General features: G+C 59.1%; 55 protein-coding genes (2 of these 55 running past the window's edge). 35 read left to right on the top strand and 20 right to left on the bottom strand.

Going from position 1 to position 56,641, the window contains the following annotated elements; translation table 11 throughout:
- The 4 genes from BUE92_RS22640 to BUE92_RS22625 all read right to left on the bottom strand — a co-directional run.
- Positions 1-434, bottom strand: the 5' portion of a protein-coding gene (locus BUE92_RS22640; protein ID WP_057975191.1) for a 2-dehydro-3-deoxy-6-phosphogalactonate aldolase. It extends 187 nt beyond the left edge of the window; the window shows 434 of its 621 coding nt (coding positions 1-434); its start codon is at positions 432-434; its stop codon lies off the left edge, out of view.
- Between the two features lies 1 nt (position 435).
- Complete coding sequence (locus BUE92_RS22635) at positions 436-1,395, bottom strand: 2-dehydro-3-deoxygalactonokinase (protein ID WP_073526357.1); 960 nt, start codon at positions 1,393-1,395, stop codon at positions 436-438.
- A 174-nt stretch (positions 1,396-1,569) separates the two neighbouring features.
- Positions 1,570-1,896, bottom strand: a complete 327-nt coding sequence (locus BUE92_RS22630; protein WP_014716300.1) for a DOPA 4,5-dioxygenase family protein — start codon at positions 1,894-1,896, stop codon at positions 1,570-1,572.
- A 30-nt stretch (positions 1,897-1,926) separates the two neighbouring features.
- Positions 1,927-2,877 carry a choline sulfate utilization transcriptional regulator gene (locus BUE92_RS22625; protein WP_073526356.1) on the bottom strand — a complete coding sequence of 317 codons (951 nt, stop codon included), beginning with the start codon at positions 2,875-2,877 and terminating at the stop codon, positions 1,927-1,929.
- A 103-nt stretch (positions 2,878-2,980) separates the two neighbouring features.
- Between BUE92_RS22625 and betC the strand changes: the two genes are divergently transcribed.
- The 3 genes from betC to BUE92_RS22610 all read left to right on the top strand — a co-directional run bounded on the left by betC (position 2,981) and on the right by BUE92_RS22610 (position 7,130).
- Positions 2,981-4,495, top strand: a complete 1,515-nt coding sequence (betC, locus tag BUE92_RS22620) for a choline-sulfatase (RefSeq protein ID WP_073526355.1) — start codon at positions 2,981-2,983, stop codon at positions 4,493-4,495.
- Positions 4,496-4,513: 18 nt separating this feature from the next.
- The gene (choX, locus tag BUE92_RS22615) at positions 4,514-5,428 is read left to right on the top strand and encodes a choline ABC transporter substrate-binding protein (RefSeq protein WP_073526354.1); all 915 of its coding nucleotides are present in this window, start codon (positions 4,514-4,516) and stop codon (positions 5,426-5,428) included.
- Positions 5,429-5,561: 133 nt separating this feature from the next.
- The gene (locus BUE92_RS22610; protein ID WP_073526353.1) at positions 5,562-7,130 is read left to right on the top strand and encodes a SulP family inorganic anion transporter; all 1,569 of its coding nucleotides are present in this window, start codon (positions 5,562-5,564) and stop codon (positions 7,128-7,130) included.
- Positions 7,131-7,153: 23 nt separating this feature from the next.
- On the opposite strand, the gene aroE is transcribed toward BUE92_RS22610, so the two are convergent.
- On the bottom strand, positions 7,154-7,984 hold the full coding sequence (gene aroE / locus BUE92_RS22605; RefSeq protein WP_073526352.1) for a shikimate dehydrogenase: 831 nt from the start codon (positions 7,982-7,984) through the stop codon (positions 7,154-7,156).
- Complete coding sequence (hemF, locus tag BUE92_RS22600; protein ID WP_073526351.1) at positions 7,984-8,916, bottom strand: oxygen-dependent coproporphyrinogen oxidase; 933 nt, start codon at positions 8,914-8,916, stop codon at positions 7,984-7,986. Before hemF ends, aroE begins: the two co-directional genes overlap by 1 nt.
- A 178-nt stretch (positions 8,917-9,094) precedes the next feature.
- Between hemF and BUE92_RS22595 the strand changes: the two genes are divergently transcribed.
- A complete protein-coding gene (locus BUE92_RS22595) occupies positions 9,095-10,072 on the top strand; it encodes a quinone oxidoreductase family protein (protein WP_073526349.1) in 978 nt (325 codons plus the stop codon).
- A gap of 119 nt (positions 10,073-10,191) precedes the next feature.
- Here BUE92_RS22595 and BUE92_RS22590 read toward each other — a convergent pair whose 3' ends face one another.
- The 3 genes from BUE92_RS22590 to BUE92_RS22580 all read right to left on the bottom strand — a co-directional run bounded on the left by BUE92_RS22590 (position 10,192) and on the right by BUE92_RS22580 (position 12,767).
- Positions 10,192-10,749 carry an L-threonylcarbamoyladenylate synthase gene (locus tag BUE92_RS22590; protein ID WP_034129197.1) on the bottom strand — a complete coding sequence of 186 codons (558 nt, stop codon included), beginning with the start codon at positions 10,747-10,749 and terminating at the stop codon, positions 10,192-10,194.
- A gap of 74 nt (positions 10,750-10,823) precedes the next feature.
- Complete coding sequence (dprA, locus tag BUE92_RS22585; RefSeq protein WP_073526348.1) at positions 10,824-11,927, bottom strand: DNA-processing protein DprA; 1,104 nt, start codon at positions 11,925-11,927, stop codon at positions 10,824-10,826.
- A 63-nt stretch (positions 11,928-11,990) separates the two neighbouring features.
- The gene (locus BUE92_RS22580) at positions 11,991-12,767 is read right to left on the bottom strand and encodes a peptidoglycan-binding protein (protein ID WP_073526347.1); all 777 of its coding nucleotides are present in this window, start codon (positions 12,765-12,767) and stop codon (positions 11,991-11,993) included.
- Between the two features lie 135 nt (positions 12,768-12,902).
- Between BUE92_RS22580 and def the strand changes: the two genes are divergently transcribed.
- The 5 genes from def to BUE92_RS22555 all read left to right on the top strand — a co-directional run bounded on the left by def (position 12,903) and on the right by BUE92_RS22555 (position 17,459).
- Entirely contained in the window at positions 12,903-13,409 is a 507-nt protein-coding gene (def, locus tag BUE92_RS22575) for a peptide deformylase (RefSeq protein WP_073526346.1), read from the top strand.
- 69 nt (positions 13,410-13,478) lie between these two features.
- Positions 13,479-14,432: a methionyl-tRNA formyltransferase gene (gene fmt, locus BUE92_RS22570; RefSeq protein ID WP_073526345.1), complete on the top strand. Its 954-nt coding sequence runs from the start codon at positions 13,479-13,481 to the stop codon at positions 14,430-14,432.
- The gene (gene rsmB / locus BUE92_RS22565) at positions 14,429-15,739 is read left to right on the top strand and encodes a 16S rRNA (cytosine(967)-C(5))-methyltransferase RsmB (RefSeq protein WP_073526344.1); all 1,311 of its coding nucleotides are present in this window, start codon (positions 14,429-14,431) and stop codon (positions 15,737-15,739) included. Before fmt ends, rsmB begins: the two co-directional genes overlap by 4 nt.
- 22 nt (positions 15,740-15,761) lie before the next feature.
- Positions 15,762-17,135 carry a Trk system potassium transporter TrkA gene (trkA, locus tag BUE92_RS22560; protein WP_014716287.1) on the top strand — a complete coding sequence of 458 codons (1,374 nt, stop codon included), beginning with the start codon at positions 15,762-15,764 and terminating at the stop codon, positions 17,133-17,135.
- Positions 17,136-17,153: 18 nt separating this feature from the next.
- The gene (locus BUE92_RS22555; RefSeq protein ID WP_073526343.1) at positions 17,154-17,459 is read left to right on the top strand and encodes a tetratricopeptide repeat protein; all 306 of its coding nucleotides are present in this window, start codon (positions 17,154-17,156) and stop codon (positions 17,457-17,459) included.
- A 113-nt stretch (positions 17,460-17,572) separates the two neighbouring features.
- Here BUE92_RS22555 and BUE92_RS22550 read toward each other — a convergent pair whose 3' ends face one another.
- Together BUE92_RS22550 and BUE92_RS22545 are read right to left on the bottom strand one after the other, a co-directional pair.
- Positions 17,573-18,460, bottom strand: a complete 888-nt coding sequence (locus tag BUE92_RS22550) for a lysophospholipid acyltransferase (protein ID WP_014716285.1) — start codon at positions 18,458-18,460, stop codon at positions 17,573-17,575.
- A 40-nt stretch (positions 18,461-18,500) separates the two neighbouring features.
- Positions 18,501-19,058: a DNA-3-methyladenine glycosylase I gene (locus BUE92_RS22545; protein WP_073526342.1), complete on the bottom strand. Its 558-nt coding sequence runs from the start codon at positions 19,056-19,058 to the stop codon at positions 18,501-18,503.
- A gap of 81 nt (positions 19,059-19,139) precedes the next feature.
- Between BUE92_RS22545 and glyQ the strand changes: the two genes are divergently transcribed.
- From glyQ to BUE92_RS22525, 4 genes are all read left to right on the top strand, one after another.
- Entirely contained in the window at positions 19,140-20,093 is a 954-nt protein-coding gene (gene glyQ, locus BUE92_RS22540) for a glycine--tRNA ligase subunit alpha (protein ID WP_003187265.1), read from the top strand.
- Positions 20,090-22,144 carry a glycine--tRNA ligase subunit beta gene (glyS, locus tag BUE92_RS22535; RefSeq protein ID WP_073526341.1) on the top strand — a complete coding sequence of 685 codons (2,055 nt, stop codon included), beginning with the start codon at positions 20,090-20,092 and terminating at the stop codon, positions 22,142-22,144. Before glyQ ends, glyS begins: the two co-directional genes overlap by 4 nt.
- A 2-nt stretch (positions 22,145-22,146) precedes the next feature.
- Positions 22,147-22,683, top strand: coding sequence for a D-glycero-beta-D-manno-heptose 1,7-bisphosphate 7-phosphatase (gmhB, locus tag BUE92_RS22530; RefSeq protein WP_178380735.1), 537 nt, complete (start codon positions 22,147-22,149; stop codon positions 22,681-22,683).
- An 82-nt stretch (positions 22,684-22,765) separates the two neighbouring features.
- A complete protein-coding gene (locus BUE92_RS22525; protein WP_073526340.1) occupies positions 22,766-23,536 on the top strand; it encodes a lysophospholipid acyltransferase family protein in 771 nt (256 codons plus the stop codon).
- A gap of 181 nt (positions 23,537-23,717) precedes the next feature.
- Here the strand turns inward: BUE92_RS22525 and BUE92_RS22520 are convergent, their stop codons facing one another.
- On the bottom strand, positions 23,718-26,000 hold the full coding sequence (locus BUE92_RS22520) for a CHASE2 domain-containing protein (protein WP_073526338.1): 2,283 nt from the start codon (positions 25,998-26,000) through the stop codon (positions 23,718-23,720).
- A 411-nt stretch (positions 26,001-26,411) separates the two neighbouring features.
- On the opposite strand from BUE92_RS22520, the gene BUE92_RS22515 reads away from it, so the two are divergent.
- Positions 26,412-27,134, top strand: coding sequence for a response regulator transcription factor (locus BUE92_RS22515; protein ID WP_073526337.1), 723 nt, complete (start codon positions 26,412-26,414; stop codon positions 27,132-27,134).
- A 104-nt stretch (positions 27,135-27,238) separates the two neighbouring features.
- On the opposite strand, the gene gyrB is transcribed toward BUE92_RS22515, so the two are convergent.
- Genes gyrB through dnaA form a run of 4 tightly spaced genes read right to left on the bottom strand, consistent with a single transcriptional unit; the run spans position 27,239 to position 33,444 of the window.
- Positions 27,239-29,656 (bottom strand): DNA topoisomerase (ATP-hydrolyzing) subunit B, encoded by a 2,418-nt coding sequence (gene gyrB, locus BUE92_RS22510; RefSeq protein WP_017528682.1) that lies wholly within the window; start codon positions 29,654-29,656, stop codon positions 27,239-27,241.
- A 4-nt stretch (positions 29,657-29,660) separates the two neighbouring features.
- Positions 29,661-30,764 carry a DNA replication/repair protein RecF gene (recF, locus tag BUE92_RS22505; RefSeq protein ID WP_003187251.1) on the bottom strand — a complete coding sequence of 368 codons (1,104 nt, stop codon included), beginning with the start codon at positions 30,762-30,764 and terminating at the stop codon, positions 29,661-29,663.
- A 20-nt stretch (positions 30,765-30,784) separates the two neighbouring features.
- Positions 30,785-31,888, bottom strand: a complete 1,104-nt coding sequence (dnaN, locus tag BUE92_RS22500) for a DNA polymerase III subunit beta (RefSeq protein WP_003187250.1) — start codon at positions 31,886-31,888, stop codon at positions 30,785-30,787.
- 38 nt (positions 31,889-31,926) lie between these two features.
- The gene (gene dnaA / locus BUE92_RS22495; RefSeq protein ID WP_073526336.1) at positions 31,927-33,444 is read right to left on the bottom strand and encodes a chromosomal replication initiator protein DnaA; all 1,518 of its coding nucleotides are present in this window, start codon (positions 33,442-33,444) and stop codon (positions 31,927-31,929) included.
- A gap of 585 nt (positions 33,445-34,029) precedes the next feature.
- On the opposite strand from dnaA, the gene rpmH reads away from it, so the two are divergent.
- From rpmH to glmS, 21 genes are all read left to right on the top strand, one after another.
- Positions 34,030-34,164 (top strand): 50S ribosomal protein L34, encoded by a 135-nt coding sequence (gene rpmH / locus BUE92_RS22490; RefSeq protein ID WP_003213577.1) that lies wholly within the window; start codon positions 34,030-34,032, stop codon positions 34,162-34,164.
- Positions 34,165-34,177: 13 nt separating this feature from the next.
- Complete coding sequence (rnpA, locus tag BUE92_RS22485) at positions 34,178-34,585, top strand: ribonuclease P protein component (protein ID WP_020302575.1); 408 nt, start codon at positions 34,178-34,180, stop codon at positions 34,583-34,585.
- Positions 34,578-34,823: a membrane protein insertion efficiency factor YidD gene (yidD, locus tag BUE92_RS22480; protein WP_019816912.1), complete on the top strand. Its 246-nt coding sequence runs from the start codon at positions 34,578-34,580 to the stop codon at positions 34,821-34,823. The genes rnpA and yidD overlap by 8 nt, the downstream gene beginning before the upstream one ends.
- A gap of 2 nt (positions 34,824-34,825) precedes the next feature.
- Positions 34,826-36,508 (top strand): membrane protein insertase YidC, encoded by a 1,683-nt coding sequence (gene yidC, locus BUE92_RS22475; RefSeq protein WP_054898311.1) that lies wholly within the window; start codon positions 34,826-34,828, stop codon positions 36,506-36,508.
- A 79-nt stretch (positions 36,509-36,587) separates the two neighbouring features.
- Complete coding sequence (gene mnmE, locus BUE92_RS22470; protein WP_073526335.1) at positions 36,588-37,958, top strand: tRNA uridine-5-carboxymethylaminomethyl(34) synthesis GTPase MnmE; 1,371 nt, start codon at positions 36,588-36,590, stop codon at positions 37,956-37,958.
- 550 nt (positions 37,959-38,508) lie between these two features.
- The gene (gene mnmG, locus BUE92_RS22460) at positions 38,509-40,401 is read left to right on the top strand and encodes a tRNA uridine-5-carboxymethylaminomethyl(34) synthesis enzyme MnmG (RefSeq protein ID WP_073526481.1); all 1,893 of its coding nucleotides are present in this window, start codon (positions 38,509-38,511) and stop codon (positions 40,399-40,401) included.
- Positions 40,398-41,042, top strand: a complete 645-nt coding sequence (gene rsmG / locus BUE92_RS22455) for a 16S rRNA (guanine(527)-N(7))-methyltransferase RsmG (protein WP_003195893.1) — start codon at positions 40,398-40,400, stop codon at positions 41,040-41,042. Before mnmG ends, rsmG begins: the two co-directional genes overlap by 4 nt.
- Before the next feature lie 18 nt (positions 41,043-41,060).
- Positions 41,061-41,858, top strand: a complete 798-nt coding sequence (locus tag BUE92_RS22450) for a ParA family protein (protein ID WP_005792605.1) — start codon at positions 41,061-41,063, stop codon at positions 41,856-41,858.
- 9 nt (positions 41,859-41,867) lie between these two features.
- Complete coding sequence (locus tag BUE92_RS22445) at positions 41,868-42,740, top strand: ParB/RepB/Spo0J family partition protein (RefSeq protein ID WP_003195890.1); 873 nt, start codon at positions 41,868-41,870, stop codon at positions 42,738-42,740.
- Between the two features lie 148 nt (positions 42,741-42,888).
- Positions 42,889-43,296 (top strand): F0F1 ATP synthase subunit I, encoded by a 408-nt coding sequence (locus BUE92_RS22440; protein ID WP_010565865.1) that lies wholly within the window; start codon positions 42,889-42,891, stop codon positions 43,294-43,296.
- A gap of 16 nt (positions 43,297-43,312) precedes the next feature.
- A complete protein-coding gene (gene atpB, locus BUE92_RS22435; protein WP_003195886.1) occupies positions 43,313-44,182 on the top strand; it encodes a F0F1 ATP synthase subunit A in 870 nt (289 codons plus the stop codon).
- Between the two features lie 133 nt (positions 44,183-44,315).
- A complete protein-coding gene (atpE, locus tag BUE92_RS22430; protein WP_002555987.1) occupies positions 44,316-44,573 on the top strand; it encodes a F0F1 ATP synthase subunit C in 258 nt (85 codons plus the stop codon).
- Positions 44,574-44,629: 56 nt separating this feature from the next.
- Positions 44,630-45,100 (top strand): F0F1 ATP synthase subunit B, encoded by a 471-nt coding sequence (locus BUE92_RS22425; protein WP_003195835.1) that lies wholly within the window; start codon positions 44,630-44,632, stop codon positions 45,098-45,100.
- A gap of 12 nt (positions 45,101-45,112) precedes the next feature.
- On the top strand, positions 45,113-45,649 hold the full coding sequence (locus tag BUE92_RS22420) for a F0F1 ATP synthase subunit delta (RefSeq protein ID WP_003195833.1): 537 nt from the start codon (positions 45,113-45,115) through the stop codon (positions 45,647-45,649).
- Positions 45,650-45,670: 21 nt separating this feature from the next.
- Positions 45,671-47,215, top strand: a complete 1,545-nt coding sequence (gene atpA / locus BUE92_RS22415) for a F0F1 ATP synthase subunit alpha (RefSeq protein ID WP_003195831.1) — start codon at positions 45,671-45,673, stop codon at positions 47,213-47,215.
- Between the two features lie 50 nt (positions 47,216-47,265).
- The gene (atpG, locus tag BUE92_RS22410) at positions 47,266-48,126 is read left to right on the top strand and encodes a F0F1 ATP synthase subunit gamma (protein WP_005792602.1); all 861 of its coding nucleotides are present in this window, start codon (positions 47,266-47,268) and stop codon (positions 48,124-48,126) included.
- Between the two features lie 27 nt (positions 48,127-48,153).
- Positions 48,154-49,530, top strand: a complete 1,377-nt coding sequence (gene atpD / locus BUE92_RS22405) for a F0F1 ATP synthase subunit beta (protein ID WP_003195827.1) — start codon at positions 48,154-48,156, stop codon at positions 49,528-49,530.
- A 44-nt stretch (positions 49,531-49,574) separates the two neighbouring features.
- Positions 49,575-49,991: a F0F1 ATP synthase subunit epsilon gene (locus tag BUE92_RS22400; RefSeq protein WP_003195825.1), complete on the top strand. Its 417-nt coding sequence runs from the start codon at positions 49,575-49,577 to the stop codon at positions 49,989-49,991.
- Positions 49,992-50,114: 123 nt separating this feature from the next.
- A complete protein-coding gene (gene glmU, locus BUE92_RS22395; RefSeq protein ID WP_073526333.1) occupies positions 50,115-51,482 on the top strand; it encodes a bifunctional UDP-N-acetylglucosamine diphosphorylase/glucosamine-1-phosphate N-acetyltransferase GlmU in 1,368 nt (455 codons plus the stop codon).
- Between the two features lie 226 nt (positions 51,483-51,708).
- On the top strand, positions 51,709-52,476 hold the full coding sequence (locus BUE92_RS22390; RefSeq protein ID WP_073526332.1) for a DeoR/GlpR family DNA-binding transcription regulator: 768 nt from the start codon (positions 51,709-51,711) through the stop codon (positions 52,474-52,476).
- A gap of 10 nt (positions 52,477-52,486) precedes the next feature.
- Positions 52,487-54,319, top strand: a complete 1,833-nt coding sequence (glmS, locus tag BUE92_RS22385; protein WP_032894388.1) for a glutamine--fructose-6-phosphate transaminase (isomerizing) — start codon at positions 52,487-52,489, stop codon at positions 54,317-54,319.
- Positions 54,320-54,579: 260 nt separating this feature from the next.
- Here glmS and BUE92_RS22375 read toward each other — a convergent pair whose 3' ends face one another.
- The 4 genes in view from BUE92_RS22375 to BUE92_RS22360 are tightly spaced (at most 9 nt apart) and all read right to left on the bottom strand, a layout consistent with a single transcriptional unit that may run on beyond the window.
- Positions 54,580-55,512 carry a phosphatidate cytidylyltransferase gene (locus BUE92_RS22375; RefSeq protein ID WP_057710628.1) on the bottom strand — a complete coding sequence of 311 codons (933 nt, stop codon included), beginning with the start codon at positions 55,510-55,512 and terminating at the stop codon, positions 54,580-54,582.
- Between the two features lies 1 nt (position 55,513).
- The gene (locus tag BUE92_RS22370; protein ID WP_034129175.1) at positions 55,514-56,134 is read right to left on the bottom strand and encodes a lysophospholipid acyltransferase family protein; all 621 of its coding nucleotides are present in this window, start codon (positions 56,132-56,134) and stop codon (positions 55,514-55,516) included.
- A gap of 9 nt (positions 56,135-56,143) precedes the next feature.
- Positions 56,144-56,587, bottom strand: coding sequence for a hypothetical protein (locus BUE92_RS22365; RefSeq protein ID WP_054896098.1), 444 nt, complete (start codon positions 56,585-56,587; stop codon positions 56,144-56,146).
- Positions 56,577-56,641: the end of a phosphatase PAP2/dual specificity phosphatase family protein gene (locus BUE92_RS22360; protein ID WP_073526331.1), read on the bottom strand. It continues 1,234 nt past the right edge of the window; only the last 65 of its 1,299 coding nucleotides appear in the window; its start codon lies beyond the right edge, outside the window; the stop codon is at positions 56,577-56,579. The genes BUE92_RS22365 and BUE92_RS22360 overlap by 11 nt, the downstream gene beginning before the upstream one ends.

The raw sequence follows: 56,641 nt of genomic DNA, 5'->3' as shown, positions 1-56,641 counted from the left end.
GCCAGCCATGCCTTGATCACTGAAGGGCCCATCTGTTCGGCCGGGAACAGCTTCAACACATCGGCGCCTTCGGCCAGTGCGGCAAAGGCTTCGGTAGGCGTGGCTACCCCAGGCGACAAGTACAGGCCCGCCGCTTTGGCCGCGCGCAGCACCTTGGCATCGCTGTGGGGCATGACGATCACCTGACCTCCGGCCGCCTTGACCTGTTCGACCTGCTCAGGCGTCAACACCGTGCCAGCACCGATCAGGCAATCGGCGGGCAAGCTGTCGCGCAGGGTACGGATACTGGTGTAAGGGTCTGGCGAGTTGAGCGGCACTTCGATCACGCGAAAACCCGCGTCGTACAGCACCTGGCCGACCGCCTGGGCTTCGTCGGGGCGTAGGCCGCGCAGGATGGCGATCAAACCGTTTTGTGCGAGTGCTTGCTTGAGCATGTCAGGCCTCCAGTACAGGTCGAATGAGCCCGGCGGCTTGCGCCAGTTGCCACAGGCCACGCTCGGTGGCTTCTTGCGCCAGGCTGACATGGGCAAATCCGCAAAGGGCGAGGGCGCGTTGATAACGGGCGCAGAGTGGAGCAGCGCCGACCAGGATGATCGGCTGATGTTTGGCGGAATCTGGCAAGCCGGCGAGTTCATGGCCGATGAGCAGGCCGGATAGGTAATCGGGTTGCTGGTCGGGCGCCAGCTCAGCGGTAAGCCCGAGGGTGCGAGCGCTGAACAGGGTCGAGAGCACGCCACGCTGGCCATCGTTGGACAGCGCCACGTGCACGCCTCGATCAAACGCCTCGGCCTGGAACTGCTCGCTCGCCTGTTGGGTACGCCCCAGGATGCTGTGCTTGCTCAACACTGCAAACACTTCGCCAGTCATGAAGGTATCGAAATGGGTAATGCGGCCTTCCACCACCTCGACCCACTTGGAATGGCTGCCGGGCAGACCGATCAACACCTGGGGCCCAAGCCCTTGCAGTACGCCGAGCACTTGGGTTTCTTCGCCACGCATGACATTAGGCAGACCCACTTGCTCGATCACCCCCGGCACGATATGCACCTGCACCCCGCGCAGGCTGCGTACGCCGTGCAACGCCTGGCCGAGGCTGGAAACATCCACCGGTGTGCTGCGATAGGCCGCTTCGCTCCAACCTTGTGCGCTGCCGACCATGCCGCAGGCGATCACCGGCAGCCCGGGCTGGGCGTCGAGCCAATCGCCGCAGGCGCTATCGAACGCCAGTTCAAAGCCGTCGGTGCACAGAACACCGGCTATTTCCCGGGGTACTGTGGGCAAATGCATGATGCCCGTAGCCAGCGAGCGCTGTTCCAGCACAACGCCCGCGGGGCCGAGTTTGTAAGCACGAAGGGAGCTGGTCCCCCAATCGAGCGCGATCAATTGCGCCTGCATCGCTTCACCTGAAATGAGTGGGTGCTGAAAAAAGCAGATGGGCGAATATAAACCTAGGAAGAGAAATATCTCAATATATAAATATCAATCCCATATAATGAGACGAGACCAGAAAAATCCTACAACCTCCTGTTTTACTTACGGTAAGAGGGGAGGTATATCGGGTAAGAACGGTTAAAAAATCGACAGGTCCAGCTCGCGCATCGCCCCCATCCAGATGGCGTAATCGGTGTGGTCCTTGAGGTCATCACCGGTTTCAGGGTGCAGGAACACCACCAGACCATTGCGGTGCAGCGCCAGCCACGGTAACACCACGCCGATATATTCCGGCTCGAACGCCAGTTGGCAACTCCAATCCGGGTGCGGGCCCACGGGCCGCTCATGCACGCGGCCCATGCGCAGCGGGAACAACTTGGCGGCGTCTTCACAGAGCGTGCGCGCCTGCTCGATCGTGCTGGCGTCGAAGTAGATATGGGCGTGGTAGCCCTTGATACGTTGCATGACAGACTCCGGTTCCACTGTGCGCCGATCCTAGACCGCAATCGACGGCAGGGCCAGCCCGGTCAACGGCTGCGCACTGCTGGCCTGTTCCGCCACCAGCCACTCGACAAAGCGGTCCACCAACTGCCCGCGGCGCTTGCGCTGGGGCTGCACCACGTAATAGCCCAAGCGCGAGGTCACCGTGGGGCTGATCGGTCGGCACAGCCAGTTCTGCTCCAGCAGGTTATCCACCAGGTGGCGCCAGCCGATGGCGACGCCCTCGCCGGCAATCGCGGCCTGGATCAGCAAGGTGTAGTTGTCGAAGCGCAATTGCCCAGGGGTCGGCGCAGCCGTGATACCCAGTTCGCGGAACACGCCGTTCCAGTCGAACCACTGGCTGTTGTTTTCCTGGCGCAGGTGCAGCAACGGGCAGTCCTGCAAGGTCTGCACCGTGAGGGGCGCGACCTGTTCCTTGAGCCACTGCGGGCTGCACACCGGGAACACTTCCTCATTGAACAACCACAGGCTCTCGCCCTGCTTGAAGCGGCCATCGCCGAACAGCACCGCCACATCGATATCGCTGCGCAGGGTGGCAGGGTTGCGCTCACTGGTGACCAGGCTGACATCCACCAGCGGGTTGGCCTGGTGGAAGCGATGCAGGCGCGGCATCAGCCAATAGGCGGCGAAGGCGAAGTCGGTGGCGACTTGTAGCACTTCATGCTGGCTTTGTTGAGTGATGGCGCCGAGCCCCTGGTTGATGCTCTGCAGGCCGCCTTGCACATGCTCGAACAGCAGGGCACCGGCGTCAGTCAGTTCGATGCCGCGGTAAATGCGATCAAACAGGCGGATCGCCAGTTGCTCTTCAAGGCGTTTGATCTGCTGGCTGACAGCCGGTTGGGTGGTGCCCAGTTCCATCGCGGCCGCAGTGAAACTGCGATGGCGCGCCGCCGCTTCAAAGGCGCGCAGCAAATCGAGAGAGAGGTCACCCAGCGCTTCATACATAAGCTCAACTTATCCTAGTCATTGCTGCGCATGGGCTTTACCCCGGTATGGATGGATTACATGCTCATTGGCATAAACACTGCCTATGGAATGCCGAGAAACCATGAAGCGCAAGAACATTCTTTTCATCATGGCCGATCAGATGGCCGCGCCGATGCTGCCGTTCTACGGGCCTTCCCCGATCAAACTGCCCAACCTCAGCCGCCTGGCGGCACAGGGCGTGGTGTTCGACGCCGCCTATTGCAACAGCCCGTTGTGCGCACCGTCGCGCTTCACCTTGGTCAGTGGCCAGTTGCCGAGCAAGATCGGCGCCTACGACAACGCCGCCGATTTCCCCGCCGATGTGCCGACCTATGCCCACTACTTGCGCCGCCTCGGCTACCGCACCGCGCTGTCGGGCAAGATGCACTTCTGTGGCCCCGACCAGTTGCACGGCTATGAGGAACGCCTGACCAGCGACATCTATCCCGCCGACTACGGCTGGGCGGTGAACTGGGATGAGCCAGACGTACGCCCTACCTGGTATCACAACATGTCCTCGGTGCTGCAAGCCGGCCCGTGCGTACGCACCAACCAGCTGGATTTCGACGAAGAGGTGGTGTTCAAGGCCCAGCAATACCTGTTCGATCATATCCGCGAGGCGGGCGACCAGCCGTTCTGCCTGACCGTGTCGATGACTCATCCCCACGACCCTTACACCATTCCCAAGCCGTTCTGGGACCTGTACGAGGACACCGACATCCCAATGCCAGCGACGCCGCCCCAGGCCGACCTTGACCCGCATTCCCAGCGGCTGCTCAAGGTCTATGACTTGTGGGACAAACCTCTGCCTGTGGATAAGATCCGCGACGCCCGCCGTGCCTACTTCGGTGCGTGCAGCTACATCGACAGCAATGTCGGCAAGCTGCTGCAGACCCTGGAGGACACCGGCCTGGCCGACGATACCCTGATCATTTTCTCCGGCGACCACGGCGACATGCTTGGCGAGCGCGGCCTCTGGTACAAAATGCACTGGTTTGAAATGGCCGCCCGCGTGCCGCTGCTGGTCAGTGCGCCGGGGCAGTTCGCCGCTGGCCGCGTCACCCAGGCCGTGTCGACCGCCGACCTGTTGCCGACCCTGGTGGAATTGGCCGGCGGCGAGCTGGACCCGCACTTGCCGCTGGACGGCCGCTCACTGGTCCCGCATTTGCAAGGGCAGGGCGGGCATGACGAAGTGTTTGGCGAATACATGGCCGAAGGCACCGTCAGCCCATTGATGATGATTCGCCGGGGCGCCTACAAATTCATCTACAGCGAGGACGATCCTTGCCTATTGTTCGATGTGCACAACGACCCGAGCGAGCAGGAAAACCTCAGCCAGTCATCTGAACATCGGCCGTTGTTCGAGGCGTTCTTGCGTGAAGCACGGGCTAAATGGGACATCCCGGCGATCCATCAACAGGCGCTCGCCAGCCAACGCCGTCGCCGCCTGGTGTTTGAAGCGCTGACCCAAGGCAAACTCAAGAGCTGGGATCACCAGCCACTGGTAGACGCCAGTCAGCAGTACATGCGCAACCATATCGACCTTGATGACCTGGAGCGCAAGGCACGTTTTCCACAACCCTGCCAAAACCAATAAGTAGACAGAGGGAAGGCCATGCAAAAGTTGACCGTGGTACTGAGTTTGGTGGTGCTCAGCAGCGCCCAGGCGTACGCAGACACTCGCTGCGAAACGGTAAAGATGGCCGATCCAGGCTGGAGCGATATTGCCGCCACCAACGCTATCACCAGTTTCCTGCTGACGGGCATGGGCTATCAACCCAAGGTCGACACCCTGGCGGTGCCGATTACCTTCGGCGGGCTCAAGGACGGCCAGGTGGATGTCTTCCTCGGCAACTGGATGCCGGCGCAGCAAGGCTTCTACGACAAGTTCGTGGCCAACGGCGATGTGGTGCAACTGGCGAAGAATCTGGAAGGCACCGAGTTCACCCTCGCCGTGCCGGACTATGTGTGGGACGCCGGCGTGCATGACTTTGCCGACCTGAACAAGTTTGCCGACAAGTTCGACAAGAAGATCTACGGCATCGGCTCCGGCGCGCCGGCCAATATCTCGTTGCAGGAGATCATCAAGAAAAACGATTTCGACCTGGGGCAGTGGAAGCTGATCGAGTCCAGCGAACAGGCGATGCTTGCTGAGGTTTCGCGAGCGGTGAAGAAACAGCGTTTCATCACCTTTCTCGGCTGGACTCCACACCCGATGAACGTGCAACTGAAAATGCGCTACCTCAAGGGCGGCGAGCAGTACTTTGGTGCCACCGGCAGCGTGTATACCTTGACCCGCAAGGGCTACGCACAAGCTTGCCCCAATGTTGGGAAACTGCTGACCAACCTCAGTTTCACCCAAACCATGGAGAACAGCATCATGGCTGACGTGGCCAACAACAAGGTCAGCAATGCGCAGGCGGCGAAGACGTGGATCAAGGCCAACCCGGCGGTGCTGGACCAGTGGCTGGAGGGGGTAAAAACTCTGGATGGCCAAGAGGCGTTGCCGGCGGTAAAAGCCAAACTCTAAAGATCACACTCCCCCCTTGTAGGAGCTGGCTTGCCAGCGAAGAGCTCGAAAACGCCGCGTTTTTTCAGACAGCCCGCGTTATCGTTACCCCTCTTCGCGAGCAAGCTCGCTCCTACAGTATTTCGAGCGACTCATGCCCCGGCCCAACCGCCATACACTCTTGCCCTTCCTGCGCTGGCTCCCGCGCCAAACTCGCGTCAGCGTCGGCCGGGACGCGATCGTCGGCCTCAGCGGCGCTGTGCTTGCGCTGCCGCAGTCGATTGCCTACGCATTGATCGCCGGTCTCCCACCCGAATACGGGCTCTACGCCGCCATCATCCCGGTATTGATCGCCTGCCTGTGGGGCTCGTCCTGGCACTTGATCTGCGGGCCGACGGCCGCCATCTCCATCGTGCTTTACGCCAGCATCAGCCCATTGGCCGTGCCCGGTTCACAGGACTACATCACCCTCATCCTGTTGCTGACCTTCCTCGCCGGGGTGTTCCAATGGTTGCTCGGCCTGCTGCGCTTCGGCGCGTTGGTGAACTTTGTCTCCCATTCGGTGGTGCTGGGTTTCACCCTGGGCGCCGCCGTGGTGATTGCCCTGGGGCAACTGCCCAACCTGCTCGGCTTGGATTTACCGAGCCAGGCCACGGCCATCAACGGCCTGCTGGCGCTGATCGACCATCGTGGCGAGTGGGACCACGCGTCCCTGGCCCTTGGGCTGGGCACGTTGCTGGCAGGCATACTGCTCAAGTACCTGGTGCCACGCTGGCCGACATTGTTGATCGCCTTGGTGCTGGGCAGCCTGACGGCATGGCTGTGGCCGGCGATGTTCGGGCATGTGGCACGGGTCAGTTCGTTTATTGGCAAACTGCCGCCGTTCAGCCCGTTGCCGATGGATCTGGACCTGGTGCTGCGCCTGCTGCCCAGTGCCGTGGCGGTGGGAATGCTGGGGTTGGTAACCAGCCTGTCGATTGCCCGTTCGTTGTCGGCCCGCTCGCAACAACTGCTCGACGCCAACCAGGAAGTGCGCGCCCAGGGTTTATCCAACATCGTTGGCGGATTTTTTTCCGGCTACTTGTCAGCCGGATCGTTCACCCGTTCGGGCCTCAGTTACGAGGCGGGCGCCTGTTCGCCGCTGGCGGGGGTGTTTTCGGCCCTCTGGGTGGCGCTATTCGCGTTATTTGGCGCAGCGTTGATCGCGCATATTCCGATCCCGAGCATGGCGGCGAGTATCCTGCTGATCTGCTGGGGCCTGGTGGACCACCGCGGTATTCGCGCACTGTTCCGGGTCAGCCGCGCCGAATTTGTGGTGATGAGCCTGACCTGTGTCGCCACCTTGTTGCTGGAGCTGCAAACGGCGATTTATGCCGGGGTGCTGGCGTCGCTGTTTTTCTACCTCAAGCGCACCTCGCAGCCACGGGTGCAACACTGGCGCGACGGTGAAGCGGATGTGTTGCGGGTGGGCGGCTCGATCTTTTTCGGCGCCAGCCATTACCTGCAAGTGCGCCTGCAACGTTTGCAGGGTGAGCGAGTGGTGATCGAGGCGCAGCAGATCAACTTTATCGACTATTCCGGGGTGGAGATGCTGCACCAGGAGGCGCGGCGGTTGGCGGGGTTAGGCCGTAGCTTGACGTTGCGTGGGGCCAGGCCGCAGGTGGTTGAGGAGCTGAAAAAGCTCGAAGGGCCCGATAACTGCCCCATCGAATTTGAAGACTGAACCCGATCAAAACTGTGCCCACATTAGAGTGTGGAATCAGCCAGTTGCCGGCGCAGTTCGGCCAGTACGGGCGCCGAATCCGGACGCACACCGCGCCACAGCAAGAAGGCTTCAGCCGCTTGTTCCACGAGCATGCCCAGGCCATCCATCGCGACCGCCGCGCCTTGCTCGCTCGCCCAGCGGCAGAACGCAGTAGGCTCCTTGGCATACATCATGTCGTAGCAGAAGGTCTTGCCCGGCTCGATCAGGCTGCCGGCAATCGGCGGTACATCGCCTGACAGGCTGGCCGACGTGGCATTGATGATCACGTCCACCGGCTCACGCAACCAGTCGAAACCACTGGCAGACACCGGGCCCAGGTCATCGAACAGCTCAGCCAGCCGCTCGGCCTTTTCCACGGTGCGGTTGGCGATGATCAACGACGAGGGTTGCTGCGCCAGCAACGGCTCCAGCGCACCGCGTACCGCGCCACCGGCGCCCAATAACAGGATGCGTTTGCCTTGCAGGCTCAGCCCGGCATTGGCCGTCAAGTCGCGTACCAGGCCCGCGCCGTCGGTGTTGTCGCCCAACAACGTGCCGTCAGCCAATTTGCTCAAGGTGTTCACTGCGCCGGCGCGCTGGGCCCGTTCGGTCAGCGTATTGGCCAAACGATAGGCCTCTTCCTTGAACGGCACGGTGACGTTGGCGCCACGACCGTGTTGGAAAAACTCACGGGCACAGGCGGTGAAGTCCTCCAACGGCGCGAGCATCGTGCTGTAGTCCAGTTGCTCGCCGGTCTGGGCGGCGAACAGACGATGAATCAGCGGCGACTTGCTATGGCCGATGGGGTTGCCGAACACAACATAACGGTCCATCACACCGCCGCCTTGGGCGCGGCAACGCCGAGCCAGTCACGGTCTTGCAGGAAGTAGTCGGTAAGGCGCGCCTCTTCGCTGCCGGCTTCGGCCTTCCAGTCGTAGCTCCAGCGTACCTGAGGTGGCAGCGACATCAGGATCGACTCCGTACGCCCGCCCGATTGGAGGCCGAACAGGGTGCCACGGTCATAGACCAGGTTGAACTCAACGTAGCGGCCCCGGCGGAACTCCTGGAACTGGCGCTGTTGTTCGGTGTACGCCATCGCCTTGCGACGCTGCACAATCGGCAGGTAGGCGTCGATGTAGGCATCGCCGATGGCGCGGATGAAGGCGAAGCAGGTGTCAAAGCCCCACTCGTTCAAGTCATCGAAGAACAACCCACCGATGCCACGGGGTTCGTTGCGATGCTTGATGTGGAAGTAGGCGTCACACCAGGCCTTGTAGCGGGAGTACACGTCCGGGCCAAACGGTGCACAGGCCTGCTCGGCCACGCGGTGCCAGTGAATGCAGTCTTCTTCATTGCCGTAATACGGGGTGAGATCGAAGCCACCACCGAACCACCAGACCGGTTCTTCACCTTCTTTTTCAGCGATGAAAAACCGCACATTGGCGTGGGAAGTCGGTACATGCGGGTTATGCGGATGGATCACCAGCGACACACCCAGAGCCTCAAACCCACGGCCCGCCAGTTCAGGGCGATGGGCACTGGCAGACGGTGGCAAACCGCTGCCGAACACGTGGGAAAAGTTGACACCGCCTTTTTCGATCACCGAACCGTTTTCCATCACACGGGTACGACCGCCACCGCCGGCTGGCCGGGTCCAGGCGTCTTCGATAAAGCGAGTGTCCGTCTCGAAGGTTTCCAGGGCGCTGCAAATGCGGTCTTGCAGGTCAAGCAGGTAGGCTTTAACGGCCTCGGTGCGGGTAGTCATGGCATCACCTTGAATCGGGCAAAGCTACGCGAGGCCCATGGGGCGTCGGCGGCAAATGGGCGCACAGGATACCACTGCGCCTACATGCCACTGCACTTAGGTGCGCAGCAGTTGACGAAGATCAAGCTTAGGAGTCCGATAGGGGGCTACGCAGATTCGAACCCAAGGAGAAGTGCAGATGGCCAAACGTATCCAGTTCAGCGCCCATGGCGGCCCCGAAGTACTTGAATATGTGGACTACACGCCAGCGGAGCCTGGCCCACAGCAGGTTCGGGTGCGCAACGAGGCCATCGGCCTGAACTTCATCGACACCTATTTGCGCAGTGGTCTCTACGCGCCGCCCGCCCTGCCATCGGGCCTGGGTGCGGAAGGCGCTGGCGTGGTGGATGCGGTGGGCAGTGAAGTCAGCCAATTCAAAGTCGGCGACCGCGTGGCCTACGGTAGCGGCCCGCTGGGTGCCTACAGCGAGCTGCATGTGTTGCCTGCCGCCAACCTGGTGCACCTGCCGGATGAAATCAGCTTTGAACAGGCCGCCGGTGCCATGCTCAAAGGCCTGACCGTGCAGTACCTGTTGCGCCAGACCTATGAGCTAAAGGGCGGTGAAACCATTTTGTTCCACGCCGCTGCTGGTGGAGTGGGTTCCCTGGCCTGCCAATGGGCCAAGGCCCTGGGGGTGAAGTTGATCGGCACGGTCAGTTCCCCGGAAAAAGCCGCCCTGGCTAAATCGCTCGGCGCCTGGGAAACCATCGACTACAGCAAGGAAGATGTCGCACAACGCGTACTGGAATTGACTGACGGCAAGAAGTGCCCGGTGGTGTACGACGGCGTCGGCAAGGACACCTGGCTGACCTCACTGGACAGCGTGGCGCCGCGGGGTTTGATGGTGAGCTTCGGCAACGCGTCGGGTGCGGTGGATGGGGTGAACCTGGGGATTCTGTCGGCGAAGGGTTCGCTGTACGTAACCCGGCCAACGTTGGCGACCTACGCCAACAATGCGGCAAACTTGCAGGCGATGGCGGACGATCTGTTTTCGATGATCAAGAGCGGCAAGGTGCGCATTGATATCAACCAGCGCTACCCGCTGGCGGAGGCGGCCAAAGCGCAGACCGAGTTATCAGCCCGCAGGACGACGGGATCGACCATTCTGCTACCTTAAGGCTTAAAGATAGCCGCAGGTTTAAGGGCCTCTTCGCGAGCAAGCCCGCTCCCACATTTGAATGTATTCACAGATCAAAATGTGAGAGCGGGCTTGCTCGCGAAGGGCGCACCTCGGTGTCAGGACGGGCGCACCACATCACCTGTCACCAAGTCCCGAATCAGGCTCGGATTTTTGCGCCCACCCAAGGCGCCACCCAACACCAAGTCCACTTGCCCGCGAAAATACTGCTCCACGCGAAGCCGCGTGCGGGCCGCCGGGCGGCCCTGAGGGTTGGCCGAGGTGGAAATCAACGGGCCGACCTGCGCGCACAAATCCCTCACCAACGGATGATCACTGACCCGCAACGCTACGGTGTCATGCACACCCGTGACCCATTCCGGTAGCAAGTCTTGATGGGGCACCAGCCAGGTATTCGGCCCTGGCCAGGTGCTGGCCATGCGTTCGATCCACGTTTGCGGGAAATCTTCAAACAGAAAGTCGAACTGACGAATATTGTCCGCCACCAGGATCAGGCCTTTGTCGACCGAGCGGTTCTTGATCGCCAGCAGTCGATCCACTGCTTCTTCGTTCCACGGGTCGCAGCCCAGGCCCCAAACCGCTTCGGTCGGATAGGCGATCACTGCGCCTGCGCGAATTTCCCTTGCGGCTTCCAGCACACGCCACCTGTTGACCATTGTTTACTCTCCGGACTAAAGCTCTGGGCAGTTTACCGATCTTCGTTACAAAACCTAGCGCCAAAAACGGGCCACTACAAAAGCGGACACCGCGCCAGCCAGCGCCCGCTTTCGCAAATCACTTGGCCCTCCAACTCCAGCTCCGTCAGGGTGGCCAGTACTTGGGACAACGGCCGACCGCTGGCAATCGCCAAGGCTTCGCTGCTATGCGGTGCCGCGTGCAGCAGCGCCACCAGCGGATGGGTCACGGGCACCGGCGCAGCATGGGACAACCGCTGCCAACCGCGCAGGCTTTCAAGAATGTGCTCGATGGTTTCCACCAACACCGCGCCATCACGGATCAATTGATGACAGCCCTTGGCAGCGGGGTGGTGGATGGAACCCGGAATCGCGTACACCTCGCGCCCTTGCTCCGTCGCCAGGCGTGCGGTGATCAGCGAGCCGCTGGCCATACTGGCCTCCACCACCAGCACGCCTAACGACAACCCGCTGATAATCCGGTTGCGCCGTGGGAAATTACCGGCCTGGGGCGCTGCATCCAGCGGAAACTCGGAAACCACGGCGCTGCCTTGGGCAATCATCGCGGCGGCGAGCCTGCGATGGCGCTGTGGATAAAAATTTTCCAGGCCAGTGCCGAGCACGCCGATGGTATGACCGCCTACGTCCAATGCCGCCTGGTGCGCCGCGCCATCAATGCCCACCGCCAGCCCACTGGTGATGACAAAACCGGCGCTCGCCAGGCTGCGGGAAAAGGCTGCTGCCGTGTCCATGCCCGGGCGAGAGGCACGCCGGCTTCCGACCATGGCCAACTGTGGTTTTTCCAGAATACCGGGGTCGCCCGCCACGAATAACAACGGCGGCGCATCGTCGATCTGCGCGAGCAACGCCGGGTAATCCGGTTGGTCCCACATCAGCAAATGCTGGGCCGGGCGCGCCAGCCAGGCCAACGCCTCACTGGCACCGTCACGGACTTTGGGGCTACGTCGGGCCTCGGCACTGACGGCGGGCAAACCGAGGGAACGCCAGGCGCTGGCGGGAGCACTCAGGGCCTTGGAAGCGCAACCAAAGGCTTCGATCAGTACTTGAAAACGCTTGGGGCCCAGTTCTGGCAGCCTGTGCAAGCGTAGCCGGGCTTCCAGCTCTGCCGGGGAAATATCGCTACTGTTTATCGGATTCATATGATCATCCTTGACCGGAACAAGCTGTGGATAACTCTGTTGGTAACTTATTTAGCAGGCTATTTATTGCGCTTGATCAGCCGTCTCGAAACGGTCTTGCACGGCCAGCGACCGTGAAGCACTGAGCACCAGGGCATAGCTGAGCTTTTCATAGGTGCGAAACACCAGCAGGGTGCCGGCTCGCTCATCCGGGAGTGGTGTGGGCGTGCCGGTGAGGGCGTCTCGCACGGTGGCGCCAGCCTTGATCACCGTCAGCAGTTGGCCTTCCACCAGGCCATCGCGGCGGCCTTTATTGAGGGTCACAGCGTCGAGAACGCCAATCTGCGTGACGCCCTTGGGGATATCGATGATGTGCCCTGTAATGAAGGGTGCAGGTTTGTAAGGTTCCAGGCTGGCCAATGCAACGGGAGACTCGGCGCGCAACAAACGGTCGCCTGGGCGAATTTCCTGGGTCACCCGTTGCACTGCCAGGGTGGTGAGATTGTCCGCGAGCACAAAGCGCGCAGTGCCGATGTCGTCGGCATTGATGCCCAACAGCTCCTGGGTATCGGGGTTGGTGTAGGTCTTGCCCCGCCGAAAGATGCCGTAGCTGGGCTGGGCCGGGTCGATATCACCGCGCGCATGCACACGCTCATCGTTGGCACCCAGCACGCGCCCGCCTTGCGCCGCAATAATGTAAGGCGCGTTGTCCAAGTCCTCGGGCGAGTCAAAAATGCGATTGTGCAGTAAAAAGTGCTGGATGGCCTGTTGCGCTGCCTGATCCAGGCGCTCAGTGGGTTGCGCAATCAACGCCGTGGCGAACGGGGCCCACAGCAGCAAGACGAGTAGCGATTTCCTCATGGGGTGAATCTCCTTTATTATGTGCGTTCGCGTGAAATGCCATGGCCTTCGCGGCTCCCGAGCGTTTCACACCGGCCGTATGGGTCCATCCCACCGCCGATTTGTCTCTTCCTTACATGTGCAGCAATTACGCTTATGGCTATTTTGAACATCCTCGAATTTCCCGACTCGCGCCTGCGCACGGTCGCCAAGCCGGTGGCCGTAGTGGACGACAAGGTTCGTCAGTTGGTCGATGACATGTTTGAAACAATGTATGAAGCCCCGGGCATCGGCCTCGCCGCTACCCAGGTCAACGTGCATCTGCGCGTCGTGGTCATGGACCTGTCGGAAGATCGCAGCGAACCTCGGGTGTACATCAACCCTGAGTTCGAACCGCTGACCGAAGAGATGGGGGAATACCAGGAAGGCTGCCTGTCGGTGCCGGAGTTCTACGAGAATGTGGAACGCCCGCTGCGCGTGAAGATCAAGGCGTTGGACCGTGACGGCAAGCCTTTCGAGCTGGTTGCCGAAGGCCTGCTGGCGGTGTGTATCCAGCATGAATGCGACCACCTCAACGGCAAGCTGTTTGTCGATTACCTGTCCACGCTCAAGCGTGACCGCATCAAGAAGAAGCTGGAAAAAAAGCATCGCCAGCAAGCTTGATGCCCTTCTTCCAAAGGCTTGCTGCGGCAAGCCTTTTTCTTTTGTGACTGCTTTTAACCGAGAACTCCCATGACCGAGCCATTGCGCATTGTTTTTGCCGGCACTCCTGAATTCGCCGCCGAACACCTCAAGGCGCTGCTTGCCAGCCCTTATGACATCGTCGCGGTGTACACCCAGCCGGATCGCCCGGCCGGTCGCGGGCAAAAACTGATGCCGAGCCCGGTCAAGCAGTTGGCGCTGGAGCACAACATTCCCGTGCTGCAGCCGCCGACCCTGCGTAACGCCGACGCCCAGGCCGAACTGGCCGCGCTGAAGCCGGACCTGCTGGTAGTGGTGGCCTACGGCTTAATCCTGCCCCAGGCGGTGCTGGATATCCCGCGCCTGGGTTGCATCAACAGCCATGCTTCACTGCTGCCACGCTGGCGCGGTGCGGCGCCGATTCAACGCGCCGTTGAAGCGGGCGATCAAGAGAGCGGCGTGACCGTAATGCGCATGGAAGCAAGCCTGGATACCGGGCCGATGCTGCTCAAGGTCACCACGCCGATCTCCGCCCAAGACACCGGCGGCAGCCTGCACGACCGCCTCGCTGAGCTGGGTCCGCCCGCCGTGATCCAGGCCATCGCCGGCCTGGCTGCCGGCACCCTGCAAGGCGAAATCCAAGACGACAGCCTGGCCACCTACGCCCACAAGCTGAACAAGGACGAAGCGCGCATTGACTGGAGCCGCCCGGCCGTGGAGCTGGAGCGCCTGGTACGTGCCTTCAACCCATGGCCGATCTGCCACAGCACCTTGAACGGCGAAGCCTTGAAAGTGTTGGCTGCGACCCTGGCCGATGGCACAGGCACTCCCGGCGAGATCATCGGCGCCAGCAAAGACGGCCTGTTGGTGGCTTGCGGTGAACAAGCGCTGTGCCTGACGCGTCTGCAATTGCCCGGCGGCAAGGCGCTGAACTTCAGCGATTTGTTCAACAGTCGTCGTGAGAAATTCGCCCTGGGCACCATGCTTGGGGTAGTCACTCAATGAACCCACGTCTGGCCGCCGCCAAGGCTCTCGCCGCCGTGCTCAACGGCAAGGCTTCGCTGAACAGTTCATTGCCAACGCAATTGGACAAGGTCGAAGACCGCGACCGGGGGTTTACCCAGGACCTGGCCTTTGGCACCGCCCGTTGGCAGCCACGGTTGTCTGCGCTGGCCGCCAAGCTGCTGCAAAAACCGTTCAAAGCGGCGGACGCGGATGTCGAGGCGCTGTTGCTGGTGGGCCTCTACCAGCTGCTCTACACCCGCGTGCCCGCCCACGCTGCCATCGGTGAAACCGTCGGGTGCGCCGACAAGCTGAAAAAACCCTGGGCCAAGGCCCTGCTCAATGCCGTGCTGCGCCGCGCCCAGCGTGAAAGCGAAGCGCTGTTGGCCGAGCTGGAACATGATCCGGTAGTGCGCACCGCCCACCCGCGCTGGCTGCAAAAATCCCTGAAGGCCTTTTGGCCTGAGCAATGGGAAGCCATCTGCGCAGCCAACAATGCGCATCCGCCGATGATCCTGCGGGTCAACCGTCGTCACCACAGCCGTGACGCGTATCTGCAGTTACTGGCCGACGCGGCCATCAACGCCACCCCTTGCGTGTACAGCACGGACGGCATCGTGCTGGAAGCCGCCACCGATGTACGCAGCCTGCCGGGCTTTGCCGAAGGCTGGATCAGTGTGCAGGACGAGGCCGCGCAGTTGGCCGCCGACTTGCTCGACCTTGCACCCGGCCAGCGCGTACTCGATGCCTGCTGCGCGCCCGGCGGTAAGACCTGTCATATCCTCGAAGTGGAAAAAGACCTGGCCGGTGTAGTCGCGGTGGACCTTGAAGCCAAGCGCCTGGTGCGCGTGCGGGAAAACCTCGCACGCCTGCGCTTGAGCGCTGAGCTGGTCGCCGCGGATGGCCGCGACACCGCCACCTGGTGGGACGGCAAGCCATTCCAGCGCATCCTGCTGGACGCCCCTTGCTCGGCCACCGGCGTGATCCGCCGTCATCCGGACATCAAGCTGACCCGCCAGCCCGACGACATCGCCGCCCTGGCTGTGCTGCAAGGCGAACTGCTCGACGCGCTGTGGCCGACCCTGGAAGTCGGCGGCATCCTGCTTTACGCCACCTGCTCCACCTTGCCCACCGAAAATACCGAGGTCATCCAAGCCTTCCTCGCCCGCACCAGCGGAGCGCGTGAGCTGGACCTCGCTACCACGGCCGGCATCAAGCAGCCCCACGGTCGCCAACTGCTCGCGCAGGAAGGCGGGCACGATGGCTTCTATTACGCCAAACTGATCAAGATTGCCGCCGCGCGCGGCTGAATGGTTTTAAGGGAGTGACCGGATGAAAATCATCATCCTTGGAGCAGGGCAGGTTGGTGGCACGCTGGCCGAACATTTGGCCGGTGAAGCCAACGACATTACCGTGGTCGACACCGATGCCGAGCGCCTGCGCAACCTGGGCGACCGCCTGGATATCCGCACGGTGCAAGGCCGCGCGTCGTTTCCGACGGTGCTGCGCCAGGCCGGTGCCGACGATGCCGACATGCTGGTAGCCGTGACCAACAGCGACGAGACCAACATGGTCGCCTGCCAGGTCGCCCACACCCTGTTCCACACCCCGACCAAGATCGCTCGGGTGCGCGAAGCGGCCTACCTGACCCGCGCCGGTCTGTTCGATAACGACGCCATCCCGGTTGACGTACTGATCAGCCCGGAACAGGTGGTGACCCACTACATCAAGCGCCTGATTGAAATTCCAGGTGCGCTGCAGGTCATCGACTTCGCCGAAGGCAAAGCGCAACTGGTGGCAGTGAAGGCCTATTACGGCGGGCCGTTGGTTGGCCAGCAATTGCGCCAGCTGCGTGAGCACATGCCGAATGTGGAAACCCGCGTCGCCGCGATTTTCCGCCGTGACCGGCCGATCCTGCCTCAGGGCGATACGGTGATCGAGGCTGACGACGAAGTGTTTTTCATCGCCGCCAAGGCGAACATTCGCGCGGTCATGAGCGAAATGCGCAGGCTCGATGAAAGCTACAAACGCATCGTCATCGCCGGCGGTGGGCAGATCGGCGAGCGTTTGGCCGAAGCCATCGAAAGCCGCTACCAGGTGAAGATCATCGAGATGAGCCCGACGCGATGCCGGCATTTGTCCGATACCCTCGACAGCACTGTCGTACTGCAAGGCAGCGCCTCGGACCGTGACCTGCTGATGGAAGAGAACATCGCCGACGCCGACATCTTCCTGGCCCTGACCAACGATGATGAAGCCAATATCATGTCGTCCTTGCTGGCCAAGCGGTTGGGGGCGAAAAAAGTGATGACCATCATCAACAACCCGGCCTATGTGGACCTGATCCAGGGCGGCGATATCGACATTGCCATCAGCCCGCAGTTGGCGACCATCGGCACCTTGCTCGCCCACGTGCGCCGTGGCGACATTGTCAGCGTGCACTCGTTGCGCCGTGGCGCAGCGGAAGCCATCGAGGCGATTGCCCATGGCGATTCGAAGTCGAGCAAGGTCATCGGCAAGGCCATCCGCGATATCGGCCTGCCGCCGGGCACTACCATTGGCGCGATCATTCGCGATGAGGAAGTGATCATTGCCCACGACGACACGGTGATCGCCACCGGCGACCACGTGATTCTGTTCCTTGTGGATAAAAAACATATCCGCGATGTGGAGAAGCTGTTCCACGTGGGGTTGAGCTTTTTCTGATCAAACGGAGTGACCGACATGCTCGATTCCCTGGAAAAAATGCTCGCCAAGGGTGTGGACAATTCGCTGCTGCGCTTTGGCCTGGGCAAGGGTTACCTGGACCTGAAGGACAACGCCAAGGCGGCCGAGCATTTGCAGCGATGCGTGGAGTTCGATCCGAAGTATTCGGCGGCGTGGAAGTTGTTGGGCAAGGCGCAGCTAGGACTGAGTGATAAGGCCGCAGCGCGGCAGGCCTGGAAGAAGGGCATCGAAGCGGCTCAGGCTCATGGCGACAAACAGGCCGAAAAAGAAATGACGGTATTCCTCAAGAAGCTGGACAAATAACGGTAGGAGCGAGCTTGCTCGCGAAAAACTTGAAGACGCCGCGCTCATTCAGGATGCCCGCGTCATCGTTGGCGACCTTCGCGAGCAAGCTCGCTCCTACAGGATGGTTCACGTCAATACCACCGCGCCTCACCCGGCGGGCGTTTCTTGAAGCGCTTCATGCTCCACATGTACTGGCTCGGGTAAGCACCGACATAGCGCTCAACTACCTTGCTCATCGCCGCACAGGACGTCGCGGTATCGGTGCTGTACATGTCCTCCGGCGCCGCTTCCAGGATCACCTTGTAGCCCGAACCGTCCGGCAGCCGCAGGGCATGCAGGAACACACCCACCGCCTTGTGGCCCGCAAGCATGTTCGGCACAAACTTGCTGGTAAGCGCCTGGGTGGCAAAAAACGGTACGAAGATCCCGGCGGACTCAGCCGGCTCAGGGTCGGCAGGAATGCCCACCTGGCCGCCTTTGCGCACTTCCTTGATCACGCTGAGAATGCCTTCCTTGGTGGAAGCCGCCACGCGGTTGCCCAACTGCACGCGCTGCTTGCGCAGCAACTCGTCCACGGCCTTGAGCTTGGGCGGGCGATAGAAAATGATCGGTTTGCACTGGCTGCAGTAGAAGTGATTCAACACTTCCCAGTTGCCCAGGTGGCTGGTGATACCCACCACGCCTTTGCCAGAAGCCAGGGCCTCGTGCAGCACTTCCAGGCCTTCGACTTCGCGGACCAGGTCGATGGAGCGCTGCGCCGGCCAGATCCACGCACAGGCGCTTTCGGTCAAAGACTTGCCGATGTCCATCAAGCTGCGGCCCACCAGGCGCTCGCGCTCTGCCGGGTCCATGTCCGGGAAGCATTTGGAGAGGTTGATCCGCACCGTATCGCGGGAACGGTTGGGGGTTTTCCACATGATCCAGCCGATCCCTGTGCCGACGGCTTGTACAGCGCGCCAGGGCAGCAGGGCAAACAACCGAAGAGCGCCTACCAGCAAGGCGCCTTTAAACTTTTCCACAGGTCACTCCTGATCGTGTGTGGTGCGCAAAGCCGGCATTCTAACCGGCGTTGACCAAGTCCGCGTAACGGTCGCAGTCCTGGGTGTGGTCCATGACCATGCCCGAGGCCTGCATGAAGGCGTAGCAGATGGTCGGCCCGACGAAGGTGAAGCCGGCCTTTTTCAAGGCGCGGCTCATGGCTTCGGCTTCGGGCGTAATCGCCGGGACGTCGCTGCGATCCTTGAAGTGATTGACCTTGGGTTTGCCGCCGACAAACGACCACAGCAACCCCACCGGGTCTTCCAGCGCCAGCCAGGCCGCTGCGTTGCGCCGGGTAGCGTTGAGCTTCAAGCGATTGCGCACGATGCCCGGGTCCTGCATCAGCACCTCGATTTCCTCATCGCTCAATTGCGCCAGACGCTGCGCGTCAAAGCCGAACAACACCTTTCGATAATGCTCGCGTTTGCGTAAAACGGTGATCCAGGACAGGCCTGCCTGGAACCCTTCGAGCAAAAGCAACTCGAACAAACCCTGCGCATCGCGTAGCGGCGTTCCCCACTCTTGATCGTGATAAGCCATGTACAGCGGATCTTCAGAACACCAAAAGCAGCGTGGCATAAGGCTCCAGGGAGTGGTGGCGGGGCCGAATCGGGTATACTCCCGCTCTTTAAATCGCAGCCCAAGTAACAGGTGAATTTCGTGAGCCAGCCTACGCCAGCCGTGCGTACCTTCCAAGACTTGATCCTCGCCCTCCAGCAATACTGGGCCGAGCAAGGTTGTGTGGTACTTCAGCCCTACGATATGGAAGTAGGCGCCGGCACTTTCCACACCGCTACATTCCTGCGGGCCATCGGCCCGGAAACCTGGAACGCCGCTTATGTGCAGCCCAGTCGCCGCCCGACTGACGGCCGCTACGGCGAAAACCCGAACCGTCTGCAGCACTACTACCAGTTCCAGGTGGTATTGAAGCCCAACCCGGACAACTTCCAGGAGCTGTATTTGGGCTCGCTGAAACATGTCGGCCTGGACCCACTGGTACACGACATCCGTTTCGTCGAAGACAACTGGGAATCGCCAACCCTGGGCGCCTGGGGCCTGGGCTGGGAAGTCTGGCTCAATGGCATGGAAGTGACGCAGTTCACCTACTTCCAGCAAGCCGGCGGCATCGAGTGCTACCCGGTCACTGGCGAAATCACCTATGGCCTTGAGCGCCTGGCCATGTACCTGCAAGGCGTGGACTCGGTCTACGACCTTGTGTGGGCTGACGGCCCGTTCGGCAAGGTGACCTACGGCGATGTGTTCCATCAGAACGAGGTGGAGCAGTCCACCTACAACTTCGAACACGCCAACGTCGACAAGCTGTTCGAACTGTTCGACTTCTATGAAAGCGAAGCCAAGCGCCTGATCGAACTCGACCAGCCGCTGCCGTTGCCAAGCTATGAAATGGTGTTGAAGGCGTCCCATACCTTCAACCTGCTGGATGCCCGCCGTGCTATTTCGGTTACTGCGCGCCAGCAATACATCCTGCGTGTGCGCACCCTGGCGCGTTCCGTCGCCCAAGCCTACCTGCTGGCTCGCGCCAAGCTGGGCTTCCCGATGGCAACCCCGGATTTGCGTGATGAAGTGTTGGCTAAGCTGGAGGCTGCACAATGAGTGCTCAAGATTTCCTGGTTGAACTGGGCACCGAAGAGCTGCCACCCAAGGCCCTCAATACCCTGGCCGATGCGTTCCTGGCCGGTATCGAAAAAGGCCTGCAAACTGCCGGCCTGAAGTTTCAAGCCAAGAAGGTCTACGCCGCGCCGCGCCGCCTGGCTGTGCTGTTGACCGCGCTGGAAACCCAGCAGCCGGACCGCAGCATCAACCTGGACGGCCCACCGCGCCAGGCGGCTTTCGACGCCGAAGGCAACCCGACCCAGGCTGCCCTTGGCTTTGCCAAGAAGTGTGGCGTGGAGCTGAGCGAGATCGACCAGAGCGGCCCGAAACTGCGTTTCAGCCAGGTCATCACCGGCAAGCCGACCGCCAGCCTGTTGCCGACCATCGTTGAAGATTCCCTGAACGACCTGCCTATCCCCAAGCGCATGCGCTGGGGTGCGCGCAAGGAAGAGTTCGTGCGTCCGACCCAATGGCTGGTGATGCTGCTCGGTGACCAGGTCATCGATTGCACCATCCTCGCCCAGAAGGCCGGTCGTGATTCCCGTGGTCACCGCTTCCATCATCCAGAAAGCGTGCGCATCACTTCGCCGGCCAATTACCTCAACGACCTGCGCGCTGCTTATGTGCTGGCCGACGCCAATGAGCGCCGCGAGCTGATCAGCAAGCGCACCGAAGAATTGGCCCGCCTGCAGGAAGGCACCGCCATCGTGCCGCCAAGCCTGCTGGACGAAGTGACCGCCCTGGTGGAATGGCCGGTGCCGCTGGTGTGCTCGTTCGAAGAGCGTTTCCTCGATGTGCCGCAAGAAGCCTTGATCACCACCATGCAGGACAACCAGAAATACTTCTGCCTGCTGGATGTGGACGGTAAGTTGTTGCCGCGTTTTATCACCGTGGCCAACATCGAAAGCAAAGACCCGCAGCAGATCATCGCCGGTAACGAAAAAGTCGTGCGCCCGCGCCTGACCGACGCCGAGTTCTTCTTCAAGCAAGACAAGAAGCAGAAGCTGGAAGACTTCAACCTGCGCCTGCAAAACGTGGTGTTCCAGGAAAAACTCGGCAGCGTCTACGACAAGGCCGTGCGTGTTTCCAAGCTGGCGGCCTACATTGCCCCACGTATCGGCGGCGACGCAGCCTGGGCCGCCCGTGCCGGCTTGCTGTCCAAGTGCGACCTGGCCACCGAAATGGTCGGCGAGTTCCCTGAGATGCAAGGCGTGGCCGGTTACTACTACGCCCTCAACGACGGCGAGCCGGATGATGTCGCCCTGGCCTTGAACGAGCAGTACATGCCGCGCGGTGCCGGTGCAGAACTGCCGAACACCCTGACCGGTGCGGCCGTGGCCATTGCCGACAAGCTGGACACGCTCGTGGGTATCTTCGGTATCGGCATGCTGCCCACCGGCAGCAAAGACCCGTATGCCCTGCGCCGTGCGGCCTTGGGCGTGCTGCGTATCCTGATCGACAAAAAGCTGGACCTCGACCTGACCCAGGCCGTGGTATTTGCCGTCGGCCAGTTCGGCACCAAGGTCAAGCAAGCCGGCCTGGCCGAGCAAGTGCTGGAGTTCGTGTTCGACCGCCTGCGTGCGCGTTATGAAGACGAAGGCGTAGACGTTTCCGTCTACCTGTCGGTGCGTGCGCTGCAACCGGGTTCGGCACTGGACTTCGACCAGCGCGTACAAGCCGTACAAGCGTTCCGCAAGCTGCCGGAAGCCGATGCCCTGGCTGCCGTGAACAAGCGTGTGTCGAACCTGCTGAGTAAGGCCGACAACCTCAGCACTGCTGAAGTCGACCCGGGCCTGTTCGCCGATGCCAAGGAGTTCTCGCTGAACTCAGCCATCGCCAAGGCCGAGAACGCCGTGAAGCCGCTGATCGCCGAGCGTAATTACGCTGAAGCGCTGGCGCGCCTGGCGTCGTTGCGCGAGCCGGTGGATGCGTTCTTCGAAGCGGTGATGATCAATGCCGACGATGCCGGCGTGCGCAAAAACCGCTACGCCATGCTCGCGCGCCTGCGTGGTTTGTTCATCAATATCGCCGACATCTCCGTACTGGGCTGACCATGTTGAAACTGCTGATTCTCGATCGGGACGGGGTGATCAACTACGACTCCGACGCTTACATCAAGTCGGTGGAGGAGTGGATCCCGCTGCCCGGTTCGATCGAGGCCATCGCGCAGTTGAGCAAAGCCGGCTGGACGGTGGCCATCGCCACCAACCAGTCCGGCATCGCCCGCGGTTACTACGACATCACGACCCTGGAGGCTATGCATGCGCGTTTGCGCACGTTAGTGGCCGAGCAGGGCGGTGAGGTGGGGCTGGTGGTCTACTGCCCCCACGGGCCGGACGAAGGCTGCGATTGCCGCAAGCCCAAGCCTGGCATGTTGAAAATTATTGCAGAACATTACAAGGTGCCCTTGGCTGGGATATGGTTCGTCGGGGACAGCCTCGGTGACCTGGAGGCGGCCAAAGCCGTCGACTCTCAGCCAGTTTTGGTTAAAACCGGAAAAGGCGAAAAGACCGAGGCTAAAAACCTGCCGGTAGGCACCTTGATTTTTGACGATCTGGCGGCCGTTGCCGCAGAACTTATCAACAACTAGCCGCCCTCGACTTCCTGACCAAGGACTGTTCGGGAGTGCGCTTTTAACAGGCGGGCCGTGTCCCGCAACGGTAAATGCCGCCATGTCGATCTTGCAGGCCATCAGAACCTTTTTCTTTTACCTGCTGCTGGGCACCAGTTCGTTTCTCTGGTGCACCCTGAGCTTTTTTATTGCACCATTCCTGCCCTTCAAGGCGCGTTATCGCTTTATCAACGTCTACTGGTGCCGCTGCGCGTTGTGGCTGAGCAAGGTGTTTCTGGATATTCGTTTCGAGGTCAAGGGCGCTGAAAACGTCCCTGATCAGCCGTGCGTGATTCTCTCGAACCATCAGAGCACCTGGGAGACGTTCTTCCTCTCGGCGTACTTCTCGCCGTTGAGCCAGGTGCTCAAGCGCGAGCTGCTGTATGTACCGTTCTTCGGCTGGGCCATGGCCATGTTGCGTCCGATCGCCATCGACCGGGACAACCCCAAGGCCGCGCTCAAGCATGTCGCCAAGAAGGGCGATGAGTTGCTCAAGGACGGCGTCTGGGTGCTGATCTTCCCTGAGGGCACGCGGGTGCCCTACGGTACCGTGGGCAAGTTCTCACGTGGTGGTACCGCCCTGGCGGTCAACGCCAACCTGCCTGTGCTGCCGATTGCGCATAACGCCGGCAAGTTCTGGCCCAAGACTGGCTGGGCTAAACGCCCAGGCACTATCACCGTAGTGATCGGCGAACCGATGTACGCAGAAGGCGAAGGACCACGTGCCATCGCCGCCCTGAACGACCGCGCTGCGGCGTGGAATGAGGCGCAGCAACGGGCCATGGGCTCCCTGCCTCCGGAACCGGTGGTGGTGGAGACGCCGGCCGTTTGAGCATCTGTGGATAACCTGTGTACGCTTTGTTGGCGAATTGGCTTTTTTGCTTCATAACAAGCTGATTTACTTACATATTTCTGAAGCTCATAAAATTCAGAAAAACGTGCATAAGTTTTTTCTTCATAAAAAAACCGGTCCTTGTGACCGGTTTTTTATGCACAGCAGAAAAGCCGCTTTTTCAGTCCTCCAATAGCGGTAGCAGCAGGATAAACGTCGAGCCCTTGCCCAGCTCACTTTCGCACACGATGCGCCCTCCGTGCCGTTCTACTACCGCCTTGACCATGGTCAGGCCCAACCCAAGACCTTCACTGCCCTGGGCCGAATCGAAACGTCGGTATTGGTTGAACAACTCCGGTAGATCCTTAGGCGCAATACCCGGCCCCTGGTCGCTTATCCTGCATTCCAACCAGCCTTGCGCACTGCCATGCCTCAACCTGACGGTGGTGCCGGATGGGGAGTATTTGATCGCATTCTCCAGCACGTTGAACAATGCTCGGGTGAGCAGCGATTGGTCGGCATAGACCATGGCCTCATCCGCCTCATCCAGGTCGTGGACCAAATGGATGCCCTTCAACTGCGCAATCACCGCTACTTGATCAAAGGCGTCCATCACCAGCATGGCAAACAGGGTGGGCTGGAACTGGTAGCCGTCCGCTTCAGCCTTGGCCAATTGCACAAAGGATTCGGTCAGGCTCAAGGCTCGCCGTACCTGCTGTTCGATCTGGGTAAACACCGGGGACTCCCCGTTGTGCACGTCCAGCAGGGCGAGGATCGCTGAATGCGGTGCACGCAGGTCGTGGGAAAGGAAACGCAGCATCGTTTCGCGGTGCTGCTGGGCTTCACGCTCCTTGCTCAGGTCCGTCAGGCTCAACAACCAGCCGAGGGCAAAATCTCCTTCGGCAGGCAGCAAAGGTGCCAGTTCCATGCGCAAACTGCGTTGGTGGATATCGCGAAATTCGACCAGTTCCAGCGCCGACAGGGCAGGGCGCACACCATTGTGCAGCGGGGGATAACCCAAGTCGGCGAGCTGTTCGACGAGGTTTTCGCCGACAAGGTCATTACCGAATACTTCACGGGCCACGCGGTTGGCCAACAGGATACTGCCCTGGGGATCGGTGATCAGGGTCGCTACAGGCAGGCACTCCAGGCCATCAGCCATAAAGCGCCGCGTATCGCGGGTACGGCTGACGGCTTGTTCAAGGGCAAAGATCCGCCCTTGCAGCACATCGCCCTTACTGGCGGGCGCGCGACGACGTTCCGGAAGCACCTTGGGTTCGTTATCCAGGCGGGCCAGTTCCCAGCCAAAGTAGGCGAGGATTACGCTCAGACGTCGCCAATTCCAGATCAGGTAACTCAGCAACAAACCGATCAGGCACGCTGCGGGGCTCCACCAGTGGCCCAGGCGCAATAAGGCCCATGAACCCAGCAAAGCCACGGCCATGCCTGCCAAGGTCATCCACAGGGCGTAGCGTGGGCGCACAAGCAGAAGGCCCAACAGCACGGTCACCAGGGACGTTGCCAGCAACGCCGCCAGCCAGCCGGGCAGATCGACGATGCTGCGGCCCTGCAATAAACCATTCAGTACGTCCGCCTGGATCTCAACCCCCGCTGTGGTACCTACCGTGGAAGAGAGCGGCGTCACGAAACGATCGGCCATGCCATAGGCTGAGGCGCCGATCAGAACCAGGCGACCACGCAGCGACTCGGGAGGTACCTCGCCGCGCAATACGCTGACGTAGGACACACTGGGAAAATGGTCTGGTTCCGAAGTGAACGGCACACGGATTTCATGTTCCTGGTGCCAGTGACTTCCAGCAGGTTCTTGCGGCAGGCCCGGCATCGTCACCACAGCCTGCTCGCTCATGGCGAATGCCAGCCACGCCAACTGAGGAAGCGTTTGACCCGGCGGGCCTTCACGTAGATACACGCTGCGGACCACTCCGTCGTTATCCGCTTCGACATTGATGTGTCCAACGCCCTTGGCGCACTTGAGCAGTGGCGACAACGGCGTTACCTGGGCCTTGGGACTGACGCTGCTGTCCCCGGCGATGGGCAGCAATACATTGCCGGCTTTGCATACGGCATCGGCCAGTCGTTGGTCGTCATTATTGTCGCCGGGCTCACTGAAGATCACGTCAAACAAAATGCCCGCTGGCTGTGCGGCGCTCAGGCGTTCAATCAGCTCGGCGTGCACGCTGCGCGGCCAAGGCCACGGGCCGAGTGCTTCCAGGCTGGGCGTATCAATGGTCACCAGAACGATGCGTGGATCTACCGGTAACGGCGTCAGGCGGCGCAGGCTGTCATAGAGCGGATTGTTGAGTGCCAGGCCCGCGCTCAAGGATAAGTAGGCGGTGAAGGGCAGGAGCACCAAACCGATCAACAGCCACTCACGAACCAGCCCATGAAACAAAAGTTGGGCCTGGGTAGGTTGGCGTTTCTCGGTTTTGCGCCATAGGTTCACAGGGCTACCGCCAAGAGGGTGCCAAGGAGTGGATGGTCATTGAGTAAAGATTTCATAAGCCCAGGATCCCTCTCCATGGGGTTGCGATGAAGTGCATACGGTGTTCTGAAACCAGTGAAGCTTATTTGGGTCTCATTGGGGAACTTCGCGCGACCGCGCAATGAACGATACCGCACATTGAAGCAGGCATAACGCACCGACGAGGCGATCGGCACCGACCCTTTTCCTGACCGACAGGAGCCGGTATCTTTCTTTGAGGACGTAGTGGGTGGAGTTTACGGCGCTTTCAGCGTATCGAGAGATCCAGGCACTGTAGAATCCGTCCATAATTATTCAGATTCATCGGCCGGCATTTGTACAGCATCTGCCCCCCATTCAAGCTCGCGTATTTTTGTAGGAAGGACCCCGCCCATGCGTGTCGCAATACTGGATGACGAACCCGCGGAGTTGCGACGGGTGGAACAGACACTGCGACAGATTCCCGGCCCGGCTGAACAGCCTTGGTCGCTGCATTTTTTCGAACGTGGTGAAGACCTGCTGCGCCAGCTACGTCGGGAAACCTTTGACCTGCTGATCCTTGACTGGCAACTGCCGGACATCTCCGGGATCGCGTTATTGCGCTGGACTCGCGAGCACATGGAATCGCCCCCTGCTGTGATCATGCTCACCAGTCGCGATGCCGAGAGTGACATCGTAACGGCGTTGAACAGCGGGGCGGATGATTATGTCAGCAAGCCGTTTCGGCCCAACGAACTCAAAGCCCGAGTCAGCGCCGTCCTGCGGCGCCACGGTTTGCAGAAGTCGGCTACCCAGGAAGTGCAGAGCTTTAACGATTTGACGTTCGACGATGCCGAACTGACCGTCACCCGCGCAGGCAAACCCATTAACCTGACAGAGAGGGAATACCGTTTGGCAAGTTGTCTATTTGCCAACCTGGCCCGACCGCTGTCTCGCGAGTACCTGTATGAGCGGTTCTGGAGCCACGAAGAAATGGTGTCGTCGCGGCCGTTGGACACGCATATCTACCGCCTGCGTAACAAGCTGGGGCTGACAGCCGATCGCGGTTGGCAGCTGTTGACGATCTATGGGTACGGGTATCGGTTGGAGAGTGTGACACCCGCCGCGCAAAGTTAGTTTGCCGATGTTCCACGTGGAGCATTTAAAAATTCGGGTCTGCGGACCAATAAAAAAGGCCAACGCTAAGCGTTGGCCTTTTTGTTTTTAGCAGATGTGCCTGATCAGAAATCCAGGTTAGACACCGCCAAGGCATTGCTCTCAATGAAGTCACGACGAGGCTCGACCGCATCACCCATCAGGGTGTTGAAGATCTGGTCTGCGCCAATAGCGTCTTCGATGGTCACGCGCAGCATGCGACGCTGAGCAGGGTCCATGGTGGTTTCCCACAGCTGATCAGGGTTCATCTCGCCCAGACCTTTATAGCGCTGGATGGTATGACGCTTGGTGCTTTCCGCCATCAACCAGTCCAAGGCTTCCTTGAACTCCTTGACCTGCTTCTTGCGTTCGCCACGCTGAATGTAAGCACCGTCGTCCAGCAGGGTGCTCAGCTGAGCGCCGAGGGTAACCACGGTCTTGTAGTCGTTGCTACCGAAGAAGTCGCGGTTGAAGGTGACGTAGTTGGACAGGCCGTGGGAGATCAGTTCGACCTCTGGCAGCCATACGTTACGTTCACGGTCTTCACGCAGGCTGGCTTTGTATACCAGGCCAGACTTCTCCACAGTACGCAGGCGCACTTCGTATTGGGCCAGCCAATCCTGCATGGCGGCGTGATCGCCCAACTGCTCCAGGCTCACGGCCGGCAGATAGATGAAGTGCTCGGTCAGCTCCTGAGGGTACAGGCGCGACAAGCGCTTGAGCGTCTTCATGACCATACGGAAGTCGTTGACCAGGCGCTCCAGCGACTCGCCGGAGATGCCCGGCGCTTCGTCATTCAAATGCAGGCTGGCATCTTCCAGGGCCGACTGCGTCATGTACTCTTCCATGGCGTCGTCGTCTTTGATGTATTGCTCTTGCTTGCCCTTTTTCACTTTGTACAACGGCGGCTGGGCGATGTAGATATAGCCACGCTCGATCAGCTCCGGCAACTGACGGAAGAAGAAGGTCAGCAGCAGGGTACGGATGTGCGAACCGTCGACGTCAGCATCGGTCATGATGATGATGTTGTGGTAACGCAGCTTGTCGATGTTGTACTCATCGCGGCCAATACCGCAACCCAATGCCGTGATCAAGGTGCCGACTTCCTGGGAGGAAATCATCTTGTCAAAGCGGGCCTTCTCAACGTTGAGAATCTTGCCCTTCAACGGCAGGATGGCCTGGGTGCGACGGTTACGCCCCTGCTTGGCGGAACCGCCAGCAGAGTCACCTTCCACCAGGTACAGTTCGGAGAGGGCAGGGTCTTTCTCCTGGCAGTCAGCGAGTTTGCCTGGCAGGCCGGCGATATCCAGCGCGCCTTTACGGCGGGTCATCTCGCGGGCCTTACGCGCGGCTTCACGGGCGCGGGCAGCATCGATCATCTTGCCGACAACCAGCTTGGCTTCGTTCGGGTTTTCCAACAGGAAGTCGGAGAAGTACTTACCCATTTCCTGTTCAACCGCGGTCTTCACTTCGGAAGACACCAGCTTGTCTTTGGTCTGGGAGCTGAACTTCGGATCCGGTACCTTGACCGAGATAATCGCCGTCAGGCCTTCACGGGCATCGTCACCGGTGGTGGCGACTTTATGTTTCTTCGCCAAGCCTTCCGCTTCGATGTAGGTGTTCAGGTTACGCGTCAGCGCGGAACGGAAACCCACCAGGTGAGTACCGCCATCGCGTTGTGGAATGTTGTTGGTGAAGCACAACAAGTTTTCGTTGAAGCTGTCGTTCCACTGCAGGGCAATTTCGACGCCGATGCCGTCTTCACGCTGGATGTTGAAGTGGAACACCTGGTTGACCGCAGTCTTGTTGGTGTTCAGGTATTCAACGAACGCACGCAGGCCACCTTCGTACTTGAACAGCTCTTCCTTGCCGCTGCGCTCATCCTTGAGGACGATGCCAACACCGGAGTTTAGGAAGGACAGTTCGCGAATCCGCTTGGCCAGGATGTCCCAGCTGAAGTGGATGTTCTTGAAGGTTTCAGCCGATGGCTTGAAGTGGATCTGGGTACCCGTGGTTTCACTATCGCCGACGATTTTCATCGGTTCCTGTGGTACGCCGTGGACGTAGGTCTGCTCCCAAATCTTGCCGCTACGGCGGACAGTGAGGATCAGTTCTTCGGACAGGGCGTTCACTACCGACACACCTACACCGTGCAAACCGCCGGATACTTTATAGGAGTTGTCGTCGAACTTACCGCCAGCGTGGAGCACGGTCATGATGACCTCTGCCGCCGAAACGCCTTCTTCTTTGTGCACGTCTACCGGGATACCACGACCGTTGTCACGCACGGTGATGGATTCATCCGGGTGGATGATAATGCTGATGTCGTCGCAGTGACCGGCCAGAGCTTCGTCGATGGAGTTATCGACCACCTCGAACACCATGTGGTGCAGACCGCTACCATCATCGGTGTCGCCAATGTACATACCGGGACGTTTGCGTACGGCATCCAAACCTTTCAGCACTTTAATGCTGGTCGAGTCGTACGTGTTTTCTTCGCTCATGCCTTCACTCCCGATGGTCGTGGGTCTGGGTGATACGGCCTTGTTCCACGTGGAACAAAGCGACTGGCGTTTCCGTCTGCCAGCCTTCCCTCAATAATTCGTGGTCTACACAGGTGATAAACACCTGGCAGCGTAAGTCTTCCAACAAGCGGCATAGCGAGCGGCGGTGCTGCTCATCGAGCTCAGACGGCAAGTCATCCACCAAATAAATACACTGACCGCGTCGAGCCTGGCTAACCAAATGGCCCTGCGCGATACGCAACGCACAGACCACCAACTTCTGCTGGCCGCGGGACAAGATATCCGCAGCATTGTGTGCACCTAATCTAAGGCGCAAATCAGCACGCTGGGGGCCGGCCTGGGTGTGTCCGATTTGCTGATCCCGTTGCAAGGACGTTGCGAGCACTGCACTCAGCTCACGTTCTTTGTCCCAACCCCGGTAATAACTCAGCGTCAGCCCCTCGAGGTCCAACAACTCGCTCAAGGTCTGCTCAAAGACTGGTTTCAAGGCTTTGATATAGGCGCGGCGGTATTCATCTATTTCGTCGCTGGCCAGGCACAGTTCACGGTCCCAGGCTGCTTGCGAAGCGGCGTCAAGTGTACCATGCCGCAGCCATGAGTTCCGCTGCCGCAGGGCCTTCTGCAGGCGCTGCCAAGTGGCCATGAAGCGTGGTTCCACGTGGAACACACCCCAGTCGAGGAATTGCCGACGGATTTTCGGGGCCCCCTCCAACAATCGAAAGCTGTCGGGGTTGATCAGTTGCAACGGCAGGATCTCTGCCAATTGCGCTGCGCTGCGCGCATTTTGACCGTCGATTCGGATCTGAAATTCGCCACCGCGATCACGCGATATCCCCAGGCTGCTATGACCGCCCTCAGCCAGTTCCACTTGGCCAAATACGGTACAGGCCAATTGTTCATACTGAATCACGGGTAACAAACGGGCACTGCGGAAGGAACGCGCAAGCCCCAGCAGGTGAATGGCTTCCAGCACGCTGGTTTTACCACTGCCGTTGGCGCCATGGAGGATGTTGATGCGGGGGGAAGGGGAGAAGGTCACCGGGTGCAGATTGCGCACCGCGGTGACCGAGACGCGACTAAGGGACATCTAGCTTCTGCTGAGCATGATTACAGGCGCATCGGCATGACAACGTAAGCCGAGTCGTCGTTATCGGATTCTTGTACCAAGGCGCTGCTGTTGGAGTCCGACAGGATCAGGCGAACCTGTTCGGTGGTCATGACACCCAGCACGTCCAACAGGTAGCTCACGTTAAAGCCGATTTCCAGCGAAGCGCCGTTATAGTCGACACCCACTTCCTCTTCTGCCTCTTCCTGTTCCGGGTTGTTGGCCTGGATTTTCAGTTGGCCGTTGGCCAGCTGCAGGCGAATACCACGGTACTTTTCGTTGGACAGAATCGCCGTACGGCTGAAGGCTTCACGCAGAGCCTGACGATCACCGACCACCAGTTTGTCGCCACCTTTAGGCAATACCCGCTCGTAGTCCGGGAACTTGCCGTCTACCAGCTTGGAAGTGAAGGTGAACTCGCCGGTGGTGGCGCGAATGTGGTGCTGGCCCAACACGATGCTGACGTTGCCGTCCGGCTCGGTGAGCAAGCGCGCCAGTTCAAGGATACCTTTGCGTGGAACGATTACCTGGTGACGATCGGGCTGGCCGATATCGGCACGCATCGAGCACATCGCCAGACGGTGACCGTCGGTGGCCACGGCGCGGATGATACCTTCCGATACTTCCAGCAGCATACCGTTGAGGTAGTAACGCACGTCCTGCTGGGCCATGGCGAAGCTGGTGCGCTCGATCAGGCGACGCAGCTTGCTTTGCTCCAGGCTGCACGTCAGCGAGCCCGGGCCTTCTTCCACGGTTGGGAAGTCATTGGCCGGCAAGGTTGACAGGGTGAAACGGCTGCGGCCTGCCTTGACCACCAGCTTCTGCTCATCCACCTTGATGTCGATCAGCGCATCGTTGGGCAAGCTTTTGCAGATATCCATCAGCTTGCGCGCCGGCACGGTGATCTCGCCCGGTTCGGCGGGCTCTTCGAGCTGGACGCGCCCCACCAGTTCGACTTCCAGGTCGGTACCGGTCAAGGACAACTGTTGGCCCTCGACCACCAGTAATACGTTGGAAAGCACCGGCAAGGTCTGTCGGCGCTCGACGACGCCTGCGACCAGTTGCAGGGGTTTCAACAGGGCTTCGCGTTGAATGGTGAAATGCATGGTCTAGTCCCTTGCCTTAATAAGCTGCGCTGGTGTCATCACGTAGTCAGTGTACGCAGCAGGTTCTTGTAGTCCTCGCGAATATCCGCGTCGGATTCCTTAAGTTCATTGATCTTGCGGCATGCGTGCAAGACCGTGGTGTGGTCGCGTCCGCCAAACACATCACCGATTTCCGGCAGGCTGTGGTTGGTCAACTCCTTGGAGAGGGCCATGGCAACCTGGCGTGGACGTGCGACCGAGCGCGAACGGCGCTTGGACAACAGGTCGGAAATCTTGATCTTGTAGTACTCGGCCACGGTGCGCTGGATGTTATCCACACTCACCAGCTTGTCCTGCAAGGCCAACAAGTCTTTCAAGGACTCGCGAATCAGCTCGATGGTGATATCGCGGCCCATGAAGTGCGAGTGGGCGATGACCCGCTTGAGCGCGCCCTCCAGCTCACGCACGTTGGAACGGATGCGTTGGGCGATGAAGAACGCAGCATCGTGCGGCAGATCGACTTTAGCCTGGTCGGCCTTCTTCATCAGGATCGCAACGCGGGTTTCCAGCTCCGGTGGCTCGACTGCAACCGTCAGGCCCCAGCCGAAACGCGACTTCAGACGTTCTTCCAGGCCTTCGATTTCCTTCGGGTAACGGTCACTGGTCAAGATGACCTGCTGGCCACCTTCGAGCAGGGCGTTGAAGGTGTGGAAGAACTCCTCTTGGGAACGTTCCTTGCGGGCGAAGAACTGAATGTCATCGATCAACAAGGCATCAACGGAGCGGTAGAAACGTTTGAACTCGTTGATTGCGTTGAGCTGCAAGGCCTTGACCATGTCGGCCACGAAGCGCTCCGAATGCAGATAAACCACCTTGGCATTCGGGTTCTTCTTTAATAGGTGGTTACCGACGGCGTGCATCAAGTGCGTCTTACCCAAGCCCACGCCGCCATAAAGGAAGAGCGGGTTGTAACCATGCTTGGGGTTATCGGCGACCTGCCAGGCAGCCGCTCGAGCCAGCTGGTTGGACTTGCCTTCGACAAAGTTCTCGAAGGTAAACGTGCGGTTCAGGTAGCTGGTGTGCTTGAGCGCGCCTTCTACCTGAACAGTACGTTGCTCGGCGCGCACAGGCGCCTGTTGGGAGCTGGCACCGGCCATCGGGTCGAAGCTGTCGCGGGACGGCTCCTCACTCTCTGGCGCATTTTTGCGCGACGACGGCTTGGACGGCGCAGCTGTCGGTGCAGGCGCTGCGGCGACAGGCGCCACTGCGGCCTGGGCTTGCGACGCGGCGGCGGCCAATGGCGCATTCGGCGCGGCTCGGGGAGCCGAGCTGCGCTTGCTGCCTATTAATAAGGAGAGAGCAGGCGCCAGACCGTTGCCATGTTCGTCGAGCAATTCGAGAACGCGGCCCAGGTACTTCTCGTTGACCCAGTCGAGGACAAAACGATTGGGCGCATAGACACGCAACTCGTCGCCTTCGGCTTCGACCTGTAGCGGACGGATCCAGGTGTTGAATTGCTGGGCAGGCAGCTCATCGCGCAAAAGCTCCACGCACTGCTGCCAAAGTTCCACTGACACGGATATCCCCTAAGTTGAAAGCCGGTGAGGCAAAAACAGCCGCCATTGTAGCGGCCAGCCGTCCACTTATCCACATGTAGGTTGCTCACAGGCCACCCAAAATCAATGCCTTAACCGCTAAAAAGGCGACCAGTGGTCTGTGCATAAGCTCTGTGGATAAACCTACCTGAGCTCGTTGCACAAGTGGGGGCAAAAGTCTGTGGGTAACTGGCCTGTGGATAACTACCGGTTCCACACACAGCTTATCCGATAGCGCAGCACAGGCAGAGCACCGCTTCTCCCCCGTGTTGTCATTCTCTGTACAACACGTGGAACAAGGGCTTAAGGCAGTTATCCACAGATGATCGCGCCCCTAGCTTTTATAAGCTTTACAGAAAAGCTTTAAATAACTTCCTTCTTTATTTTTATATCTATGGCATGGCGGATGGAAGCCAAACGGGGAGAAGGGCGTCAGGACCCCGTCGACATCTAATTAAAGGAAAAGCTGGTTGGAAATTGACCTAGAGGCTTGCTTTCTCTAGAATCGCCGGTCTCTTAAAACGGGGGCCATTCCGGCCCGTTGTGGACGAACCAGGTAACAACGCCATGAAACGTACTTTCCAACCAAGCACCATCAAACGCGCCCGTACTCACGGCTTCCGTGCTCGCATGGCTACCAAGAACGGCCGTGCTGTCCTGTCGCGTCGCCGCGCCAAAGGTCGTGCGCGTCTGGCAGTTTGATAATCCGGTACTGGTGGTGAGTCAGGACTTCAGTCGGGAAAAGCGTCTGCTAACCCCCCGGCATTTCAAGGCAGTCTTTGACTCCCCCACCGGCAAGGTTCCGGGGAAAAATCTCCTGCTCCTTGCGCGTAACAACGATCTTGATCACCCCCGTCTCGGGTTGGTGATCGGCAAGAAGAGCGTAAAGCTCTCCGTTGAGCGCAATCGCCTCAAGCGTCTGATGCGCGAATCGTTTCGCCTCCACCAGGACACTCTGGTTGGTTGGGATATTGTTATCGTCGCGCGCAAAGGCTTGGGTGATGTAGAAAACCCCGAATTGATTCAGCATTTCGGCAAGCTCTGGAAACGTTTGGCGCGTACCCACAAGCCAGCACCAGCAGTCAGCACCGAAACTGTAGGGGTAGACAGCCTTGATGCGTAAACTGGCAATCGTTCCGATCCAGTTTTATCGCTATGCCATTAGTCCTCTGATGGCCAGTCACTGTCGTTTCTACCCCAGTTGTTCCTGCTACGCGTTAGAGGCCATAGAAAATCATGGTCTTCTGCGCGGTGGCTGGCTGACCTTTCGTCGTTTAGGTCGCTGTCATCCGTGGAATCCCGGTGGTTATGACCCGGTTCCACCTATCCCTACCTCCCGTTCTTCTTCGATGGCCGAGTAATCATGGATATTAAACGCACAATCCTGATCGTCGCCCTGGCAATCGTGTCCTATGTCATGGTCCTTAAATGGAACCAGGACTACGGTCAGGCTGCCCTGCCGACTCAGAATGTTGCTACCAATCAGGCTGCGCCGGCTATTCCGGACACCCCGCTGGGTAACAATGCGTCCGCGAGTGCCGATGTACCCAGCGCGAATGGCGAGACAAGTGCCCCGTTAGAAACGCCAGTGGTCACCAACAAAGACCTCATCCACGTGAAAACGGATGTGCTCGAGTTGGCTATCGACCCACAGGGTGGTGATATCGCACAGCTGAAGCTGCCGCTGTATCCACGTCGCCAAGACCATCCGGATGTGCCGTTTCAACTGTTCGATAACGGCGGTGAACGTACTTATCTGGCGCAAAGCGGCCTGACCGGCACCAATGGTCCGGATGCACGTGCTACCGGTCGTCCGGTTTATTCGACCGAACAAAAGACTTATCAACTGGCAGACGGCCAGAACCAGTTGAACGTCGACCTGAAATTCAGCCTCGACGGTGTCAACTACATCAAGCGTTTCAGCTTTACCCGCGGTTTGTACGATTTGAAGGTCACTTACCTGATCGACAACACCAGCGACAAAGCCTGGAGCGGCAACCTGTTTGCCCAGCTCAAGCGTGACGCCAGCTCCGATCCGTCTTCCAGCACCGCCACCGGCACCGCGACTTATCTGGGCGCCGCCCTGTGGACAAGTAACGAGCCGTACAAAAAAGTGTCGATGAAAGATATCGACAAGGGCACGCTGAAAGAAACCGTCCAAGGTGGCTGGGTAGCGTGGCTGCAGCACTATTTCGTGACCGCCTGGATTCCCAACAAGGGTGACGCGAACCTGGTTCAAACCCGCAAGGACAGCCAGGGCAACTACATCATTGGCTTCACTGGCCCGGCGTTGACCGTCGCTCCAGGTGCCAAGGCTGAAACCAGCGCTACCCTGTACGCCGGCCCTAAAAGCCAGGCCGTATTGAAAGAGTTGTCCCCAGGTCTGGAACTGACTGTGGATTACGGCTTCCTGTGGTTCATTGCCCAGCCGATCTTCTGGCTGTTGCAACATATCCACAGCATCGTCGGTAACTGGGGCTGGTCGATCATCTTCCTGACCATGCTGATCAAAGGGCTTTTCTTCCCTCTGTCGGCAGCCAGCTACAAGTCGATGGCGCGTATGCGTGCCGTCGCTCCGAAACTGGCCGCGTTGAAAGAACAACATGGTGATGACCGGCAGAAAATGTCGCAGGCCATGATGGAGCTGTACAAGAAAGAGAAGATCAACCCGCTGGGTGGATGCTTGCCGATTCTGGTACAGATGCCGGTATTCCTGTCGCTTTACTGGGTGCTCCTGGAAAGCGTGGAAATGCGCCAAGCGCCGTTCATGCTGTGGATAACTGACCTGTCTATCAAAGACCCGTTCTTTATCCTGCCGATCATCATGGGCGCGACCATGTTTATCCAGCAGCGTCTGAACCCAACCCCACCGGACCCGATGCAGGCCAAGGTGATGAAAATGATGCCAATCATCTTCACCTTCTTCTTCCTGTGGTTCCCTGCTGGCTTGGTACTGTACTGGGTGGTCAACAACGTGTTGTCGATCTCTCAACAGTGGTACATCACACGTAAAATCGAAGCGGCTACCAAGAAAGCCGAGGCGTAATTTACTCTGTGGATGACCACTCAAGACGCCCCCTAGTGGGGCGTTTTGCTTTCCGTCACTTTTGTTCTGGAACCTGCTGATGAGCGCTCCTCGTGAAACCATCGCTGCTGTCGCCACCGCTCAAGGTCGGGGCGGCGTCGGTATCGTTCGAATTTCCGGACCGTTGGCGGGCGTAGCAGCCCAGGCCATCAGCGGCCGGGAGCTGAAACCCCGTTATGCCCATTACGGCCAGTTCCTGGATGCCGACCAAAGCGTACTGGACGAGGGTCTGGCTATCTATTTTCCAGGGCCAAACTCGTTCACCGGTGAAGATGTCCTTGAATTACAAGGGCACGGTGGTCCTGTGGTGTTGGATATGCTGCTGCAGCGCTGCTTGCAATTGGGTTGCCGCCTGGCCAGACCAGGGGAATTCAGCGAACGCGCATTCTTGAACGATAAGCTCGACCTGGCCCAGGCCGAAGCCATCGCCGATTTGATCGAAGCCAGTTCTGCACAGGCTGCACGCAACGCGTTGCGCTCATTGCAGGGGGCTTTTTCCTTGCGTGTGCATAACTTGACCGAGCAGTTGATCAGCCTACGCATCTACGTCGAAGCCGCGATTGATTTTCCGGAAGAAGAAATCGACTTCCTGGCGGATGGCCATGTGTTGGCGATGCTGGATAAAGTCCGCGATGAGTTATCCACAGTGCTGCGCGAAGCCGGGCAGGGTGCCTTGCTACGCGATGGTATGACGGTAGTGATTGCCGGCCGGCCCAATGCCGGCAAATCCAGCCTGCTCAATGCCCTGGCAGGGCGTGAGGCCGCCATTGTCACCGAGATCGCCGGCACTACCCGGGATATCTTGCGTGAACATATCCACATCGACGGTATGCCGCTGCACGTGGTGGACACCGCCGGCCTGCGCGACACCGACGACCAGGTGGAAAAGATCGGCGTGGAACGTGCGCTCAAGGCGATCAGCGAAGCCGATCGTGTGTTGTTGGTGGTGGATGCCACTGCACCGGAAGCTGTGGATCCTTTTGCCTTGTGGCCCGAATTCCTTGAACAACGGCCAGACCCGGCCAAAGTCACCTTGATCCGTAACAAGGCTGACCTCACCGGCGAAAGTATCGCCTTGGAGACCAGCGCGGATGGCCATGTCACGATCAGCCTGAGCGCCAAGTCGGCAGGTGAAGGCCTGGAACTGCTGCGTGACCACCTCAAGGCGTGCATGGGCTATGAGCAGACCTCGGAAAGCAGCTTCAGTGCACGTCGCAGGCATCTGGAGGCGCTGCGTCATGCCAGTGCGGCCTTGGAGCACGGCCGGGCACAACTGACCTTGGCGGGCGCCGGAGAACTGCTGGCTGAAGACCTGCGTCAGGCGCAGCAACTGTTGGGAGAGATCACCGGGGCGTTCAGCTCGGATGACTTGCTGGGACGGATCTTTTCCAGTTTCTGCATCGGCAAATAGCTTTTACGCTGATACCAGGCAGGCCATTCGTGCCTGCCTGTTCTGCTCGTTTCAGAGCATTCGATACCTAATCTGAAAATCACATCGAGAGATACGACTTTTTCGTGGGCGATATTGACGCCTGTGAAGGTATTTCTGTGGGTTAAGCCCTGTGAATAACCGTCCTTGTGCCCAGTTGATAACAGGGCTCGAAACCTGAGTAAAAAGCCGTCTGTGGATAACCACCTGTTTAATCCACAGGCTTAAAGCGCTTATCCAAGGGCCTCAAGGGTACATGATCACAGACTTTTGAATCTCTGTACGTTGCGTAAATAAAGGCCTACAGCAATCTATCCACAGAAATCTTGCTCAGTAGAAATAAACATAAAAACAAAGATTTAATAAATTTCTCTCTTTTAATTTCTATTGTTCGTGATTAATCCACAGCTGGTTAAATTTTGTGCAAAGGGTTCTTTAGGAGGGGCTAAGTCCCTATACTTGCCGCCAAAGCTGTAAAACCCGTTCAACAAACAATTCCTGATTACCTACATAAGCAGGCACGAGGTGCGTGGTGGATTTCCCTTCCCGTTTTGAAGTGATCGTCATCGGCGGCGGTCATGCCGGTACCGAGGCAGCACTGGCGTCAGCACGCATGGGCGTGAAAACCCTGTTGCTGACGCACAACGTGGAAACCCTCGGTGCCATGAGTTGCAACCCCGCGATTGGCGGGATTGGCAAAAGCCATCTGGTCAAGGAAATCGATGCCCTTGGCGGCGTGATGGCCATGGCCACCGACAAAGGTGGTATTCAGTTTCGTGTGCTCAACAGCCGCAAAGGCCCGGCCGTGCGCGCCACCCGTGCCCAGGCTGACCGTATCCTGTACAAGGCAGCGGTACGTGAAACCCTGGAAAACCAGCCGAACCTGTGGATATTTCAGCAGGCAGCCGATGACTTGATCGTTGAGCAGGACCAGGTACGCGGTGTCGTTACGCAAATGGGTCTGCGTTTTCATGCGGATTCGGTTGTACTGACCACAGGTACATTCCTCGGCGGGCTTATCCACATCGGCATGCAGAACTATTCCGGCGGTCGGGCGGGTGATCCGCCGTCGATTGCCTTGGCCAAACGCCTGCGGGAATTGCCGTTGCGTGTCGGCCGCCTGAAAACAGGGACGCCACCGCGTATCGATGGGCGTTCTGTGGATTTCTCGGTGATGACCGAGCAAGCTGGCGATACCCCGATTCCAGTCATGTCATTCATGGGCTCCAAGGAGCAGCACCCCCAGCAGGTCAGTTGCTGGATTACCCACACCAATGCGCGCACCCACGAAATCATTGCCGCGAACCTCGACCGTTCGCCGATGTATTCTGGGGTGATCGAAGGTATCGGCCCGCGTTACTGCCCATCGATCGAAGACAAGATCCACCGCTTTGCCGACAAGGAAAGCCACCAGGTCTTTATCGAACCCGAAGGCTTGACCACCCACGAGTTGTACCCCAACGGAATTTCCACTTCGCTGCCGTTCGATGTGCAAATCCAGATCGTGCAGTCGATTCGCGGTATGGAAAACGCGCACATCGTGCGTCCGGGCTACGCCATCGAGTACGACTACTTCGACCCGCGCGACCTCAAATACAGCCTGGAAACCAAAGTGATCGGCGGCCTGTTCTTCGCCGGCCAAATCAACGGCACCACCGGTTATGAAGAAGCCGGCGCCCAAGGTTTGCTGGCCGGGACCAACGCAGCATTGCGTGCACAGGGCAAAGACAGTTGGTGCCCGCGTCGCGATGAAGCCTATATCGGCGTATTGGTCGACGACCTGATTACCCTGGGCACCCAGGAACCGTACCGGATGTTCACTTCTCGGGCGGAATACCGTTTGATCCTGCGCGAAGACAACGCCGACCTGCGCTTGACCGAAAAAGGTCGCGAGCTGGGCCTGGTCGATGACGCCCGCTGGGCGGCCTTCTGCAAAAAACGCGAAAGCATTGCGCTCGAAGAACAACGTCTGAAAAGTACCTGGGTTCGCCCGGGCACGGAGCAGGGCGACGCCATTGCAGAAAAATTCGGCACGCCGTTGACCCATGAATACAACTTGCTCAACCTGCTTTCCCGTCCGGAAATCGACTACGCTGGTCTGGTCGAAGTGACTGGCCAGGGCGCAGAAGACCCACAGGTTGCCGAACAGGTTGAAATCAAGACCAAATACGCAGGCTACATTGATCGCCAGCAGGACGAGATCGCCCGGCTGCGCGCCAGTGAAGACACCAAGCTGCCTGTGGATATCGACTACACCGGGATTTCCGGGTTGTCGAAAGAAATTCAAAGCAAGTTGGGGATAACTCGGCCGGAAACCCTCGGGCAGGCTTCACGTATCCCTGGCGTCACCCCGGCAGCCATCTCGCTGTTGATGATTCATTTGAAAAAACGCGGCGCGGGCCGTCAGTTGGAGCAAAGCGCTTGAGTTCGTTGGTCACCTCGCAACACGCCGAAGAGTTATCCACAGGAGCGCGCCAGTTGGGCGTGGCCCTGACCGAAGCCCAGCATGAGCTACTGCTGGGCTATCTGGCCCTGTTGATCAAGTGGAACAAGGCTTACAACCTGACCGCAGTACGTGACCCGGACGAGATGGTGTCGCGGCATTTGCTCGACAGCCTCAGCGTGATGCCGTTTATCGAAAATGGCCGTTGGCTCGATGTGGGCAGCGGCGGCGGCATGCCTGGCATCCCGTTGGCGATCCTGTTTCCTGAGTCCCACGTGACCTGCCTGGACAGCAACGGCAAGAAAACCCGCTTCCTGACTCAGGTCAAACTCGAACTCAAGCTGGATAACCTGCAAGTTATCCACAGTCGTGTCGAAGCGTTCACGCCTGAATTGCCTTTCAACGGTATCGTGTCCCGGGCGTTCAGCAGCATGGAGAACTTCAGCAACTGGACGCGCCACCTCGGCGACCGTGATACCCGCTGGTTGGCAATGAAGGGCGTTCATCCAAGCGACGAGCTGTTAGCATTGCCGGCAGACTTCCACCTCGATAGCGAACACGCCTTGGCCGTACCTGGTTGCCAAGGCCAACGCCATCTGCTGATACTGCGCCGCACGGCATGATTGGGAACACAAGCAAGAATGGCTAAGGTATTCGCGATTGCGAACCAGAAAGGTGGTGTGGGTAAAACCACCACCTGTATCAACCTCGCAGCATCCCTGGTCGCGACCAAGCGTCGGGTGCTGCTGATCGATCTCGATCCACAGGGCAACGCCACCATGGGTAGCGGTGTGGATAAACACGGCCTGGAAAACTCGGTCTACGATTTGCTGATTGGCGAATGCGACCTGGCCCAGGCCATGCACTATTCCGAGCACGGCGGTTACCAACTGCTGCCGGCTAACCGCGATCTGACCGCGGCGGAAGTGGTGCTGCTGGAAATGCAGATGAAAGAAAGCCGTCTGCGCAGCGCCTTGGCGCCTATCCGCGAAAACTACGACTACATTTTGATCGACTGCCCGCCGTCGCTGTCGATGCTCACGCTTAACGCCCTGGTGGCCGCCGATGGGGTAATTATCCCCATGCAGTGCGAGTACTTCGCTCTCGAAGGCCTGAGCGACCTTGTGGATAACATCAAGCGAATTGCCGAGTTGCTCAACCCGAACCTGAAAGTCGAAGGCCTGCTGCGGACCATGTATGACCCGCGCCTGAGCCTGATGAACGATGTCTCGGCGCAGCTCAAGGAGCACTTCGGTGACCAGCTGTACGACACCGTGATTCCACGCAACATCCGCCTGGCCGAAGCGCCAAGCTATGGCATGCCCGCGCTGGCGTACGACAAATCCTCGCGTGGTGCCATTGCCTACCTGGCATTGGCTGGCGAGATGGTTCGCCGTCAACGCCGCAATTCACGTACCGCTGCAGCCCAGCCAACTTAAGGAATCCCCATGGCCGTCAAGAAACGAGGTCTCGGACGTGGACTGGATGCACTGTTGAGTGGTCCGACCGTCACATCGCTTGAAGAACAAGCGGTGCAGGCCGACGAGCGCGAGCTGCAGCACTTGCCGCTGGACCTGATCCAGCGCGGCAAATACCAGCCACGTCGGGACATGGACCCGCAGGCCCTGGAAGAACTGTCCAACTCGATCAAGGCTCAGGGCGTGATGCAGCCTATTGTGGTGCGCCCCATTGGCGGTGGCCGCTTCGAGATCATCGCCGGAGAGCGCCGCTGGCGTGCCAGCCAGCAGGCCGGCAAGGAAACCATCCCTGCGATGGTGCGCGATGTGCCGGATGAAACCGCGATCGCCATGGCATTGATCGAGAATATCCAGCGTGAAGACCTCAACCCGATCGAAGAAGCGATTGCGTTGCAGCGTTTGCAGCAGGAATTCCAACTCACCCAGCAACAAGTGGCCGAGGCGGTGGGCAAGTCCCGCGTCACAGTGTCGAACTTGTTGCGTTTGATTGCGCTGCCGGAAGTGATCAAGACCATGTTGTCCCACGGCGACCTCGAAATGGGCCATGCCCGTGCGTTGCTCGGTTTGCCGGAAAATCAACAAGTTGAAGGGGCGCGACACGTTGTCGCACGAGGCCTGACCGTACGTCAGACCGAGGCGTTGGTACGCCAATGGCTCAGCGGAAAACCTGCACCGGTCGAAACCGCCAAGCCTGATCCGGATATCGCGCGACTCGAGCAGCGCCTGGCCGAGCGCCTGGGCTCTGCGGTGCAAATTCGTCACGGCAAGAAGGGCAAAGGGCAATTGGTTATCGGATATAACTCCCTTGACGAGCTTCAAGGCGTCCTTGCCCACATCCGCTGAAACATTTGCTTATGTAGCGCGTGATCGGAAATCACTACCCGACAGTTGAATAGGGGCTGAACCGCCCCTATACTCTGCGCGCATTTTGTCGGCACAAATTATGCCAAGTTATTGATTTCCGGCAGCCGACCATTGAGGAGCAAGAGTGATGGAAACCCGCACGCCAAACACGTTGCCGTTCCATCGCTTGGCTGTTTTTCCGGTTCTACTGGCTCAATTTGTCATTTTGCTGATCGCCGCATTGGCGCTTTGGTATTGGCATGGAGTCGTAGCCGGGTATTCAGGACTCTGCGGAGGCCTGATAGCCTTGCTGCCCAATATGTATTTTGCTCACAGGGCCTTTCGGTTTTCCGGCGCCCGAGCAGCCCAGGCTATCGTCCGGTCTTTTTATGCCGGCGAGGCGGGGAAACTGATTTTGACGGCAGTGCTGTTTGCACTGACCTTTGCAGGTGTGAAGCCATTGGCGCCGCTGGCTGTATTCGGCGTCTTCGTGTTGACCCAACTGGTCAGCTGGTTCGCTCCCCTGCTAATGAAAACAAGACTTTCGAAACCTTAGGGCGTTTGAGGCAACCATGGCAGAAACAACCGCTTCGGGCTATATCCAGCACCACTTGCAGAACCTGACCTTCGGTCAGCTTCCTAATGGCGGCTGGGGCTTTGCCCACACCGCAGCAGAAGCCAAAGAAATGGGTTTCTGGGCTTTCCACCTGGACACTCTGGGTTGGTCGGTCGCATTGGGCCTGATCTTCGTCCTGATTTTCCGCATGGCGGCAAAGAAGGCGACTTCCGGTCAGCCAGGTGCTTTGCAGAACTTCGTTGAAGTATTGGTCGAATTCGTCGATGGCAGCGTGAAAGACAGCTTCCATGGCCGTAGCCCGGTGATTGCACCGCTGGCACTGACCATCTTCGTCTGGGTGTTCCTGATGAACGCCGTCGACCTGATTCCGGTGGACTGGATTCCTCAGTTGGCCATGGCGATCTCCGGCGACCCGCACATTCCATTCCGCGCCGTATCCACCACTGACCCGAACGCCACACTGGGCATGGCTCTGTCGGTATTCGCGCTGATCATTTTCTACAGCATCAAGGTCAAGGGCATCGGCGGCTTCATCGGCGAACTGACCCTGCACCCGTTCGGCAGCAAGAACATCTTCGTTCAAGCCCTGCTGATCCCGGTGAACTTCCTGCTGGAATTCGTCACCCTGATCGCCAAGCCGATTTCCCTGGCTCTGCGACTGTTCGGCAACATGTATGCCGGCGAGCTGGTGTTCATTCTGATCGCTGTGATGTTCGGCAGCGGCCTGCTCTGGCTTAGCGGCCTGGGCGTAGTACTGCAGTGGGCGTGGGCTGTGTTCCACATCCTGATCATTACCCTGCAGGCCTTCATCTTCATGATGCTGACCATCGTCTACCTGTCGATGGCGCACGAAGAGAACCATTAAGACCAGTCTCGACTAGTCTGATGTCCTTCCCGGTCAAACGGGAAGGTGGCCCAACAGGGCTATGAAACGATTTGTTTTACCGCTTTAAAATCTAAAAAACCTAAACCATACGACGTAAAAGTCGGGAGGAAAGATGGAAACTGTAGTTGGTCTAACCGCTATCGCTGTTGCACTGTTGATCGGCCTGGGCGCCCTGGGTACTGCCATTGGTTTCGGCCTGCTGGGCGGCAAATTCCTGGAAGGCGCAGCGCGTCAGCCAGAAATGGTCCCAATGCTGCAAGTTAAAATGTTCATCGTCGCCGGCCTGCTCGACGCCGTGACCATGATCGGCGTTGGTATCGCACTGTTCTTCACCTTCGCGAACCCCTTCGTTGGTCAACTCGCTGGCTAATCACTCGACTTTTCGAGTGATTGGGGTGATGGACAACGAATGAGCGAGGTGTTGGCGTGAACATTAATGCAACCCTGATTGGCCAATCCGTTGCGTTCTTCATTTTTGTAGTGTTTTGCATGAAGTTCGTGTGGCCTCCGGTCATCGCGGCTTTGCACGAACGTCAGAAGAAGATCGCGGATGGTTTGGACGCTGCCAGCCGTGCAGCTCGCGACCTGGAGTTGGCCCACGAGAAAGTGGGTCAGCAACTGCGCGAAGCTAAAGCACAGGCAGCCGAGATCATTGAGCAAGCCAAGAAACGCGGTAACCAGATCGTCGAAGAGGCTGTTGAAAAAGCCCGCGTCGAAGCTGACCGTGTGAAGGCTTCGGCTCATGCCGAGATCGAACAGGAACTGAACGGTGTCAAAGACGCGCTGCGTGCCCAACTGGGTGCTCTGGCCGTCGGCGGTGCTGAGAAGATCCTCGGTGCCACAATCGATCAAAACGCGCACGCGGAGCTGGTTAACAAACTGGCTGCTGAAATTTAAGCGAGGGCGATCATGGCAGAACTGACCACGTTGGCCCGACCTTACGCTAAGGCAGCCTTCGAGCACGCCCAGGCCCACCAGCAGCTGGCCTCTTGGTCAGCCATGCTCGGCCTGGCTGCAGCAGTGTCGCAAGACGACACCATGCAGCGCGTGCTCAAGGCCCCGCGCCTGACGAGCGCAGACAAGGCCGCCACTTTTATTGAAGTGTGCGGCGACAAGTTTGATGTGAAGGTGCAGAACTTCATCCACGTCATTGCCGAAAACGACCGTCTCCCGCTATTGCCGGAGATCGCCGCTCTGTTCGACCTGTACAAGGCCGAAGCAGAGAAATCGGTAGACGTTGAAGTGACCAGTGCTTTTGCATTGAACCAAGAACAGCAAGACAAACTCGCCAAGGTTCTCAGTGCACGACTCAATCGGGAAGTGCGCCTGCAAGCTTCGGAGGACGCATCGCTTATTGGTGGTGTTGTTATCCGTGCCGGCGACCTGGTTATCGATGGCTCGATTCGCGGCAAAATCGCGAAACTTGCCGAAGCATTGAAATCTTGAGTTTGAAGGGGCAGCAGAGCAATGCAGCAACTCAATCCTTCCGAAATAAGTGAAATTATCAAGGGCCGCATCGACAAGCTCGATGTGACCTCCCAAGCCCGTAACGAAGGCACTGTCGTCAGCGTATCTGACGGCATCGTGCGGATTCACGGTCTGGCCGACGTAATGTACGGCGAGATGATCGAGTTTCCGGGCGGCGTCTACGGTATGGCCCTCAACCTGGAGCAAGACTCCGTAGGTGCCGTTGTATTGGGCGCGTACACCAGTCTGGCTGAAGGCATGAGCGCCAAGTGCACAGGCCGCATCCTGGAAGTTCCGGTTGGTAAGGAACTGCTGGGTCGCGTAGTCGACGCACTGGGTAACCCTGTTGACGGTAAAGGTCCACTGGGCAACACCGAGACCGACGCGGTCGAGAAAGTTGCTCCAGGCGTGATCTGGCGTAAGTCGGTAGACCAGCCTGTACAGACTGGCTACAAGGCTGTCGATGCCATGATCCCGGTCGGCCGTGGCCAGCGTGAGCTGATCATCGGTGACCGTCAGATCGGTAAGACCGCTCTGGCGATCGACGCGATCATCAACCAGAAAGACAGCGGCATTTTCTGCGTCTACGTAGCCATCGGTCAGAAGCAATCGACCATCGCCAACGTAGTTCGCAAGCTGGAAGAAAACGGCGCCCTGGCCAACACGATCATCGTGGCTGCCAGTGCTTCGGAATCTCCTGCGCTGCAATTCCTGGCACCGTACTCCGGCTGCACCATGGGTGAATTCTTCCGCGACCGCGGTGAAGACGCGCTGATCGTTTATGACGATCTGTCCAAGCAAGCAGTGGCTTATCGCCAGATTTCCCTGCTGCTGCGCCGTCCACCAGGTCGTGAAGCTTACCCAGGCGACGTGTTCTATCTCCACTCCCGTCTGCTGGAGCGCGCATCCCGCGTTTCGGAAGAGTACGTAGAGAAGTTCACCAATGGCGCAGTGACCGGCAAAACCGGTTCCCTGACCGCACTGCCGATCATCGAAACCCAGGCTGGCGACGTTTCCGCGTTCGTTCCGACCAACGTGATTTCCATCACCGACGGTCAGATCTTCCTGGAATCGGCCATGTTCAACTCAGGGATTCGCCCTGCAGTGAACGCCGGTGTTTCGGTATCCCGTGTGGGTGGTGCCGCTCAGACCAAGATCATCAAGAAGCTCTCCGGTGGTATCCGTACCGCTCTGGCTCAGTACCGTGAACTGGCGGCATTCGCCCAGTTCGCTTCTGACCTGGACGAAGCGACCCGTAAGCAACTTGAGCATGGTCAGCGCGTTACCGAGCTGATGAAGCAGAAGCAATACGCCCCAATGTCGATCGCTGACATGGCGTTGTCGCTGTATGCCGCTGAGCGTGGGTTCCTGACCGACGTTGAAATCGCCAAGGTCGGCAGCTTTGAACAAGCGCTGATTGCTTACTTCAACCGCGATCACGCCGAATTGATGGCGAAGATCAACGTGAAGGGTGACTTCAATGACGATATCGATGCTGGCATGAAAGCCGGTATCGAGAAGTTCAAGGCCACCCAAACCTGGTAAGCCGCAGCGGGAGCCGCAAGGCTCCCGCTTGCTAACCTGATAGGTGTTACATGGCAGGCGCAAAAGAGATTCGCAGTAAGATTGCGAGCATCAAAAGCACGCAAAAAATTACCAGCGCCATGGAAAAAGTGGCGGTCAGCAAAATGCGCAAGGCACAAATGCGCATGGCTGCTAGCCGTCCTTATGCGGAGCGTATCCGCCAGGTAATTGGGCATCTGGCCAACGCCAACCCGGAATACCGCCACCCGTTCATGATCGAGCGCGCCGTCAAGCGTGCAGGTTATGTGGTAGTGAGCAGTGACCGTGGTTTGTGCGGTGGTCTGAATACCAACCTGTTCAAGGCCCTGGTCAAGGACATGGCGGTAAACCGCGAAAACGGCGTCGAGATCGATCTGTGTGTTGTTGGTAGCAAGGGTGCGGCCTTTTTCCGCAACTTCGGCGGTAACGTCGTTGCAGCTATCAGCCACCTGGGTGAAGAGCCGTCGATCAATGATTTGATCGGCAGTGTGAAGGTGATGCTGGATGCGTACCTGGAAGGCCGGATTGACCGCCTGTCCGTGGTATCCAACAAGTTCATCAACACCATGACCCAGCAGCCAACCGTGGAGCAATTGATTCCACTGGTGGCGACCCCGGATCAGGAACTCAAGCACCACTGGGACTACCTCTACGAACCAGACGCCAAAGAGCTGCTTGACGGCTTGATGGTGCGCTACGTGGAGTCGCAGGTGTACCAGGCGGTGGTCGAGAACAACGCAGCTGAACAAGCGGCGCGGATGATCGCGATGAAAAACGCTACCGATAACGCCGGTGATCTGATCAGCGATTTGCAGCTGATCTACAACAAGGCGCGTCAGGCTGCGATCACCCAAGAGATCTCGGAAATCGTCGGCGGCGCTGCCGCGGTTTAACGGTTCAAATATTCAGAGGATCCAGCTATGAGTAGCGGACGTATCGTTCAAATCATCGGCGCCGTTATCGACGTGGAATTTCCACGCGACAGCGTACCGAGCATCTACAACGCGCTGAAAGTACAAGGCGCGGAAACTACCCTGGAAGTTCAGCAGCAGCTGGGCGACGGCGTAGTTCGTACCATTGCGATGGGTTCCACCGAAGGCTTGAAGCGCGGTCTGGACGTTGTCGACACTGGCGCTGCCATCTCCGTACCGGTCGGTAAAGCGACCCTGGGCCGGATCATGGACGTACTGGGCAACCCGATCGACGAAGCTGGCCCGATTGCCACCGAAGAGCGCTGGGGCATTCACCGCGCAGCACCTTCGTTCGCAGAACAAGCGGGCGGCAACGACCTGCTGGAAACCGGCATCAAGGTTATCGACCTGGTTTGCCCGTTCGCCAAAGGCGGTAAAGTCGGTCTGTTCGGTGGTGCCGGTGTAGGCAAGACCGTAAACATGATGGAACTGATCCGTAACATCGCCATCGAGCACAGCGGTTATTCTGTGTTCGCAGGTGTTGGTGAGCGTACTCGTGAGGGTAACGACTTCTACCACGAGATGAAGGACTCCAACGTTCTGGACAAAGTGGCACTGGTTTACGGTCAGATGAACGAGCCGCCGGGAAACCGTCTGCGCGTAGCCCTGACTGGCCTGACCATGGCCGAGAAGTTCCGTGACGAAGGTAACGACGTTCTGCTGTTCGTCGACAACATCTATCGTTACACCCTGGCCGGTACTGAAGTATCCGCACTGCTGGGCCGTATGCCTTCGGCAGTAGGTTACCAGCCGACCCTGGCTGAAGAGATGGGCGTTCTGCAAGAACGTATCACTTCGACCAAGGAAGGTTCGATCACCTCGATCCAAGCGGTATACGTACCTGCGGATGACTTGACCGACCCGTCGCCAGCCACCACCTTCGCCCACTTGGACGCCACCGTCGTTCTGTCCCGTGACATCGCTTCCCTGGGTATCTACCCAGCGGTCGATCCACTCGACTCGACTTCGCGCCAGCTGGACCCGAACGTGATCGGCCAGGAGCACTACGACACCGCTCGCGGCGTTCAGTACGTGCTGCAGCGTTACAAAGAACTGAAGGACATCATTGCGATCCTGGGTATGGACGAGCTGTCGGAAGCCGACAAGCAGTTGGTAAACCGTGCTCGTAAGATCCAGCGTTTCTTGTCGCAGCCGTTCTTCGTGGCTGAAGTCTTCACCGGTGCCTCGGGTAAATACGTTTCCCTGAAAGACACCATTGCTGGCTTCAAAGGCATCCTCAACGGTGACTACGACCACCTGCCAGAACAAGCGTTCTACATGGTCGGCGGCATCGAAGAAGCGATCGAGAAAGCCAAGAAACTGTAATCCTGGCGCCCGGAAACGGGCGCTCATCAGGTTGAGGCAATCAGATGGCTATGACAGTCCATTGCGATATCGTCAGCGCGGAAGGGGAAATTTTCTCCGGTCTGGTCGAGTTTGTAACAGCGCACGGTGACCTGGGTGATCTTGGTATCGCCATGGGTCACGCCCCGCTTATCACAAGCTTGAAGCCAGGTCCGATCACTCTGACCAAGCAAGGCGGGGAACGTGAGGTGTTTTACATCTCCGGTGGTTTCCTCGAGGTTCAGCCGAACATGGTCAAGGTACTTGCCGACACCGTGCAACGTGCTGGCGACCTGGATGAAGCCTCCGCTCAGGAAGCCGTCAAGGCTGCCGAGAAGGCGCTGAACGAAAAAGGCGCAGACTTCGACTACAGCGCTGCTGCAGTCCGTCTGGCCGAGGCCGCAGCCCAGCTGCGTACTCTCCAGCAGATCCGCAAGAAGTAAGCGGCGACGCCGTTTTGCTTGATGCGTGATTGATTAAAAAGGGTAGCCTCGGCTACCCTTTTTCTTTTTTTGCAAAACACTTCTTTGGTCTGAACCCGGACCGCCCAGGATTGGTAGCCATTCATGTCTCTTGAAATCGTCATTCTCGCCGCAGGCCAGGGCACCCGCATGCGTTCAGCCCTGCCCAAGGTACTGCATCCGGTCGCGGGCAACTCCATGCTGGGCCATGTTATCCACAGCGCCCGCCAGTTGGACCCACAACGTATTCATGTGGTGATTGGCCACGGTGCAGACGTGGTCCGTGAGCGTCTGGCTGCGGACGATCTGAATTTCGTATTGCAAGACAAGCAACTGGGCACCGGCCACGCGACCGCGCAGGCTGTGCCTTTCATCACCGCTGACACGGTATTGATCCTCTACGGCGATGTACCACTGATTGAAGTGGAAACCCTGCAACGTCTGCTCAAGCACGTAGTGCCTGGCCAGATGGGCCTGCTCACCGTTGAACTGGATGACCCTACGGGCTACGGCCGCATTGTGCGCAACGCCGACGGCAAGGTGGCTGCCATCGTTGAACACAAGGATGCCAGCGAAGCTCAGCGCGCGATTACTGAAGGCAATACCGGCATTCTCGCCGTGCCTGCCAACAAGCTCGCCGACTGGATGAGCCGCCTGTCCAACAACAACGCCCAAGGCGAGTATTACCTCACCGACGTCATCGAGATGGCTGTCAGCGATGGCCTGCTGGTCGCCACCGAGCAGCCCCACCATCCGATGGAAGTGCAGGGTGCCAACGACCGCAAGCAACTGGCAGAGCTGGAACGTCACTATCAACTGCGCGAAGGTCTGCGCCTGATGGCCCAGGGCGTGACCCTGCGAGACCCGGCGCGTTTCGATGTACGTGGCGAAGTCACCGTGGGCCGCGACATCCTGATTGATATCAATGTGATCCTCGAAGGCCGCGTGATCATTGAAGACGGTGTGGTCATCGGCCCGAACTGCGTGATCAAGGACAGCACCTTGCGCAAAGGCGTGGTCGTCAAGGCCAACAGCCATATCGACGGTGCGGTGATGGGCGAGGGCAGCGATGCCGGGCCGTTTGCGCGCTTGCGTCCGGGTAGCGAGCTGGGGGCCAAGGCCCATGTGGGTAACTTTGTCGAACTGAAAAACGCTCACCTCGGCGAAGGCGCCAAAGTCGGCCACCTGACTTACCTGGGCGATGCCGTCATCGGCGCACGCACCAACATCGGTGCTGGCACCATCACCTGCAACTATGACGGTGCCAACAAGTACCAGACCACCATTGGTGAAGACGTGTTCATCGGCTCCAATAACTCGCTGGTTGCTCCCGTGACCATCGGTGATGGTTCCAACACCGCAGCGGGCTCGACCATCAACCAGGATGTGGATAAGTCCCAACTGGCCGTTGCCCGCGCTCGCCAACGTAACATCGACGGCTGGAAACGCCCGGTCAAACTCAAAAAGACCTGAGTTATCCACAGTATTTGAAATACACGGTACCCATGTGGGAGCGGGCTTGCTCGCGAATGCGCACTGTCAGGCACTGAGTATGTGTCTGGTACATCGCCTTCGCGAGCAAGCCCGCTCCCACATTTGATGCGTGATGACCTAAAAATTTGCTCACTGTGCTTGACGATCTTTCGCCAATAGGTTTTGATTGCCTTCGTTATCTTTCGAAACGAAACTTATCACTACCATGTCGAAACGAAATACTCCCCAACGGCGCCACAATATCCTCACCTTGCTCAACGAACAGGGCGAAGTCAGCGTGGACGAGTTGGCCAAACATTTCGAAACTTCGGAAGTGACCATCCGTAAGGACCTTGCCGCCCTCGAAAGTAACGGCCTGCTTCTGCGTCGCTACGGCGGCGCAATCACCATGCCTCAGGAGCTGGTGGGCGACGCTGCCCAGCCCATCTCGGCTTACAAGCGCGCCATCGCGCGTGCGGCAGTGGTGCGTTTGCGCGAACACGCACGCATCATCATCGACAGCGGCAGCACCACCGCCGCCATGATTCCCGAACTGGGCCATCAGCCGGGCCTGGTGGTGATGACCAACTCTCTGAACGTGGCCCGCGCCTTGAGCGAACTGGAACATGAACCAGTGCTGTTGATGACCGGCGGCACCTGGGACCCGCATTCGGATTCGTTCCAGGGCCAGGTCGCCGAGCAGGTGCTGCGTTCCTATGACTTTGACCAGTTGTTCATCGGTGCCGATGGCATCGATCTGCAGCGCGGCACCACTACCTTCAACGAACTGCTAGGCCTGAGCCGTGTGATGGCCGAGGTCGCCCGTGAAGTGGTGGTGATGGTCGAATCCGACAAGATCGGCCGCAAGATTCCCAACCTGGAACTGCCCTGGAGCAGTGTCCATACCCTTATTACCGATGATCGCCTGCCGCTTGAGGCCCGCGACCAGATCCAAGCCCGCGGCATTACGCTGATATGCGCGGCAATCATCTAGGAGAAACACCATGTGTGGAATTGTTGGCGCCGTCGCCGAACGTAACGTTACTGCCATCCTGATCGAAGGCCTCAAGCGCCTCGAATACCGCGGCTACGACAGCGCCGGTGTGGCGGTTTTCACCAACGCCGGCAAGCTAGAGCGCATGCGCCGCCCGGGCAAGGTCAGCGAACTGGACCAGGCTCTGGCCGGTGAGCCACTCGTAGGCCGCCTGGGCATTGCCCACACCCGTTGGGCTACTCACGGTGCACCGTGCGAGCGTAACGCTCACCCGCACTTCTCCGGCGACCTGGCAGTGGTGCACAACGGCATCATCGAAAACCACGAAGTGCTGCGCGAACAACTCAAGGGCCTGGGCTACGTCTTCACCTCGGACACCGACACCGAAGTGATCGCCCACCTGCTCAACCACAAGCTCAAGGACCACAGCGACCTGACCACCGCCCTCAAGGCCACGGTCAAGGAACTGCATGGCGCCTACGGCCTGGCCGTGATCAGCGCCAGCCAGCCTGACCGCGTCGTGGCAGCTCGCAGCGGCAGCCCGCTGGTAATCGGCCTGGGCCTGGGCGAGAACTTCCTCGCCTCCGACCAACTGGCCCTGCGCCAGGTGACCGACCGCTTCATGTACCTGGAAGAAGGCGATATTGCCGACATCCGTCGTGAAAGTGTGCAGATCTGGGATGTTAACGGGCAGTCCGTCGAGCGCGAAGCCGTGCAGTACCGCGACGGTGCCGAAGCCGCCGACAAAGGCGAGTTCCGCCACTTCATGCTCAAAGAAATCCACGAACAGCCTTCTGTGGTGCAGCGCACCCTGGAAGGTCGCCTGAGCCAGAACCAGGTGTTGGTCAACGCTTTCGGCCCGCAAGCCGCCGAACTGTTCGCCAAAGTGCGCAATGTGCAGATCGTCGCCTGTGGCACCAGCTATCACGCCGGTATGGTTGCGCGTTACTGGTTGGAAGAACTGGCCGGTATTCCGTGCCAGGTCGAAGTCGCCAGCGAATTCCGCTACCGCAAGGTGGTGGTGCAGCCGGACACTCTGTTCGTGACCATCTCCCAATCCGGCGAGACCGCCGACACCCTGGCTGCCCTGCGCAACGCCAAGGAACTGGGTTTCCTCGGCAGCCTGGCGATCTGCAACGTCAGCATCAGCTCCCTGGTGCGTGAATCCGACCTGACCCTGCTGACCCAGGCCGGTCGCGAAATCGGCGTCGCCTCCACCAAGGCTTTCACCACCCAACTGGTGGGCCTGTTGCTGCTGACCCTGTCACTGGGCCAAGTGCGCGGCACGCTCGCCGAAGGCGTTGAAGCTACCCTGGTGGAAGAACTGCGCCGCCTGCCAACCCGTTTGGGCGAAGCCCTGGCCATGGACAGCACCGTGGAAAAAGTCGCCGAGCTGTTCGCCGACAAGAACCACACCCTGTTCCTGGGCCGTGGCGCGCAGTACCCGGTGGCGATGGAAGGCTCGCTGAAACTCAAGGAAATCTCGTACATCCACGCCGAAGCCTACCCGGCCGGTGAGCTCAAGCACGGCCCGCTGGCCCTGGTGGATGACGACATGCCGGTGGTCACTGTCGCGCCGAACAACGAACTGCTGGAGAAGCTCAAGTCCAACCTGCAGGAAGTGCGCGCCCGTGGCGGCCAGTTGATCGTCTTCGCGGATGAGAAGGCCGGCATGACCAACGGTGAAGGCACCCACGTCATCAACATGCCGCACATCCACGACACGCTGTCGCCGATCCTCTACACCATCCCGCTGCAGTTGCTGTCGTACTACGTCGCCGTGCTCAAAGGCACCGACGTTGACCAGCCGCGTAACCTGGCGAAGTCGGTGACGGTGGAGTAAGCCTTACTGATGTACCCAAAAGGGGCTGTTTTAAACAGCCCTTTTTTCGTTTTGGATTCGCTCAATTCAAGGATGCCCATTGATGCAAAACCACAAAACCAAGGTGGGAGGGAGCAAGCCCCCTCACCTTCTGTAGGAGCGAGCTTGCTCGCGAAAAACGTCAACGATAACGCGTGCTTCCTGAATAAACGCGGTGCCTGTGAATTTTTCGCGAGCAAGCTCGCTCCTACATGGGGCATTGGTGTTGAGAAAGGGATGGGTCAAGTCCACCAGTAGCGTACGAGGTGGAAGAAAATCGGCGCCGCAAAGCACACCGAATCCAGCCGATCCAACATCCCGCCGTGCCCTTCGATCATGTGCCCCCAGTCTTTCACGCCGCGGTCACGCTTGATCGCCGACATCACGATCCCGCCGGCAAACCCCAGCAAGTTGATCAGCAGCGCGATCAGGAACGACTGCCAGGGATTGAACGGTGTGGTCCACCACAGCGCTGCGCCGATCAAGGATGACAACAGAATCCCACCGACAAACCCTTCCACGGTTTTCGAGGGTGACAGGTTGGGTGCGATCTTGTGCTTGCCGAACAGCTTGCCGCATACGTACTGCAGCACGTCCGACAGTTGCACCACGATCACCAGGTAGGCGATCAACAGCAGGTTGCGGCCTTCGTAGCCGGGGATGTCCAACGTCAGCAGGGCCGGTACGAAGGACACGCAGAACACCGCGATCATCAGCCCCCATTGCACCTTCGATGCACGTTCCAGGAAGTGCGTACTGTCGCCGCCCAGGGAGGCGAGGATTGGCAGCAGCAGAAATACGTACACCGGAATGAAGATCGAGAACAGTCCATACCAGTCAGCGTAGATCAGCAGGTATTGCAGCGGCAGGGCCAGGTAGAACGCGGCCACCAGGGCCGGGTAGTCGCTGCGCCGGGTCGGGGTGAGGGTGAGGAATTCGCGCAGGGCGTAGAACGACACCGCGTAGAACAGCAGGATCACCGCGCCGGTGCCGAGCCAGAATGCGATGCCGATCACCACCACCATTACCCACCAGGCGTTGATGCGGGCGTTGAGGTTGTCGATCACCGCATTCGGGTTGCCACGGGTGCGCAGCTTGAGGATCAGGCCGATCAGCGAAGCGATGACCAGGATCGCGCCGATGCCGCCAAATAACATCAGGGTTTGGCTATCCATCTCAGGAATGCTCCGGGGCAAGGGCGAGCAGGGCGTCGCGGCTGCGGGCAAGGAAGTCGGCTTTGTCTTCGCCTTCTTCCAGTTGCAGGGGGGCACCGAAGCTGGTGGTGCACAACAACGGCAGCGGTAATACGCGACCCTTGGGCATGACTCGGTTCAGATTGGCTATCCACACAGGGACCAACTCGGCCTGTGGGTAACTCTTTGCCAGGTGATACAAGCCGCTTTTGAACGGCAGCAAGCCATCCTCCAGATTGCGCGTGCCTTCGGGGAAAATGATCAGAGAGTCGCCGCCTTCCAGCGCCGCAAGCATGGGCTGCAATGGGTTATCCACAGGGTCTTTGCGCTCACGGTCGATCAGCACGCCATTGAACACACGATTGATGATGTAGCGGCGCAGCGCACTCTTGTTCCAGTAATCACTGCCGGCCACCGGGCGCGTAAATTTGCGCAGGTTTTGCGGCAGCGATGCCCATACCAGCACGAAGTCGCCGTGGCTGCTGTGGTTGGCGAAATAGATGCGCTGCACCGGGACCGGCGCGCACCCCAGCCACAGGCTGCGGGCGCCAGTGACGGTGCGGGCCATGGAAGTAATCAGCGTGGCGACCACGGGTTCGAACATGGGAATTCCTTATCCGGCGAAAGGTAGCCAGGGGCTGGCGAGAATGACGCCCAGTGTCAGCAGCGCTTGCGCGCCCAGCAGCCAGGCTTGTTTACGCAGCAGTTTGAGGGCGCCGCGACGGCGTTCAGTCCAGGGGCGACCGGCTCGTTTGGGCGATTGCAGGCCAAGGGTCTGCAGGGCCTGGTCCAGGTCTGGCGTGCGGGTGGTGTCGCGAGCGAGCAGGGCGAACAGGTCGGCGTCGAAGGCCACCCGCAGCGCCCAATATTTTTGCAACAGGCCCAGCACAATCATCCACAGGGCCAACAGCAGGCAAATGGTGGAAATACTGGCCAACAGCAGCTGGGCGAGGCCGAACAGCACACCGAGCAGTGTCAGCCCTGTGGATAACTGATCCAGTGATCGGCCACGGCGCAACAGGCTGGCGACCACCTGGAGTTCCATATCAGCAGGCATTTGGCAAACCCTCCAATGCTTGACGGTGTGCGGGGTGCAGGACCACATCGGCCC

The organism is Pseudomonas fluorescens (assembly GCF_001902145.1).
Classification (GTDB): Bacteria; Pseudomonadota; Gammaproteobacteria; order Pseudomonadales; family Pseudomonadaceae; genus Aquipseudomonas; species Aquipseudomonas fluorescens_BV.
The sequence above is the reverse complement of the archived record's forward strand: the minus strand, read 5'-3'. Positions and strand labels throughout refer to the sequence as shown.

Excerpts from the sequence above, each read along its gene's own strand:
- BUE92_RS22635 (WP_073526357.1), bottom strand. The coding sequence starts at position 1,395 with ATGCAGGCGCAATTGATCGCGCTCGATTGGGGGACCAGCTCCCTTCGT.
- BUE92_RS22630 (WP_014716300.1), bottom strand. The coding sequence starts at position 1,896 with ATGCAACGTATCAAGGGCTACCACGCCCATATCTACTTCGACGCCAGC.
- BUE92_RS22625 (WP_073526356.1), bottom strand. The coding sequence starts at position 2,877 with ATGTATGAAGCGCTGGGTGACCTCTCTCTCGATTTGCTGCGCGCCTTT.
- betC (WP_073526355.1), top strand. The coding sequence starts at position 2,981 with ATGAAGCGCAAGAACATTCTTTTCATCATGGCCGATCAGATGGCCGCG.
- choX (WP_073526354.1), top strand. The coding sequence starts at position 4,514 with ATGCAAAAGTTGACCGTGGTACTGAGTTTGGTGGTGCTCAGCAGCGCC.
- BUE92_RS22610 (WP_073526353.1), top strand. The coding sequence starts at position 5,562 with ATGCCCCGGCCCAACCGCCATACACTCTTGCCCTTCCTGCGCTGGCTC.
- aroE (WP_073526352.1), bottom strand. The coding sequence starts at position 7,984 with ATGGACCGTTATGTTGTGTTCGGCAACCCCATCGGCCATAGCAAGTCG.
- hemF (WP_073526351.1), bottom strand. The coding sequence starts at position 8,916 with ATGACTACCCGCACCGAGGCCGTTAAAGCCTACCTGCTTGACCTGCAA.
- BUE92_RS22595 (WP_073526349.1), top strand. The coding sequence starts at position 9,095 with ATGGCCAAACGTATCCAGTTCAGCGCCCATGGCGGCCCCGAAGTACTT.
- BUE92_RS22590 (WP_034129197.1), bottom strand. The coding sequence starts at position 10,749 with ATGGTCAACAGGTGGCGTGTGCTGGAAGCCGCAAGGGAAATTCGCGCA.
- dprA (WP_073526348.1), bottom strand. The coding sequence starts at position 11,927 with ATGAATCCGATAAACAGTAGCGATATTTCCCCGGCAGAGCTGGAAGCC.
- BUE92_RS22580 (WP_073526347.1), bottom strand. The coding sequence starts at position 12,767 with ATGAGGAAATCGCTACTCGTCTTGCTGCTGTGGGCCCCGTTCGCCACG.
- def (WP_073526346.1), top strand. The coding sequence starts at position 12,903 with ATGGCTATTTTGAACATCCTCGAATTTCCCGACTCGCGCCTGCGCACG.
- fmt (WP_073526345.1), top strand. The coding sequence starts at position 13,479 with ATGACCGAGCCATTGCGCATTGTTTTTGCCGGCACTCCTGAATTCGCC.
- rsmB (WP_073526344.1), top strand. The coding sequence starts at position 14,429 with ATGAACCCACGTCTGGCCGCCGCCAAGGCTCTCGCCGCCGTGCTCAAC.
- trkA (WP_014716287.1), top strand. The coding sequence starts at position 15,762 with ATGAAAATCATCATCCTTGGAGCAGGGCAGGTTGGTGGCACGCTGGCC.
- BUE92_RS22555 (WP_073526343.1), top strand. The coding sequence starts at position 17,154 with ATGCTCGATTCCCTGGAAAAAATGCTCGCCAAGGGTGTGGACAATTCG.
- BUE92_RS22545 (WP_073526342.1), bottom strand. The coding sequence starts at position 19,058 with ATGCCACGCTGCTTTTGGTGTTCTGAAGATCCGCTGTACATGGCTTAT.
- glyS (WP_073526341.1), top strand. The coding sequence starts at position 20,090 with ATGAGTGCTCAAGATTTCCTGGTTGAACTGGGCACCGAAGAGCTGCCA.
- gmhB (WP_178380735.1), top strand. The coding sequence starts at position 22,147 with ATGTTGAAACTGCTGATTCTCGATCGGGACGGGGTGATCAACTACGAC.
- BUE92_RS22525 (WP_073526340.1), top strand. The coding sequence starts at position 22,766 with ATGTCGATCTTGCAGGCCATCAGAACCTTTTTCTTTTACCTGCTGCTG.
- BUE92_RS22515 (WP_073526337.1), top strand. The coding sequence starts at position 26,412 with ATGCGTGTCGCAATACTGGATGACGAACCCGCGGAGTTGCGACGGGTG.
- gyrB (WP_017528682.1), bottom strand. The coding sequence starts at position 29,656 with ATGAGCGAAGAAAACACGTACGACTCGACCAGCATTAAAGTGCTGAAA.
- recF (WP_003187251.1), bottom strand. The coding sequence starts at position 30,764 with ATGTCCCTTAGTCGCGTCTCGGTCACCGCGGTGCGCAATCTGCACCCG.
- dnaN (WP_003187250.1), bottom strand. The coding sequence starts at position 31,888 with ATGCATTTCACCATTCAACGCGAAGCCCTGTTGAAACCCCTGCAACTG.
- rpmH (WP_003213577.1), top strand. The coding sequence starts at position 34,030 with ATGAAACGTACTTTCCAACCAAGCACCATCAAACGCGCCCGTACTCAC.
- yidD (WP_019816912.1), top strand. The coding sequence starts at position 34,578 with ATGCGTAAACTGGCAATCGTTCCGATCCAGTTTTATCGCTATGCCATT.
- yidC (WP_054898311.1), top strand. The coding sequence starts at position 34,826 with ATGGATATTAAACGCACAATCCTGATCGTCGCCCTGGCAATCGTGTCC.
- mnmE (WP_073526335.1), top strand. The coding sequence starts at position 36,588 with ATGAGCGCTCCTCGTGAAACCATCGCTGCTGTCGCCACCGCTCAAGGT.
- BUE92_RS22450 (WP_005792605.1), top strand. The coding sequence starts at position 41,061 with ATGGCTAAGGTATTCGCGATTGCGAACCAGAAAGGTGGTGTGGGTAAA.
- BUE92_RS22445 (WP_003195890.1), top strand. The coding sequence starts at position 41,868 with ATGGCCGTCAAGAAACGAGGTCTCGGACGTGGACTGGATGCACTGTTG.
- BUE92_RS22440 (WP_010565865.1), top strand. The coding sequence starts at position 42,889 with ATGGAAACCCGCACGCCAAACACGTTGCCGTTCCATCGCTTGGCTGTT.
- atpB (WP_003195886.1), top strand. The coding sequence starts at position 43,313 with ATGGCAGAAACAACCGCTTCGGGCTATATCCAGCACCACTTGCAGAAC.
- atpE (WP_002555987.1), top strand. The coding sequence starts at position 44,316 with ATGGAAACTGTAGTTGGTCTAACCGCTATCGCTGTTGCACTGTTGATC.
- BUE92_RS22420 (WP_003195833.1), top strand. The coding sequence starts at position 45,113 with ATGGCAGAACTGACCACGTTGGCCCGACCTTACGCTAAGGCAGCCTTC.
- atpA (WP_003195831.1), top strand. The coding sequence starts at position 45,671 with ATGCAGCAACTCAATCCTTCCGAAATAAGTGAAATTATCAAGGGCCGC.
- atpG (WP_005792602.1), top strand. The coding sequence starts at position 47,266 with ATGGCAGGCGCAAAAGAGATTCGCAGTAAGATTGCGAGCATCAAAAGC.
- atpD (WP_003195827.1), top strand. The coding sequence starts at position 48,154 with ATGAGTAGCGGACGTATCGTTCAAATCATCGGCGCCGTTATCGACGTG.
- BUE92_RS22400 (WP_003195825.1), top strand. The coding sequence starts at position 49,575 with ATGGCTATGACAGTCCATTGCGATATCGTCAGCGCGGAAGGGGAAATT.
- glmU (WP_073526333.1), top strand. The coding sequence starts at position 50,115 with ATGTCTCTTGAAATCGTCATTCTCGCCGCAGGCCAGGGCACCCGCATG.
- BUE92_RS22390 (WP_073526332.1), top strand. The coding sequence starts at position 51,709 with ATGTCGAAACGAAATACTCCCCAACGGCGCCACAATATCCTCACCTTG.
- glmS (WP_032894388.1), top strand. The coding sequence starts at position 52,487 with ATGTGTGGAATTGTTGGCGCCGTCGCCGAACGTAACGTTACTGCCATC.
- BUE92_RS22375 (WP_057710628.1), bottom strand. The coding sequence starts at position 55,512 with ATGGATAGCCAAACCCTGATGTTATTTGGCGGCATCGGCGCGATCCTG.
- BUE92_RS22370 (WP_034129175.1), bottom strand. The coding sequence starts at position 56,134 with ATGTTCGAACCCGTGGTCGCCACGCTGATTACTTCCATGGCCCGCACC.
- BUE92_RS22365 (WP_054896098.1), bottom strand. The coding sequence starts at position 56,587 with ATGCCTGCTGATATGGAACTCCAGGTGGTCGCCAGCCTGTTGCGCCGT.